At 64.2% G+C, this 55,382-nt stretch carries 52 protein-coding genes (1 of these 52 running past the window's edge); 16 read left to right on the top strand and 36 right to left on the bottom strand.

The features are described from left to right. Positions 1–1,123: the 5' portion of a pyridoxal-dependent decarboxylase, exosortase A system-associated gene (locus tag SOQ14_RS11135; RefSeq protein ID WP_322898191.1), read on the bottom strand. The gene continues 104 nt to the left of window position 1, outside the view; only the first 1,123 of its 1,227 coding nucleotides appear in the window; it begins with the start codon at positions 1,121–1,123; the stop codon falls past the left edge of the window. Next, on the bottom strand, positions 1,120–2,667 hold the full coding sequence (locus SOQ14_RS11130; protein WP_322898190.1) for an acyl-CoA ligase (AMP-forming), exosortase A system-associated: 1,548 nt from the start codon (positions 2,665–2,667) through the stop codon (positions 1,120–1,122). Before SOQ14_RS11130 ends, SOQ14_RS11135 begins: the two co-directional genes overlap by 4 nt. A gap of 199 nt (positions 2,668–2,866) precedes the next feature. Here SOQ14_RS11130 and SOQ14_RS11125 point away from each other — a divergent pair, with 199 nt between their 5' ends. Then, positions 2,867–3,136, top strand: coding sequence for a phosphopantetheine-binding protein (locus tag SOQ14_RS11125; RefSeq protein WP_322898189.1), 270 nt, complete (start codon positions 2,867–2,869; stop codon positions 3,134–3,136). Between the two features lie 13 nt (positions 3,137–3,149). On the opposite strand, the gene SOQ14_RS11120 is transcribed toward SOQ14_RS11125, so the two are convergent. From SOQ14_RS11120 to SOQ14_RS11095, 6 genes are all read right to left on the bottom strand, one after another. After that, positions 3,150–4,346, bottom strand: coding sequence for a class I SAM-dependent RNA methyltransferase (locus SOQ14_RS11120; protein WP_322898188.1), 1,197 nt, complete (start codon positions 4,344–4,346; stop codon positions 3,150–3,152). Then, positions 4,343–5,731: an NAD(P)H-hydrate epimerase gene (locus SOQ14_RS11115; protein WP_322898187.1), complete on the bottom strand. Its 1,389-nt coding sequence runs from the start codon at positions 5,729–5,731 to the stop codon at positions 4,343–4,345. The genes SOQ14_RS11120 and SOQ14_RS11115 overlap by 4 nt, the downstream gene beginning before the upstream one ends. 33 nt (positions 5,732–5,764) lie before the next feature. After that, entirely contained in the window at positions 5,765–7,486 is a 1,722-nt protein-coding gene (gene ilvD, locus SOQ14_RS11110; RefSeq protein WP_322898186.1) for a dihydroxy-acid dehydratase, read from the bottom strand. A 42-nt stretch (positions 7,487–7,528) separates the two neighbouring features. Beyond that, positions 7,529–8,245, bottom strand: coding sequence for an N-formylglutamate amidohydrolase (locus SOQ14_RS11105; RefSeq protein ID WP_322898185.1), 717 nt, complete (start codon positions 8,243–8,245; stop codon positions 7,529–7,531). A gap of 112 nt (positions 8,246–8,357) precedes the next feature. After that, positions 8,358–9,167, bottom strand: coding sequence for a 4-(cytidine 5'-diphospho)-2-C-methyl-D-erythritol kinase (locus SOQ14_RS11100; protein ID WP_322898184.1), 810 nt, complete (start codon positions 9,165–9,167; stop codon positions 8,358–8,360). A 138-nt stretch (positions 9,168–9,305) separates the two neighbouring features. Next, entirely contained in the window at positions 9,306–10,955 is a 1,650-nt protein-coding gene (locus tag SOQ14_RS11095) for an electron transfer flavoprotein-ubiquinone oxidoreductase (RefSeq protein ID WP_322898183.1), read from the bottom strand. Positions 10,956–11,325: 370 nt separating this feature from the next. Between SOQ14_RS11095 and SOQ14_RS11090 the strand changes: the two genes are divergently transcribed. Genes SOQ14_RS11090 through moaB form a run of 3 tightly spaced genes read left to right on the top strand, consistent with a single transcriptional unit; the run spans position 11,326 to position 14,213 of the window. Beyond that, positions 11,326–11,868 carry a uracil-DNA glycosylase family protein gene (locus SOQ14_RS11090; protein ID WP_322898182.1) on the top strand — a complete coding sequence of 181 codons (543 nt, stop codon included), beginning with the start codon at positions 11,326–11,328 and terminating at the stop codon, positions 11,866–11,868. Then, complete coding sequence (locus SOQ14_RS11085; protein ID WP_322898181.1) at positions 11,865–13,640, top strand: lytic transglycosylase domain-containing protein; 1,776 nt, start codon at positions 11,865–11,867, stop codon at positions 13,638–13,640. Before SOQ14_RS11090 ends, SOQ14_RS11085 begins: the two co-directional genes overlap by 4 nt. Before the next feature lie 42 nt (positions 13,641–13,682). Continuing rightward, positions 13,683–14,213 (top strand): molybdenum cofactor biosynthesis protein B, encoded by a 531-nt coding sequence (moaB, locus tag SOQ14_RS11080; RefSeq protein ID WP_322898180.1) that lies wholly within the window; start codon positions 13,683–13,685, stop codon positions 14,211–14,213. Between the two features lie 7 nt (positions 14,214–14,220). Here moaB and SOQ14_RS11075 read toward each other — a convergent pair whose 3' ends face one another. From SOQ14_RS11075 to SOQ14_RS11045, 7 genes are all read right to left on the bottom strand, one after another. Beyond that, positions 14,221–14,655 (bottom strand): DUF1330 domain-containing protein, encoded by a 435-nt coding sequence (locus SOQ14_RS11075; protein WP_322898179.1) that lies wholly within the window; start codon positions 14,653–14,655, stop codon positions 14,221–14,223. Then, a complete protein-coding gene (locus SOQ14_RS11070) occupies positions 14,648–15,163 on the bottom strand; it encodes a GNAT family N-acetyltransferase (RefSeq protein ID WP_322898178.1) in 516 nt (171 codons plus the stop codon). The genes SOQ14_RS11075 and SOQ14_RS11070 overlap by 8 nt, the downstream gene beginning before the upstream one ends. Positions 15,164–15,167: 4 nt before the next feature. Beyond that, on the bottom strand, positions 15,168–16,775 hold the full coding sequence (locus SOQ14_RS11065; RefSeq protein WP_322898177.1) for a long-chain fatty acid--CoA ligase: 1,608 nt from the start codon (positions 16,773–16,775) through the stop codon (positions 15,168–15,170). A 126-nt stretch (positions 16,776–16,901) separates the two neighbouring features. Beyond that, on the bottom strand, positions 16,902–20,414 hold the full coding sequence (gene dnaE, locus SOQ14_RS11060; protein ID WP_322898176.1) for a DNA polymerase III subunit alpha: 3,513 nt from the start codon (positions 20,412–20,414) through the stop codon (positions 16,902–16,904). A gap of 165 nt (positions 20,415–20,579) precedes the next feature. Continuing rightward, positions 20,580–21,059 carry a glutathione peroxidase gene (locus SOQ14_RS11055; RefSeq protein ID WP_322898175.1) on the bottom strand — a complete coding sequence of 160 codons (480 nt, stop codon included), beginning with the start codon at positions 21,057–21,059 and terminating at the stop codon, positions 20,580–20,582. After that, on the bottom strand, positions 21,056–21,751 hold the full coding sequence (locus SOQ14_RS11050) for an ABC transporter ATP-binding protein (protein ID WP_322898174.1): 696 nt from the start codon (positions 21,749–21,751) through the stop codon (positions 21,056–21,058). The genes SOQ14_RS11055 and SOQ14_RS11050 overlap by 4 nt, the downstream gene beginning before the upstream one ends. After that, on the bottom strand, positions 21,744–22,982 hold the full coding sequence (locus SOQ14_RS11045; RefSeq protein WP_322898173.1) for a lipoprotein-releasing ABC transporter permease subunit: 1,239 nt from the start codon (positions 22,980–22,982) through the stop codon (positions 21,744–21,746). The genes SOQ14_RS11050 and SOQ14_RS11045 overlap by 8 nt, the downstream gene beginning before the upstream one ends. A 227-nt stretch (positions 22,983–23,209) precedes the next feature. Here SOQ14_RS11045 and purF point away from each other — a divergent pair, with 227 nt between their 5' ends. The 3 genes from purF to SOQ14_RS11030 all read left to right on the top strand — a co-directional run bounded on the left by purF (position 23,210) and on the right by SOQ14_RS11030 (position 25,924). Further along, positions 23,210–24,697 (top strand): amidophosphoribosyltransferase, encoded by a 1,488-nt coding sequence (gene purF, locus SOQ14_RS11040; protein WP_322898172.1) that lies wholly within the window; start codon positions 23,210–23,212, stop codon positions 24,695–24,697. Between the two features lie 4 nt (positions 24,698–24,701). Then, a complete protein-coding gene (locus SOQ14_RS11035; protein WP_322898171.1) occupies positions 24,702–25,421 on the top strand; it encodes an SDR family NAD(P)-dependent oxidoreductase in 720 nt (239 codons plus the stop codon). Positions 25,422–25,576: 155 nt separating this feature from the next. Further along, the gene (locus SOQ14_RS11030; protein WP_322898170.1) at positions 25,577–25,924 is read left to right on the top strand and encodes a PilZ domain-containing protein; all 348 of its coding nucleotides are present in this window, start codon (positions 25,577–25,579) and stop codon (positions 25,922–25,924) included. A gap of 19 nt (positions 25,925–25,943) precedes the next feature. Here the strand turns inward: SOQ14_RS11030 and SOQ14_RS11025 are convergent, their stop codons facing one another. From SOQ14_RS11025 to SOQ14_RS11015, 3 genes are all read right to left on the bottom strand, one after another. Continuing rightward, positions 25,944–27,143, bottom strand: a complete 1,200-nt coding sequence (locus tag SOQ14_RS11025) for a serine hydrolase domain-containing protein (RefSeq protein WP_322898169.1) — start codon at positions 27,141–27,143, stop codon at positions 25,944–25,946. A gap of 67 nt (positions 27,144–27,210) precedes the next feature. After that, positions 27,211–28,596, bottom strand: a complete 1,386-nt coding sequence (locus SOQ14_RS11020; RefSeq protein WP_322898168.1) for a cryptochrome/photolyase family protein — start codon at positions 28,594–28,596, stop codon at positions 27,211–27,213. A 105-nt stretch (positions 28,597–28,701) separates the two neighbouring features. Further along, complete coding sequence (locus SOQ14_RS11015; protein ID WP_416232762.1) at positions 28,702–29,658, bottom strand: metal-dependent hydrolase; 957 nt, start codon at positions 29,656–29,658, stop codon at positions 28,702–28,704. Positions 29,659–29,767: 109 nt separating this feature from the next. Between SOQ14_RS11015 and SOQ14_RS11010 the strand changes: the two genes are divergently transcribed. Together SOQ14_RS11010 and SOQ14_RS11005 are read left to right on the top strand one after the other, a co-directional pair. Then, complete coding sequence (locus tag SOQ14_RS11010; RefSeq protein ID WP_322898166.1) at positions 29,768–30,727, top strand: alpha/beta hydrolase; 960 nt, start codon at positions 29,768–29,770, stop codon at positions 30,725–30,727. Between the two features lie 4 nt (positions 30,728–30,731). Further along, positions 30,732–31,208 (top strand): RNA pyrophosphohydrolase, encoded by a 477-nt coding sequence (locus tag SOQ14_RS11005; protein WP_322898165.1) that lies wholly within the window; start codon positions 30,732–30,734, stop codon positions 31,206–31,208. On the opposite strand, the gene SOQ14_RS11000 is transcribed toward SOQ14_RS11005, so the two are convergent. The 5 genes from SOQ14_RS11000 to SOQ14_RS10980 form a co-directional block, all read right to left on the bottom strand. Then, positions 31,209–31,703, bottom strand: a complete 495-nt coding sequence (locus tag SOQ14_RS11000) for a tetratricopeptide repeat protein (RefSeq protein WP_322898164.1) — start codon at positions 31,701–31,703, stop codon at positions 31,209–31,211. A gap of 60 nt (positions 31,704–31,763) precedes the next feature. Continuing rightward, entirely contained in the window at positions 31,764–32,948 is a 1,185-nt protein-coding gene (locus tag SOQ14_RS10995) for an RsmB/NOP family class I SAM-dependent RNA methyltransferase (RefSeq protein ID WP_322898163.1), read from the bottom strand. A gap of 156 nt (positions 32,949–33,104) precedes the next feature. After that, positions 33,105–34,559, bottom strand: coding sequence for an IMP dehydrogenase (guaB, locus tag SOQ14_RS10990; protein ID WP_322898162.1), 1,455 nt, complete (start codon positions 34,557–34,559; stop codon positions 33,105–33,107). 107 nt (positions 34,560–34,666) lie between these two features. Next, positions 34,667–36,196 carry a M20/M25/M40 family metallo-hydrolase gene (locus SOQ14_RS10985; protein WP_322898161.1) on the bottom strand — a complete coding sequence of 510 codons (1,530 nt, stop codon included), beginning with the start codon at positions 36,194–36,196 and terminating at the stop codon, positions 34,667–34,669. Then, complete coding sequence (locus tag SOQ14_RS10980) at positions 36,193–36,960, bottom strand: 3-hydroxybutyrate dehydrogenase (RefSeq protein ID WP_322898160.1); 768 nt, start codon at positions 36,958–36,960, stop codon at positions 36,193–36,195. The genes SOQ14_RS10985 and SOQ14_RS10980 overlap by 4 nt, the downstream gene beginning before the upstream one ends. 118 nt (positions 36,961–37,078) lie before the next feature. On the opposite strand from SOQ14_RS10980, the gene ypfJ reads away from it, so the two are divergent. Genes ypfJ through SOQ14_RS10960 form a run of 4 tightly spaced genes read left to right on the top strand, consistent with a single transcriptional unit; the run spans position 37,079 to position 39,198 of the window. Beyond that, on the top strand, positions 37,079–37,939 hold the full coding sequence (gene ypfJ, locus SOQ14_RS10975) for a KPN_02809 family neutral zinc metallopeptidase (RefSeq protein ID WP_322898159.1): 861 nt from the start codon (positions 37,079–37,081) through the stop codon (positions 37,937–37,939). 51 nt (positions 37,940–37,990) lie between these two features. Beyond that, positions 37,991–38,239 carry a type II toxin-antitoxin system ParD family antitoxin gene (locus tag SOQ14_RS10970; protein WP_322898158.1) on the top strand — a complete coding sequence of 83 codons (249 nt, stop codon included), beginning with the start codon at positions 37,991–37,993 and terminating at the stop codon, positions 38,237–38,239. Continuing rightward, positions 38,239–38,529, top strand: coding sequence for a type II toxin-antitoxin system RelE/ParE family toxin (locus SOQ14_RS10965; RefSeq protein ID WP_322898157.1), 291 nt, complete (start codon positions 38,239–38,241; stop codon positions 38,527–38,529). The genes SOQ14_RS10970 and SOQ14_RS10965 overlap by 1 nt, the downstream gene beginning before the upstream one ends. A 54-nt stretch (positions 38,530–38,583) precedes the next feature. Beyond that, entirely contained in the window at positions 38,584–39,198 is a 615-nt protein-coding gene (locus SOQ14_RS10960; protein WP_322898156.1) for a restriction endonuclease, read from the top strand. Here the strand turns inward: SOQ14_RS10960 and sdhA are convergent. From sdhA to sdhC, 3 genes are read right to left on the bottom strand one after another with little or no spacing between them, the layout of a single operon-like run. Beyond that, positions 39,192–41,060, bottom strand: a complete 1,869-nt coding sequence (gene sdhA, locus SOQ14_RS10955) for a succinate dehydrogenase flavoprotein subunit (protein WP_322898155.1) — start codon at positions 41,058–41,060, stop codon at positions 39,192–39,194. The two genes, SOQ14_RS10960 and sdhA, sit on opposite strands and share 7 nt — an antisense overlap. Then, entirely contained in the window at positions 41,060–41,446 is a 387-nt protein-coding gene (gene sdhD, locus SOQ14_RS10950) for a succinate dehydrogenase, hydrophobic membrane anchor protein (protein WP_322898154.1), read from the bottom strand. Before sdhD ends, sdhA begins: the two co-directional genes overlap by 1 nt. 12 nt (positions 41,447–41,458) lie before the next feature. Beyond that, positions 41,459–41,839 (bottom strand): succinate dehydrogenase, cytochrome b556 subunit, encoded by a 381-nt coding sequence (sdhC, locus tag SOQ14_RS10945; RefSeq protein WP_322898153.1) that lies wholly within the window; start codon positions 41,837–41,839, stop codon positions 41,459–41,461. 107 nt (positions 41,840–41,946) lie between these two features. Between sdhC and SOQ14_RS10940 the strand changes: the two genes are divergently transcribed. Both SOQ14_RS10940 and SOQ14_RS10935 read left to right on the top strand, forming a co-directional pair. Then, complete coding sequence (locus SOQ14_RS10940; RefSeq protein ID WP_322898152.1) at positions 41,947–42,672, top strand: SDR family NAD(P)-dependent oxidoreductase; 726 nt, start codon at positions 41,947–41,949, stop codon at positions 42,670–42,672. A gap of 1 nt (position 42,673) precedes the next feature. Then, the gene (locus tag SOQ14_RS10935; protein ID WP_322898151.1) at positions 42,674–43,603 is read left to right on the top strand and encodes a 50S ribosomal protein L11 methyltransferase; all 930 of its coding nucleotides are present in this window, start codon (positions 42,674–42,676) and stop codon (positions 43,601–43,603) included. A gap of 166 nt (positions 43,604–43,769) precedes the next feature. Here the strand turns inward: SOQ14_RS10935 and SOQ14_RS10930 are convergent, their stop codons facing one another. The 5 genes from SOQ14_RS10930 to bamD all read right to left on the bottom strand — a co-directional run bounded on the left by SOQ14_RS10930 (position 43,770) and on the right by bamD (position 49,726). Further along, positions 43,770–43,973 (bottom strand): glycine zipper domain-containing protein, encoded by a 204-nt coding sequence (locus SOQ14_RS10930; RefSeq protein ID WP_527194250.1) that lies wholly within the window; start codon positions 43,971–43,973, stop codon positions 43,770–43,772. Then, a complete protein-coding gene (gene ligA, locus SOQ14_RS10925) occupies positions 43,970–46,189 on the bottom strand; it encodes an NAD-dependent DNA ligase LigA (RefSeq protein WP_322898149.1) in 2,220 nt (739 codons plus the stop codon). The genes SOQ14_RS10930 and ligA overlap by 4 nt, the downstream gene beginning before the upstream one ends. A gap of 4 nt (positions 46,190–46,193) precedes the next feature. Continuing rightward, the gene (locus SOQ14_RS10920; RefSeq protein ID WP_322898148.1) at positions 46,194–47,048 is read right to left on the bottom strand and encodes an alpha/beta hydrolase family protein; all 855 of its coding nucleotides are present in this window, start codon (positions 47,046–47,048) and stop codon (positions 46,194–46,196) included. Between the two features lie 148 nt (positions 47,049–47,196). Beyond that, positions 47,197–48,864, bottom strand: a complete 1,668-nt coding sequence (gene recN, locus SOQ14_RS10915; RefSeq protein WP_322898147.1) for a DNA repair protein RecN — start codon at positions 48,862–48,864, stop codon at positions 47,197–47,199. Between the two features lie 67 nt (positions 48,865–48,931). Further along, positions 48,932–49,726: an outer membrane protein assembly factor BamD gene (gene bamD, locus SOQ14_RS10910; protein ID WP_322898146.1), complete on the bottom strand. Its 795-nt coding sequence runs from the start codon at positions 49,724–49,726 to the stop codon at positions 48,932–48,934. Between the two features lie 237 nt (positions 49,727–49,963). Here bamD and SOQ14_RS10905 point away from each other — a divergent pair, with 237 nt between their 5' ends. Next, entirely contained in the window at positions 49,964–50,872 is a 909-nt protein-coding gene (locus SOQ14_RS10905) for a hypothetical protein (protein WP_322898145.1), read from the top strand. Positions 50,873–51,139: 267 nt separating this feature from the next. Here the strand turns inward: SOQ14_RS10905 and SOQ14_RS10900 are convergent, their stop codons facing one another. The 5 genes from SOQ14_RS10900 to SOQ14_RS10880 form a co-directional block, all read right to left on the bottom strand. Beyond that, the gene (locus tag SOQ14_RS10900) at positions 51,140–51,904 is read right to left on the bottom strand and encodes a hypothetical protein (protein WP_322898144.1); all 765 of its coding nucleotides are present in this window, start codon (positions 51,902–51,904) and stop codon (positions 51,140–51,142) included. Then, a complete protein-coding gene (locus SOQ14_RS10895) occupies positions 51,904–52,242 on the bottom strand; it encodes a hypothetical protein (RefSeq protein WP_322898143.1) in 339 nt (112 codons plus the stop codon). Before SOQ14_RS10895 ends, SOQ14_RS10900 begins: the two co-directional genes overlap by 1 nt. Before the next feature lie 630 nt (positions 52,243–52,872). Further along, on the bottom strand, positions 52,873–54,606 hold the full coding sequence (locus SOQ14_RS10890; RefSeq protein WP_322898142.1) for an ATP-dependent nuclease: 1,734 nt from the start codon (positions 54,604–54,606) through the stop codon (positions 52,873–52,875). Positions 54,607–54,802: 196 nt separating this feature from the next. After that, entirely contained in the window at positions 54,803–55,141 is a 339-nt protein-coding gene (locus tag SOQ14_RS10885; protein ID WP_322898141.1) for a CRISPR-associated endonuclease Cas1, read from the bottom strand. After that, on the bottom strand, positions 55,054–55,382 hold a 329-nt coding region (locus SOQ14_RS10880), incomplete at its 5' end, for an IS66 family transposase (protein WP_322898140.1). The genes SOQ14_RS10885 and SOQ14_RS10880, both read right to left, overlap by 88 nt.

The following is a 55,382-nucleotide window of genomic DNA, read 5'->3' as shown; positions in this document are numbered from 1 at the left end:
CGGCATGCGGCATCATTGCATTGTCTGCGAGCCGATCAAGCGGCGTGCACAGGCACCCGACGATGTTCACCTCTTCGCTGGCAGGGGCATCAAAACGGGTCGCAATCGCCGAGGGATAATTGCGCCGCACCACCGTGCCGAAATTGCCCGAGGCGGCAAGCTGGTGATGCAGCCCGCCATCGGTGACAAGATAGGTGACCCCGTGGCTCTCCTTGCGATCAATCACGCGGCACAGATAGACCCCGGCCTCACCTGTCAGATACCGGCCAAGTTCGAGGCAAAGGTCGGTGTCCGCGAGGGCTGAGGGGAGGTGCGCGACCCGCTCAGCAAGCGCCGCGCCAACCTGCGCCAGATCAAGCGGGGTGTCGCCGGGGAAATAGGGAATGCCAAAGCCGCCGCCCATGTTGAGCTTGGGCAAGGGGTGACCAATCGCTTCGGCAAGCGTGGCGGCAAGATCCAGCACCTTGCCCTGCGCCTCGATGATGGCGTCCGCACTCAGCGTCTGGCTGCCGGTGAAGATATGGAGCCCGCGCCACTCCGCGCCCGCGGCAATGACATGGCGGGCAAGCGCGGGCACCTTGTCGGCATCGACCCCGAAAGGCTTGGCCCCGCCGCCCATTTTCATGCCCGAACCCTTGAGCTCGAAGCTCGGATTGACCCGGATCGCGATGCGCGGCGGTTTGCCGAGCCGCGCGCCAATCGCAAGGGCGCGCGCCGCTTCGCCTGCGCTTTCGCAATTGAGCGTGACGCCCGCCTCAATCGCGGCGGTCAGTTCATCATCGCGCTTGCCCGGCCCGGCAAAGCTGATGCGCGGCGGATCAATCCCGAGGCGTTGGCAGATGGCGAGCTCTCCCGCCGAGGCAATATCGAACCCGTCCACCAGCCCCGCCATATGGGCAACCACGGCGGGCAGCGGATTGGCTTTGACCGCGTAATTGATCCCCACCCGACACGGCAAAGCCGCGCGCAACTGGGCGACGCGGGCATCGAGCAAGGCGCGGTCATAGACAAACAGCGGCGTATCGCCCGCTTCGGCGACAAGCGCGCTCGCCAAGCGACCGGCAATCGCAAGCTCGCCATCCAAGGCGCTGTAACCGGGCGGAATGGGCCCAACAGGCTTCACGCGGGGAACCTTTCGGCAAGTTCACGGGCCAGCGCGGTGCGATCGATCTTGCCGTTGGGATTGAGCGGCATCGCCTCGCGCCAGTGAATATGTTGCGGCTGCATGAAGGTCGGCAGCTCGCGTTGCAAGGCTTTGGACAAGAGATCGGCGGCATCCTCGCCTTGTCCGGCGGCGCGGCGCACCACCAGATGCACGCTCTGGCCAAGCCGGGGATCGGCAATGCCGAGCGCCACGGCTTCGGCGACAAGGCCGGTGGCGAGCGCGGTGTCCTCAATCTCCTGCGGGCTGATGCGGTTGCCCGCGCTCTTGATCATCGCGTCGCGGCGCCCGGCGAAATAGTGCAACCCGGTGGCATCGCGCCGCACCCGATCACCCGACCATACGGCGATGCCGCCATATTCCGAGGCAGCGGGGGCTGGCCGGAAGCGTTCGGCGGTGCGCACGGCATCCTGCCAATAGCCCTGCGCCACCAGTGGCCCGCAATGCACCAACTCGCCTTCCTCATCCGCTGCGGCCACCTCGCCCGCGTCATTGATCACCAGCACCTCGGCAAAGGGGATCGCGCGGCCCATCGATGTCGGGTGCTGATCGACCAGCGCCGGATCGAGATATGTCGAACGGAAGGCCTCGGTCAGCCCGTACATCGGATAGAGCGCAGCATCGGGAAAGCTCGCGCGCAAGCGGTGCACCAGATCTGCCGTCAGCGCGCCGCCACTGTTGGTCAAGCGCCGCAGCGACGCTTTCGCCGCGTCTGGCCACGAGGTTTCCGTCAATTGCACCCACAGCGGCGGGACCGCGGCCAGCGTGGTGATGGCATGCTGCGCACAGGCCTTCACCACATCGCGCGGAAAGAGGAAATCGAGCGGCACCACGCTACCGCCGGCATACCATGTCGAAAGCAGTTGATTCTGGCCGTAATCGAACGACAGGGGCAGCACCGCCAGCGTCACATCATCGCGCGCGAGCGTGAGATAATGCGCCACGCTCACCGCGCCGAGCCACATATTGGCATGGCTGAGCATCACGCCCTTGGGACGCCCGGTCGAGCCCGAGGTGTAGAGGATCGCCGCGAGGCTTGCAGGGTCCGCATCCGAAGGGCCGCAGCGCCGGCCGAGCGCCCCGGCCTCGACCAGCGCCGTGCTTTCATCGACCACCCGGCATTCCTCAGGCACATCCTCCGGCGTCAGGCTGGCAAGGCGCGAGGGCGTACCCAGCAGCAATTGCGCGCCGCTATCGGCAAGGATATGCGCCACTTGGGCACGTTTGAGCAGCGGATTGATCGGGACATGCACCAGTCCCGCCCGCGCCGCGGCGAGCGGCATCAGGCAGGTGAGTTCGCCCTTGGCAGCCCATGTCGCGACCCGTGCGCCCGGTTCAGGCAACGTATCGATGAGCCACTGCGCCAATTCGCCCACCCGCCGTGCCAGCGCCTTGTGATCGAGCGTGCCGTTGCGCAGCACCAGAGCGGGCTGATCGCCGCAGCCAGCGAGCCCTGCCCGTTCGGCAAGGTGATCCAGCGGCAGAGGGGTCGCATCGGGCATCATTGCTGCGCGGTATCACCATCGCGCGGATATCTGGCAAGCCTTGAATGGTGCGCGCCATGCTGCGCCCGATGGATAGGCCCGCCGCGCAATGCTTGCGCCCCGCGCCCCCGATAGCTAAGCGACGCGGCCACACCGTGCGCCCGCCGCGTTTTTCCAAGACGCAGCAAGGCGCATCGCTGAGGATGACAGGGCTAGGGCAATGACAGATCTGGCAATTGACCGCGAACTCAAGGCCTTGATTGCCGATGTGCTGGGCCTTGATCCGGCAACCGCGCAGGCGTTTGACGCGGAATCAGGCCTGTTCGGCCATTTGCCCGAGCTTGATTCGATGGCGGTTGCGGGCCTGCTCACCGAAATGGAAGACCGGCTTGGCATTGTGATCGATGATGATGACGTCGATGGCGCGATGCTCGAAACCTATGGCGGGCTGCTCGCCTTTGCCGAAGCCAAGCTCGCCGCCGCTGCCTGAAAGACGCGCGGCCCTACCGCTCGAACAGGCTCACCAGCTCGACATGGGTGGACCAGCGGAACTGGCCGACCGGGCGCAGTTTTGTCAGGCGATAGCCGCTCGCCGCCAGCACCGCCGCATCGCGCGCCCAGCTTGAAGGGTTGCAACTCACATAGACCACCCGCGACACAGTGCTAGCGGCGATCTCAGCGATCTGGGCACGGGCACCAGCGCGCGGCGGATCGAGCAGGATACCATCGAAGCGGTTGAGCTCCTCAGGCTGGAGCGGCGAACGGAACAGGTCGCGGTGGAGCGCCAGCACCCTTCCCCCGCTCATCGCCCCCGCCGCTTTGCACGCGAGGTGCGCCGCCCGCTCCGCTTCGACCGCCAGCACCTTGCTTTCCTCTCGCAGCGCAAAGGCGAAGGTGCCAAGCCCGGCGAAGAGGTCAGCCACAACCCGTGCACCCGCCAGCCATCCGGCGGCATCGGCGGCCATCACATGCTCGGCATCATGGGTCGCCTGAAGGAAAGCGCCGGGCGGCAGGCTTACCGGCACGCCCGACAGGGTCACGGTCGCCGGTTCGGGCTCCCAGACGGTTTCAGGACCGTAGCCTTGATCGAAGGAAAGGCGCGCAAGGCTCTGTTCCTGCGCGAAATCGAGCGCCGCTTCGGTCGGCCCGAGCCCCTCGAGCGGGAAGTGCGTGAAGCACGCCTCCACGCCCTGATCCGCCAAGGTCAGATCGATGCCGACAATTCCCTTTGGCCCATGCGCCGCCACAAACCGCCGGAGCGGCGCGATCAGCGCGGTCAGTGCGGGGTGCAGCACCGGGCATTCGGCCAGATCGACGACGCGGTGCGATCCGCCCTCACGGTAACCCAGCACAGCGCCCTTGGCCGTGCGCAGTCCATGGAGGCCTGCGCGGCGGCGGGTGGCAGGCGGGGAGAGGTGGACGGGGAGCAGCTCGGCAGGTTCCAGCCCCTGCCCCCGCACCGCGTTGACCACCCGGCCCTCAACAAACCCGGCGAGCACCGTGTCGTCCGCGTGCTGCAGCAGACACCCGCCGCACACCCCGAAATGGCGGCAGGCGGGCGCAATGTGGTGCGGGCCGGGCGTGATCGCGCCAGCCTCGTCCACCATGTCGCCGGTGACGCCGCCTGCGATATGGCGGCCCGAGACGGTCACGCCGTCGCCTTTGGCGGCGAGGCGGATGATAGGTTCAAGATCGGTCACAGGCAGGCCGCTAGCGCCTCGGACACCTGTTCGGCAAGCTGCGTCGGCGTGAAAGCCGCCCCGGCCCGCCGTGCGACCTCGCCGTGGAGCCACAGCGCCTCGCAGGCGGCGATGAAGGGATCGGCACCGTTCGCCATGCGGCTCGCCGCAATCCCGGCAAGTACATCGCCCGTCCCGGCCACCGACAGCCAGCTGGGCGCGGGCTGCCCAAGCGCGAGACGGCCGTCAGGCGCGACGACGAGGCTGTCCGGCCCCTTGGCGAGCACGACCATGCCGCTGACCCGAGCCAGTGCCAGAGCCCGGTCGCGACGGGTTTCCGCGATGACGCCAAAGCTGCGGCACAAGGTCTCAAGCTCGCCGTCATGCGGGGTGGCAAGCATCGGAACTTCGCGGGTGAGCATCGCGGGGGTGAGCAGCATCAGGGCATCGGCATCGAGCACCAAGGCGCGCGCCTGCGCCAAGGCTGCTTCAAGCCGCGCACGCGCTGCATCATCGCGGCCCAGACCCGGCCCGACCAGCACAGCGGCGATGCGCGGATCGGCCAGCGCCTGGGCCAGTGGCGCGGTATCCGTCACCACATCGGACGGCGTGCGCGGATCGGCCTGAGGAGCAAGCAACTTCACATAGCCCGCGCCCGCGCGTTGGGCCGCTTGGGCGGCGAGCAGGCTCGCCCCCGGCATGGCTCCGCTAAGGATGCCAAGCAGCCCCCGGCGATATTTGTGGCTGTCCGCCGCAGGGGGGCTGAGGCGAGGCCGTTCGATCAGTTGCGCGGCACCCTCAACCGGCGCGATCCCGATCGGGACAAGCCGCATCTGCCCCATCAGCGCCCGGCCCGGCAGGCTCCAATGCACGAACTTCCACGCGCCCAGCGCGAGGGTCAGGTCATAGGTGGGCAGGCGCTCGTTCAGCACCGCGCCGCTGTCGCTGGCGATGCCCGAGGGCACATCGACCGCGACCTTGGAGCGATGCCGCGCCGCGAGATCGCGCAGCAGCAACGCGTGCTCGGCGATCAAGGGCCGCGCCAGGCCGGAACCGAACAGGCAGTCGACGAACACGTCGCCCCCCGCCCCTCCGGCTGTGCTGACCGGCCCGTTCCACCGCCGCCGCGCTTCTTTGGCGGCATCGGTTGCGGGCTCGAGCGGAGCGATCACGGCCACCGCATTGCCCGCCTCCCGCAAGAGGCGAGCGATGACATAGCCGTCTCCGCCGTTGTTGCCGGGGCCACACAGGACCGTCACCGCGCGTCCCGCGGCGATCCGGCGGATCCACTCGGCCGCGCCGCCCGCCGCGATCTCCATCAAGTCCGAAACGCTGGTGCCCGCATCGAACAGCGCCTGTTCGGCCGCGCGCATCTGCTGCGCCGTCAGGACCTGTGCGTCGGTCATGACGCGGCCCTGTGCGGGCAGGCGTGCCCGGAATCAGATATCAGCGAAGACATGGGTTTCCGACTTGGCACCCGGATGGGTGATCGCCCCGTATCGCGCCTTGCCGACGACCTGTTGGTACCGCCACAGCGCGCCCGACTGGTAATCATTGGTGCGCGGCTGCCACTTGGCGCGGCGCGCGGCGAGGACGTCCTCGGCGACCTCGAGATCGATGGTGCCCGCAGTCGCATCGATGCTGATGATATCGCCATCCTCGACGAGCGCGATCGGGCCGCAATCGGCGGCTTCCGGGCCGACATGTCCGATACAGAAGCCGCGCGTCGCACCCGAGAAGCGCCCGTCGGTGATCAGCGCGACCTTTTCGCCCATGCCCTGCCCGTAGAGCGCGGCGGTGGTCGAAAGCATCTCGCGCATGCCGGGGCCGCCCTTGGGTCCTTCGTAGCGGATCACAATCACGCAGCCTTCGGCGATATCGCGGCTTTCAACCGCGGCGAAGGCGTCTTCCTCACAATCGAAAACCCGCGCCGGGCCGGAAAATTGGAGGCGCGCCATCCCGGCTACCTTCACGATCGCGCCATCGGGGGCGAGCGAGCCCTTCAGACCCACCACCCCGCCCGTCGGCGTGATCGGGGTCTTCACATCGTAGAACACCTTCTGATCGGGGTTCCAGGTGATTTCTTCCAAGTTCTCGCCGATGGTCTTGCCGGTGACGGTGATCGGGTTGGGATCGATGAAGCCGCCGTCGAGCAGCGTCTTCATCGCCATGTAGACCCCGCCGGCCTCGTGCATGTCCTTGGCGACATACTTCCCGCCGGGCTTCAAGTCCGCGATGTAAGGCGTTGATTTGAAGACTTCGGCAACGTCGAACAGATCGAAGTCGATGCCGCATTCGCTGGCCATGGCGGGCAGGTGGAGTGCAGCATTGGTCGAGCCGCCGGTGGCAGCGACCACGCGGGCGGCGTTCATGAAGGCCTCGCGGGTGCAGATGTCGCGCGGCCGCAGATTGCGGGCGACGAGCTCCATCACCTGCTTGCCCGCGGCGACGGCGATATCGTCACGCGAACGATAGGGCGCGGGCGCCATGTTGCTGTTCGGCAGGGACAATCCGATCGCCTCGCCGACGCAGGCCATGGTGTTGGCGGTGAACTGGCCGCCGCAGGCGCCATGGCCGGGGCAGGCGACCTTCTCGAGCGCGATCAGCTCGGTCAGCGGACAATTCCCGGCGGCGAACTGGCCCACGGCCTCGAACACGTCGACGACGGTGACGTCATTGCCGCGGTGGGTGCCGGGGAGGATCGAGCCGCCATAGACGAAGATCGAGGGCACGTTCAGCCGCAGCATCGCCATCATCATGCCGGGCAGGCTCTTGTCGCAGCCCGCAAAGCCGACAAGCGCGTCATAGCAATGGCCACGCACCGAAACCTCGATGGAATCGGCAATGATCTCGCGGCTGATGAGCGAGGACTTCATGCCCTGATGGCCCATCGCGATGCCATCGGTCACGGTGATGGTGTTGAACCGCCGCGGCGTGCCGCCGCCCGCAATCACGCCTTCGCGGCAGATATCGGCCTGGGCGTTCAGGGTGGTGTTGCACGGCGCCGAGTCGTTGCCCGCGCTGACGACGCCGACGAAAGGCTGGTTGATCTCTTCCTCGGTCATGCCCATCGCGTAGTAGTAGGATCGGTGCGGGGCACGCTCCGGGCCGACCGAGACATGGCGGCTGGGGAGACGGGACTTATCGAAGGTGCGCGACATAAGATTTCCTGTGAAGGGCGATTTGTGAAATCTCCCCTGCCTTCAGGGAAGCGCTGACGCAACCCTTTGCGCAACATCCACCAACAGTGCGGCCCAGCGCGCATGATCTTGCGGGGTCTGCACCAGATCCTGCCGCAGCTCGACCCCGAGATAGGCGCGCCCCTCGGCTTCGGCATGGCGGTTCATGGTGTAGTTGAGATCGCGCCCCGAATAGGGGAGGTTGTCGCCCACATTCAGCCCCTCGGCGGCGAGCAGCGGGATGGCGATGCGCGCGGCACGATCGTCCCTGTTGTAGAGCACGCCCACCTGCCACGGGCGCGGCTCGTCACGGCTTGCAAGGCGCGGGGTGAAAGAGTGCAGCGATAGGATCAGCGCGGGCTCTGCCGCCGCCAGCCATTGTTCCAGCGCGCTGTGATAGGGGCGGTGAAAGCGGTTGAGCCGCCCTTCCCTGTCCGCGCCGATATTGCCGGGGATCGGGTGGCCGTCACTGGCTTCGGGAACGAGGCCGGGGGCGTCCTCCTCACGGTTCAAGTCACAGACGAGACGGCTGACGGCGGCGATATGGGCGGGGATGACGTGATCCCGCGCCAGCCTTTCAGCGATGGCCTCGGTGCCGATATCGATGGCGATATGTTCGTCGAGCAAGTGCGCGGGGATGCCGAGGTTGATATCGGCGGGCACGTGGTTCGAGGCATGGTCGGCAGTGCAGACAATGTCGCCGCGCCGGGGCGTGCCGAGTTGGCGGAAGGCCTCAGTCATACCCCCTCACCCCGTTCGTGCTGAGCTTGTCGAAGCACCGCACTTTCCTCGACGGTCGCGGAAGCGAAGAACGGCCCTTCGACAGGCTCAGGGCGAACGGAAATGAGCGCAATCACCGCAGCCGCCCTGCCATCGTCCACCAGCCGGACGGCATCGCCGCCTGTGCCGCATCGCGGGCCTCGGCGGTGTCGTAGAGCGCAAAGCAGGTCGCACCCGAGCCGGACATGCGGGCGAGCCACGGCTGGGTGGCCTGGAGAGCCGCCAGCACCTCCGCGATCACCGGGCAGAGCGATATGGCAGGGGCTTCGAGGTCGTTGCGCCCTTCCCTTGCGATCTTTGACGCAGGCCCTTCGGGGAGCGCGCCGCGATCCGCGCCATCCCCAACACTGGCCCACGCCTTAAACACCGGCCCGGTCGAGAGCGGCACGCGCGGGTTGACGAGCAGCACGGGGGTTCTGGCGAGATCATCCTCGACATCAAGCTGCTCGGTGCCGGTGCCGAGGCCGATATGGGTGCGGCTGAGCACGCAGGCGGGCACATCCGCGCCCAGTTTCGCCGCCCGCGCTGGCCAGTCATCGGGCAGGCCGTGGAGCGCCTCGACGATCCGGAACAACGCCCCTGCATCCGCCGACCCGCCGCCAAGACCAGCCGCTACCGGAAGATTCTTTTCCAGCGTCACCGCCAACCCCTGCGGACGCGGGAGCGCATTGAGGGCACGCGCGACGAGGTTGTCGAAGGGATTGTCGAGCACCGCCGCGAATTCACCCAGCGTGGTGACGCTATCCTGCGCGGCCTGTGCCGCCGTCAGCACATCGCCCGCATCGACGAAGGCGAACAGCGTCTCCAGTTCGTGATACCCGTCCTCCCGCCGCCTGCGAACATGCAGCGCGAGGTTGATCTTGGCGTAGGCGGTTTCGCGCATTCTAGATCCTCCCCGAAGCGGGGAGGGGGACCGTCCGAAGGACGGTGGAGGGGCACTCGCGCATATCCGAAAGAGGCACCTGCCCCTCCACCACGCTGCGCGTGGTCCCCCTCCCCATGCTGGGGAGGATTACCACCATCACATATTCGGATAGTTCGGCCCGCCGCCACCTTCCGGCGTTACCCAGTTGATGTTCTGGTTGGGGTCCTTGATGTCGCAGGTCTTGCAGTGGACGCAGTTCTGGGAGTTGATCTGGAACTTGGGCGCGCCGGTCTTCTCGTCGGTCAGCCATTCATAGACCCCTGCCGGGCAGTAACGGGCAGACGGCCCACCGAACACTGCCAACTCGCTCGTCTGCTGCAAGCCCAGATCGGCGACCTGAAGGTGCACCGGCTGGTCTTCGGCATGGTTGGTGTAGCTGTAGGCGACATTGGTGAGACGGTCGAAGCTGATCACGCCGTCGGGCTTGGGGTAGTCGATCTTCGGATAAAGATCGGCGCGGCCGGTGTAGGTATAATCCGGCTTGTGCTTCATCTTGACGGGCAGACCCACGCCGAGCGTGCGCATCCACATGTCGACGCCCGCCAGCACCGTGCCGATATCGCCGCCATACTTGGCGACTGCGGGCTGCGCGTTCTGCACCAGCTGCAATTCCTTGGCGATCCAGCTGGAACGCACCGCTGCGTCATAATCGGCCAGCTCGGTATGGGCGTGACCGGCTGCGATCGCCGCGGCGATGCTTTCGGCCGCCAGCATCCCGCTCTTCATCGCGGTGTGGCTGCCCTTGATCCGCGGCACGTTGATGAAGCCCGCCGCGCAGCCGATCAGCGCGCCGCCGGGGAAGGCAAGCTTGGGCACGCTCTGCCAGCCGCCCTCGTTGATCGCGCGCGCGCCATAAGAAACGCGCTTGCCGCCCTCGAGATATTCGCGGATCGCCGGGTGCTGCTTCCAGCGCTGGAATTCGTGATAGGGCGAAACCCACGGGTTCTTGTAATCGAGCGCTGTCACGAAGCCGAGCGCCACCTGACCATTCGCCTGATGGTAGAGGAAGCCCCCGCCCCAGCTGTCGCTTTCCGTGAGCGGCCAGCCCTGGGTGTGGATCACGCGGCCGGGCTTGTGCTTCTTGGGATCAATGTCCCACAATTCCTTGATGCCGATGCCATAGACCTGCGGCTGGCAATTGGCCTCAAGGTCATACTTGGCCTTCATCTGCTTGGTGAGATGGCCCCGCGCGCCTTCGGCAAAAAGCGTGTACTTGGCGCGGATTTCCATGCCCGGCTGGTAATCGCCCTTGTGACTGCCATCAGCGGCAACGCCCATGTCCTGCGTGATCACGCCCGCGACGCGGCCTTCCTCGTCGATGATGACTTCGGCGGCCGGAAAGCCGGGGAAGACCATCACGCCCAGCCCTTCGGCCTGTTCGGCGAGCCAGCGCGCCAGATTGCCGAGCGAGCCGGTGTAGCAGCCGTGGTTGCTCATCAGGGGCGGCATGATCGCATGGGGGAAGGAGGTCTTGCCGGCTTTCGAGAGCACCCAATGCCAGTTATCCGTGACCGGCGTTTCCGCCATCGGGCAGCCCATGGTGCGCCATTCGGGGAGCAGTTCATCCAGCGACTTGGGATCGACCACCGCGCCCGAGAGAATGTGGGCGCCGATTTCGGAGCCTTTCTCAAGCAGGACAATCTCCAGCCCGTCATTGATCTGCTTCAGCCGGATCGCCGCAGCAAGGCCCGCCACCCCGCCGCCGATGATGACGACATCACATTCCATCGATTCCCGTTCGCTCATCGGTCTACCCGGTCCTTTGTTGGCCTGACTTTCCGGCTCATATGCCTAACGGCTTGCCGGATTTGATCGTTCCCGCACTTGCTAACTGCGATTCGGACAGTCAAGACCTCGCTTGTACAGCATGGCGTCCCATCCCCCATCCTTGGCCCAAGAAATTGATGCAGCGCTCGCGTTCTGGAGCGCGGCCGGCGTTGATTGCGATTTCAGCGATGACGCTAGGGCATGGTTGGCTGATCCGGCCGAATGGGCCGCGACCCCGGCCTCCCCGGCCCACACTGAGGGGGCCGCAGGTTTGCCCCCGGCTGCTCTTGGTCGCAAAACAGCGCAGCCTTCGTCCCCACCGCAAGAACCCGCATCACCGCGGCAACCATTGTGGGGCGATTCGCCGCCGGAGACGCTCGAAGCGTTCCGCGCATGGTGGCTGACAGCCCCTGCGCTCGGCACCGGCGGCTTTCCCCGCATCGCGCCACGCGGCCACGCGAACGCCAGGCTGATGGTGGTCGTGCCCGATCCCGAAAGCGGGGATAGCGATACCTTGCTGAGCGGCCCGCAAGGACGCTTGCTCACCGGGATTCTTGGCGCGATGGGGCTTGCGGCGGAGGACTGCTACCTTGCCTCAGCCCTGCCGCGCCACACCCCGATGGCGGATCTGGCGGGCCTCGCAAGTAGCGGGCTCGACACCGTGACGATGCATCACATTGCGCTGGTCGCACCGCAGCAGGTGGTGATGTTCGGTCAGGGCCTGAGCGCCTTTGTCCCGGCGGCTGGGCACGATGGCGATCATGGTTTACGCGGCCTTCACCGCACCGGAGCCAATCCCCCGGTGCTGATCACAGAAACCTTGGAAAGCATGCTGGATATGCCGCGCATGAAAGCGCGGTTCTGGCGCAGATGGATGGATTTTTCGGCATGACCGGCACGGGACGGGGGACAAAGCGCGCGCTTGCTGCGATGACCATGGCGCTGATGGCCGCGCCGATCGCAGCGCCAGCTTCGGCCCAGAGCAATGATCTGATCGCCCGCTATGATCGCAGCGATGCCGAGCGCGGGGTGATCCCTACGATCCTTACCGCCGCTGATCGCCAATATTACCACGATGTCTTTGGTGCGATTGACCGGGAAGACTGGCTCGCGGTTGACGCGCTCCTTGCGCAGCGCCCGGGTGGCCTGCTGCACCAGATCGCAACGGCGGAATATTACACCCACGCCAACAGTCCGCGCGTCACCGCCGAACAGGTGGCGCGCTGGTTCGAGAGCGGCACCCATCTGCCGCAATCAGAGCAATTGAGCCGGCTCGGCGCGAAACGCGGGCTGACCTATGCGCCGCCGCTGCCCTACGCCCAAAATCTCGTGCGGCACGCCTCGGCACCCAAGCGGATCCTGCCGCGCACCGTCGAAGACGGCACCATCCCCGCCACAACCAAGACCGCCATTCTCGACGCGATCAAGACCAACAACCCGGCCGGCGCCCATGCTGCTTTGCTCCAGGTCGATCCGATGCTCAGCTCCGATGCGCGGGCTGAATGGCGCCAGCGGGTCGCCTGGGCCTATTACATCAACAATGATGATAATGCCGCGCTCGACATGGCCGAAGCCGTCGGCATGGGCACGGGTGCATGGGTCGCCGAAGGCGATTGGGTCGCAGGGCTTGCCGCATGGCGGCTTGGCCAATGCGGCCGTGCCGCCGATGCTTTCATTCGCGCCGCGGGCCGCGCCGCCAACCCCGAACTTGCCGCAGCCAGCAATTACTGGGCGCACCGCGCGCTGGTGCGCTGCCGCGAGCCCGGCAAGGCGCAGGAATTCCTCTACGCCGCTGCCCGCTCGGACGAGACGCTTTACGGCATGCTGGCCGCCGATCAGCTCGGCATTGCCCTGCCCGCCGAAACCATGCTGCGTCCCTTGCGCGCCGAGGAATGGCGGATGCTCAGCGCCCGGCCCAATATCACGATTGCCGCCGCGCTGACGGAAATCGGACGGCCGGGTCTTGCCGATGATGTGCTGCGCCATGAAGCCCGCATTGGCCCTGCCAACAATTATCCCGCGCTTGCCCGCCTTGCCCGCGAACTCGGCCTGCCTGCGACCCAATTGTTCCTTGCGCACAATGCGCCGCCGGGGATGCGGCCCGAACAGGCACTGCGCTTTCCGGTGGCGCGCTGGCAGCCGGTCAATGGTTGGCAGGTCGATCCGGCGCTGGCCTTTGCCCATGCGTTGCAGGAATCGAACTTCCGCGCCAATGCCGTCAGCCCCGCCAATGCGCGCGGCTTGATGCAGATCCTCCCCGGCACCGCGCGCGATCATGCCGGACGGCTCAATCTCGGCGCAAGCTATGCCGATCTGCACAATCCCGAAGTCAATCTCAGCTACGGCCAGCGCCATCTCGAAATGTTGCGCGATCACCCGGCAACGGGGGGCACGCTGCCCAAGATCATGGCGGCCTATAATGCCGGGCTCACGCCGGTTGGCCGCTGGAATTACGAAGTGCGCGATATGGGCGATCCGCTCTTGTGGATGGAATCGATCCCCTATTGGGAAACGCGCGGCTATGTCGCCATCGTGATGCGCAATTACTGGATGTATGAACGCGCCACCGGCGCCGCTTCCCCGAGCAGACGGGCGCTGGCACAAGGACGCTGGCCGACTTTCCCGCAAGGCTCTACGGTACGGTCAGCCGCGCTGATCCCCTGATCGGGCGCGGGCGACCTGCGCTGCCAAGGAGAACCGAGCGCCATGGCGATTGATGAAAGCCGCCGGTTCACACCCATCCATATCGCGGTGCTGACCGTGTCGGACACCCGCACCCCCGAAACCGACACTTCGGGCGATATTCTGGCAAGCCGGATCACCGCAGCGGGCCATCATCTCGCCGCACGCATGATCGTGAAAGATGATGCCGCTAGTCTTGCCACGCAGTTCGAGGCTTGGATTGATGATCCGGCGATTGATGCCATCGTCAGCACCGGCGGCACGGGCCTCACAGGGCGCGATGTCACCCCCGAAGCGCTCGGCATGATTGCGGGCGCGCGCGAGATCCCCGGCTTTGGCGAGCTGTTCCGCTGGCTGAGCTTCAAGACCATCGGCACCAGCACCATCCAGTCGCGCGCCATGGCAGTGGTGGCGCGCGGAACCTATATCTTCGCCCTGCCCGGCTCGAACGGCGCGGTGAAGGATGGCTGGGACGGCATCCTTGCCGAGCAGCTCGACAGCCGCAACCGGCCCTGCAATTTTGTCGAACTGATGCCGCGGCTGAAGGAAGTCTAGCCGCGTCTTAGCCGAAGCCTTCACCCGCTTCGTCCGGAGCAAAGCGCACAAGGCGGCTATCGATCAGCGCGGCGGTGCGATTGATAACCGCGCGCTGATAATCCGGATCCTTGATCATCGCGAAGAAGGCACCCGCGTTGGGATATTGTGCGATGAAGCCATCATCCCAGCTTTCGTCTTCGGGCCCGGTGACGATGGTTTCAAACCGCCCGCGCCACAGGATTTGCCCGCCGAGCTTGCGAAAGATCGGGCCGCTGGTGATGCCGTATTCCTGATAGGCGCGCCGCCCGCTCCAGCCCTTGCCCGCGTGCTCATGGCCTGCGGGATATTCGGCCCGTTCCCGGTAGCGCAGCAGGTTGAGCATGTTGATCGGCGTGTCGCGCGGCAGATCCTTGAAAGCCTGAAAATTGGCGGCTGAAGGATCAATAAAGGTGTCACGCATCCTGCCATCCCTTCCCTGTCAAATCGCACTGCATGTAAACCGTATCGAGCGTGCGGCCGAATTTCTGCCCGACCCCGCGCAGCCGCCCGACATGGACAAAGCCGCACTTGGCATGGAGGGCGACCGACGCCGGCTCACCCCCGCCAACCACCGCGATCATCTGGGCAAAGCCGCTGGTGCGGGCCGCGGCGATCAGCGCCGGGAGCAGCACTGATCCGATCCCGCGCCCGCGCGCATCATGGGCAACATAGATGCTATCCTCGCAGGTGTGGGCATAGGCCGCTCGGTCGCGAAACCGGGCGGCATAGGCATAGGCCATGACCCCGCCTTCGCCTTTGCTTTCGGCGACAAGGAACGGCCAGCCCTTGGCGGCAAAATCAGCGATCTTGCCTTCCCAAGCGGTGGCATCAGGGGCCGCCGTATCGAAGGTGGCGGTGCTGTGCGCCACGTGCCAGGCATAAATCGCCGCGATGGCCTGCGCGTCGCTGGTCCGCGCAGGCTGGATCACAAGATCAGGCGAGCTTGTATTCGGCAAAGCGGTCCCGCAGGTCTTTCTTGCTGATCTTGCCGGTGGCGGTGTGCGGAATATCGTCGACGAATTCGACGGCATCGGGCAGCCACCACTTGGCCACGATCGGCTTGAGATGTTCGATGATCTCGCCGCCTGTCACCTCGGCGCCGGGCTTCTTGACGACGAACAGCACCGGGCGTTCATCCCACTTGGGATGGGCGATGCCGATGCAGGCGGCTTCGGCCACAGCCGGGTGGCCGCAGGCCGCGTTTTCGAGTTCGACCGAGCTGATCCACTCTCCGCCTGACTTGATCACGTCCTTGGTGCGATCAGTCAGCTGCAAGGTGCCATCGGGATGGAGGATGCCGACATCGCCGGTATCGAACCAGCCATCATTGCCGACGGCGTCTTTTTCTGCCTTGAAGTAGCGCTTGATCACCCACGGCCCGCGAATTTGCAGCGCGCCCGAGGTTTTGCCGTCGCGCGGCAGTTCGGTCACCATATCATCGAGATCGACCGTGCGCAGTTGCACGCCGAAGATCGGGCGGCCTTGCATCGCGGTTTTCTCGACCTTTTGTTCGAGCGTGAGGCTGTCCCAATCCCAGGTCGGCCCGCCAACCGTGCCGATGGGCGAGGTTTCGGTCATCCCCCAGGCGTGCTGGACGCGGGTGCCGTTTTTCAGCAGGCGTTCGATCATGAAGCGCGGTGCAGCCGAACCGCCAATCGTCGCGGCTTTGAGCGGTGGCAGATCAAGGCCGTTGGCATCGCAATACTGGAAATGCGCAAGCCAGACCGTCGGCACGCCGGCGCTGTCCGTCACCCCTTCGCGCAGCATCAGATCATGCAGCACCGCCGGATCATTGACTGCCGAGAACACGAACTTGATCCCGGCCATCGCGCCCGCATAGGGCAGGCCCCAGCTGGCCGCGTGGAACATCGGCACCACCGGCAGCATCACCGACGATGCGCTGAAGTTGAAGGCCGCCGGTTGCAACCCGGCGAGCGCGTGCATCATGGTCGAGCGGTGCTCATACTGCACACCCTTGGGATTGCCGGTGGTGCCGCTGGTGTAACAGATCATGCAGGGGTCGCGTTCGTCACCCGGCACCCATGCGAAATCGCCATCCTGCGCGCCGATCCAGTCTTCAAAAGCCGGGGCATAGGCGCCCGAATCAAAGCAGATGTAATGTTCGACCGTGGGCCAGCGCGTGCGCATCCGATCAACAATCGGCTGGAAGGCGCCATCATAGATCAGCACGCGATCTTCGGCGTGGTTGACGATATATTCGAGCTGATCGTCAAACAGGCGCGGGTTCACCGTGTGGAGCACCCCGCCCATCCCGGCCACGCCATACCAGCTCACCAGATGGCGCGCATGGTTCATAGCAAGGCTGGCAACCTTGTCGCCTTTCTTGAGGCCGAGCGCGAGCAGCGCCTGCGCCATCTTGAGCGCATCGCGGCGAATGCCCGCCCAGTTGGTGCGGGTTTCCGAGCCATCGGCCCAGCGGCTGACGATTTCGCGCTCGGGCGCTTCACGCGCGGCATGATCGATCACCGCCGTGATCCGCATCGTGAAATCCTGCATCGCTCCAAGCCGCTGTTCGGCCATATTTTTCTCCCATGAAATGCGGCGCGCCGCGTGCTCGTGAAGCGGTCGCGCCCTTGAAGATGTGATGCGGTTTCATGCCTTGCGCTGCGTCGCTTGGCAATCGCCTGTTATCTGCCGCGTTAGCTGTCAGGCAACAAGCCGCAGGCTGGGCCGCGTTTTGATCGGCACAAGTTCAACTTGGCTGATGCCCGCCACCGCCGCGAGCCGTTCGGCCAGATCGCCGTTGAGCGCGAAATTGCGCCCCAGCCGCACCGCCACCTGTTCGCCGTCCTGCATGGCGAGGCGCACCACCACTTCGCCATTGGCTTTGGGCTGGTTGAGCGTGGCCTGATCAAGCTCGATCTCCAGTTCGAGCAGCGCCTCGATGCTGGCGATGTCGGCGCTCAGTTGCATCGGCATCGCGCCGCCTGCCGCCGCCAGCGGGCGCGCCCCGCGCACGGTCATCCGCGGGGGCTCGCCCGGCCCCGGCGCATCAAGTTCCATCGTCAGCAGCAGGCATTCGCCCGAGGCGGCCCATTCCTCGAACTTCGGCACCAGCGCCTCTTCAAAACAGGCGGCGGAAAACTGGCCTGACAGATCGGAGAAATCCGCCCGGACAAACTGCCCGCCCTTGCGGGTGCGCGCCTTGGTGATGCCTTCGACCATCGCGGCCAGCACCACCTGCGAACGCCCGCCCGCAGGCGCGCCCGCTTCCATCACGCTCTGATAGGTGCGCGCGCCATGGGCCGAGGCAATATCGCGATATTGCTGCACCGGATGGGCAGAGAAATAGAACCCGAAATTCTCGCGCTCTTTCGCCATCTGCTCGGCGCGGCTCCAGGCCGGTGCCGGCGCAAGCCGCAGCTCTTCGGGCGGAGCATGATCGCCGCCAAACAGCCCGACCTGCCCGCTCGAACGCTCGCGCATCGCCGCATCGGCGACTGCCATCAGCATATCGGCGTTGGCGTAAAGCAGCGCGCGGTTGGGTTCGAGCGCATCAAGCGCGCCCGCACAGATCAGCCCTTCAAGCTGGCGGCGGTTCATCGTGCCTTGCGGCAGGCGCTCGAAGAAATCCTTGAGGCTCGCAAACGGCCCGCTGGTGCGGCGTTCGGCAGCAATGGCTTCCATCGCCTTTTCCCCGACATTGCGGATCCCTGCGAGCGCGTAGCGCACGGCATAGCCGTGATCGGTTTGCTCCACGGTGAAGCGCGCATCGGAATGGTTGATATCGGGCGGCAGGATCGCAATCCCGCCCTCGATCCCCGGATAGCGGCGCGCATCATCGACAAAGACGCTGAGCTTTTCCGACTGGTGCATATCGAAGCACATCGACGCGGCGTAAAATTCTTCGGGGTAATGCGCCTTAAGCCACGCGGTCTGATAAGACAGCAGGGCATAGGCGGCGGCGTGCGACTTGTTGAAGCCGTAGCCTGCAAACTTGTCGATCAAATCGAACAGCTCGTTGGCGCGCGCCGCATTAATATCGGAAACCGCCTTGCAGCCTTCGACAAAGCGGCCGCGCTGCGCATCCATTTCGGCCTGCACCTTCTTGCCCATCGCGCGGCGCAACAGGTCGGCATCGCCCAGCGAATAGCCCGCCAGGATCTGCGCGGCCTGCATCACCTGTTCCTGATAGACGAAGATGCCGTAAGTCTCGGCCAGAATGCCTTCGAGCTTGGGATGCGGATATTCGATCGGCACCTCGCCCGCCTTGCGCTGGCCGAACAGCGGGATGTTGTCCATCGGGCCGGGGCGGTAGAGCGAGACGAGCGCGATGATATCGCCGAAATTGGTTGGCTTCACGGCTTTGAGCGTGCGCCGCATCCCTTCGGATTCGAGCTGGAACACGCCCACCGTGTTCCCCGCCTGCATCAGATCATAGACCGCCGGATCATCAAGCTCGAGCCGGTCGAGATCAATCGCAATGCCGCGCTCGGCCAGCAGATCGACGGCCTTCCGCAGCACCGACAGCGTCTTCAGACCAAGGAAGTCGAACTTCACCAGCCCGCTTGATTCGACATGCTTCATGTCGAACTGGGTCACCGGCATATCCGAACGCGGATCGCGATAGAGCGGCACCAGCTGCGCGAGCGGGCGGTCGCCAATCACCACCCCGGCAGCGTGGGTCGAGGAATTGCGCGGCGCGCCTTCCAGCTCGAGCGCCAGATCAACCAGCCGCTTCACCTCGTTATCATTGTGATATTCGCGGGCGAAATCCGCCGCGCCATTGAGCGCGCGCGGCAAGGTCCACGGATCGGTCGGATGGTTGGGCACCATCTTGCACAGGCGATCGACCTTGGTGAACCCCATCTGGAGAATGCGCCCGCAATCGCGCAGCACGGCGCGGGCCTTCAACTTGCCAAAGGTGATGATCTGCGCGACGTGATCAGCGCCGTATTTCTGCTGGACATAGCGGATCACTTCGCCGCGCCGCGTTTCGCAGAAATCAATATCGAAGTCCGGCATCGAGACGCGTTCGGGGTTGAGGAAGCGTTCGAACAGCAGCCCAAGTTTCAACGGATCGAGATCGGTGATCGTCAGCGCCCACGCCACCGCCGAACCCGCGCCCGAGCCGCGGCCGGGGCCGACCGGAATGCCCTGATCCTTGGCCCATTTGATGAAATCGGCCACGATCAGGAAGTAGCCGGGAAAGCCCATCTTCACGATCACGTCGATCTCGTATTCGAGGCGATCGAAATAGACCTTGCGTTCCGCCTCGGTGAGATCGGGATAGGCGGCAAGGCGCGCTTCAAGGCCCTTGCGCGAATCCTCGGCCAGCATGCGCGCTTCGCCTTCCAGATCGCCCGCGAGGCTTGGCAGGATCGGCTTGCGATAGGGCGGCGCAAAGGCGCAGCGCTGCGCAATCACCAGCGTGTTGGCGATCGCTTCGGGAAGGTCTGCGAACAGTTCCTCCATCATCCGCGCGGATTTGACGAAGGCCTGCGGATTGGAACGCGGGCGGTCTTCCGCCTCGACATGGGTCGAATGGGCAATGCAGAGCATCGCATCATGCGCCTTGTGCATATGCGGCTCGGCAAAATTGGCCGGATTGGTCGCCACCAGTGGCAGATCGCGCGCATAGGCCAGATCGATCAGCGCCTCTTCGGCGCGCTCGCAAATGGCATCGCCATGGCGCGCCAGTTCGACATAGAGCCGCCCCGGAAACAGGCCTTGCAGCGTATCGCACAGCGCGGCGGCGGCATCGTGCTGGCCATTGGCGAAGAGGCGGGTCAGCCCGCCCTCGCCCGCACCGGTCAGCGCGATCAGGCCGTCGGTGTGCCCCGCCAGATCAGCGAGCGTGACATGCGGTTCCAGTTCGAGCGGGCGATCAAGATGCGCCTTGGACACCAGATGGCACAGATGGCCGTAACCGGCTTCGTCCTGCGCAAACAGCGGCAGGTAATCGATAGAGCGGGCGGATGATCCCTCCACCCCTTCGCGCGCCACGCCCAGCAAGGTGCCGATGATCGGCTGGATCCCCTCGCCCTTGCAGGCGGATGCAAAGGCGACGACACCATAAAGCCCGTTGCGATCACAGATCGCGATGGCGGGAAAGCCGCGCTCCTTCGCCAGCTTGGCCAGCGCCTTGGGATCGATGGCCCCTTCGAGCATCGAGAAGGACGACAGCACGCGCAGGGGAATGAAGGGAGCAAAAGCCATGGGGCAAATATGGGCAAATCACGCGCGCGCGCCAAGGCCCGCTTCCACAGGAAACTGGCCCATCATCGTCATGGCGAGGAGCGCAGCAAAGCGGCAATCCAGAGCGCAGCGCAATCCGCTCTGGATGGCTTCCCCCGGATCAAGTCCGGGGTCGCAATGACGGGACTACAGCAGCTTTGCGATATCCGTGGCGATGCTCGCGGGGGTATCCTGCGGGCCATAACGCTTCACCACCTGACCTTGCCGATCGATCAGGAACTTGGTGAAGTTCCACTTGATCGCGGTGGTGCCCATCAGCCCCTTGGCCTCTTTCTTCATCCAGTCGAACAGCGGCGATGCGCCCGTGCCATTCACCTCGACCTTGGCCATCAGCGGAAAGGTGACGCCGAAATTGACCTTGCAGAATTCGGCGATTTCATCCGCGCTGCCCGGCTCCTGCGCGCCGAACTGGTTGCAGGGAAAGCCGAGCACTTCGAAATCCTGATCCTTGAACTGCTGGTAGAGCTTTTCAAGCCCATCATATTGCGGGGTAAAGCCGCATTTGCTCGCGGTGTTGACGACGAGCAGCACCTTGCCAAGCTTGTCAGCCAGCTTCAGTTCCTCGCCGCGATTGGTGGTGACGGTGAAATCTGCGATTGTTGTCATGGCCTATCCCCTTCGTACAGCAATCCGTCCTTGAGCCGCACCACCCGGTCCATCCGCGCGGCAAGGCGTTCATTATGCGTGGCGACGAGCGCGGCCGAACCTTCGCCGCGCACCAGTTCGAGAAACTGGCCGAGCACGGCATCCGAAGTATGCTCGTCAAGATTCCCGGTCGGCTCATCCGCCAGCACCAGCGCCGGGCGATTGGCAAGCGCGCGGGCCACCGCGACCCGCTGCTGTTCGCCGCCCGAAAGCTGGCTCGGCCGATGGGTCAAGCGCGCGCCCAGCCCGAGACTGGTGAGCAATTGATCCGCACGCGCTTCGGCATCAGACCGGCTCACGCCAAGGATCATCTGCGGCATCACGACATTCTCGCGCGCGTCAAAATCGGGCAGCAGGTGGTGGAACTGGTAAACAAAGCCGAGATGTTCGCGGCGCAGCCGGGTGCGTTCATCACTGGCAAGCGTTTGCGCATCCTGACCGACAAGGGTGATCGCCCCTTCGAAGCCCCCTTCCAGCAGGCCGACGGCTTGCAGCATGGTGGACTTGCCCGAACCCGAAGGCCCGAGCAGCGCGACGATCTCGCCCGGCATGATCGCAAGATCGACCCCGCGCAGCACCTCGATCCGCTCACCCCCCTGCTCGAAGGTGCGCTTCAAGCCTTTGAGGGCCACGATCGGTTGACTTCTATTCATAGCGCAGCACCTGCACCGGATCGGTGTTGGCAGCCTTGAAGGCCGGGTAAAGCGTGGCGAGGAAGCTCATGACCATCGCGAGGAGCACGATCCCGGCAATCTCCCACGGATCGGTGCGCGAAGGCAGCGTTGAGAGGAACCGCACTTCGGGATCCCAGATCTGCTGGCCGGTGGCAAAGGCGATGAAGCTGACGATGCTCTCGCGGAAGTAGAGCACGATGAAGCCGAGCGCGAGGCCCGAGAGCGTGCCGATGGCGCCGACGGTGGTGCCGGTTGTCACGAAAATCTTGAGCAGGGATCGCCGCGTCGCCCCCATCGTGCGCATGATCGCGATGTCGCGGGTCTTGGCGCGCACCAGCATCACCAGGCTGGAGAGGATGTTGAAGGCCGCCACCAGCACCATGAAGCTGAGCGCAAAGAACATCGCCACACGTTCGACCTGCAAGGCTTCGAACAAGGTGGCATTGATCACTTTCCAATCGGCAATCACGGCGCGGCCGATCAGCTTGTTTTCAAGCGGTTTGAGAATCTGTCCGACCCGATCCGCATCCTCGACCTTGATCTCGATCATGCCGATGGTGTCATCCATCAACAGCAAGGTCTGGGCATCGGTGATCGGCATGATCACGAACTTGCTGTCATAATCATAGATCCCGACTTCGAAGATCGCGCCGACTTCATAGCCGACCTGCCGGATCGAGGTGCCAAACGGCGTAGTCCGACCCGCCGGATTGATGATGGTGATGGTGTCGCCCACCCGCGCGCCGATATTCTGGGCCAGCCGCGATCCGATCGCGACCTTGCCCGAACCGGCGGTGATATCCGTAAGATTGCCGAGCAGCACCTTGTCCGACAAAGCGGTGATATCCTCTGCCGTGTTGCCGCGCACGAAGATCGCTTCAACCCGCCCGCCAAAACTGGTGAGCAGCGGTTGTTCGATCAGCGGGCTGGCGCTGACGACACCGGGGGTCTCGCGGATATCAGCGAGCACGCCTTCCCAGTTATCGAGCTTGCCGCCATAGGCCTGCACGATGGCATGGCCGTTCAGCCCCACGATCTTGTCGAACAGCTCATAACGAAAGCCGTTCATCACGCTCATCACGATCACCAGCATCGCCACCGAGAGCATCACCACGCCCACGGAAATCCCGGCAACCAAAGCGATGAAAGCCTCGCCCTTGCCGGGCCAGAGGTAACGCTTGGCGATCATCCATTCGAAAGGGGTAAGCATCGGGGGGCGGGGAACTCGCTTTGCAATCTGCGGAGCATCGCCTCTAAAGGCCTTGGCTGGCTTGCACAATCGCCTTCGCGCCATGTGGCCCGCGCGAGACACTTGCGCCAAAATGCAATGCAGCCATGAAACACCGCGCTCCTGACATTAGTTTCCCTTGTAATTGAGACGTCACATGGCCAATAGCAGGCCAGCCACGGGGCGCGCGCAGCAGGACATTTTCGGTGATGGCGGCAACTTCCACCAATTTCACCCATCCCTTCTTGGATTTAGATGGAGACAAGCTGCGCGAAGAGTGCGGCATTTTCGGTGCGATCAACGCCGCCGATGCAGCCGCCGCGACGGCGCTGGGGCTCCATGCGCTCCAGCATCGCGGTCAGGAAGCGGTCGGCATCACCAGCTTTGACGGCAGCGAATTCTATTCAAGCCGCGGTCTTGGCCATGTTGCCGAAAATTTCTCTTCTGCGGAAAGCATCGCGGTGCTCCCCGGCCACATGGCCGCCGGCCATGTGCGCTATTCCACCACGGGTGGTTCGGGCCTGCGCAATGTCCAGCCGCTTTATGCCGATCTCGCCACTGGCGGCTTTGCCGTGGCGCATAATGGCAATATTTCCAACGCGATGACCTTGCGCGCCGATCTGGTGCGCAAGGGTTCGATCTTCCAGTCCACCTCCGATACCGAGGTGATCATCCACCTTGTGGCGACCAGTCGCTACCCGACGCTGGCGGATCGCCTGATCGATGCCCTGCGGCTGGTCGAAGGTGCCTATGCGCTGATCGTGATGACGCCCGAAGGCATGATCGCCTGCCGCGATCCGCTGGGGATTCGCCCGCTGGTGATGGGACGGATGGGCGATGCTGTGGTGTTCGCCAGCGAAACGGTCGCCTTTGATGTCATCGGGGCCGAATTCGTGCGCGAAGTCGAACCGGGCGAAATGGTGCATGTCGATTTCTCAGGCGAAGTGCAAAGCGTGCGCCCCTTCGGCCATGTCAGCCCGCGCCCCTGCATCTTCGAACACGTCTATTTCAGCCGCCCGGACAGCCTGTTTGCCGGCCAAAGCGTCTATGAAGTGCGCAAGGCGATCGGCACCCAGCTCGCCATGGAAGCGCCCTGCGATGTCGATCTGGTGGTGCCCGTGCCCGATAGCGGCGTGCCGGCCGCGATCGGCTTTGCCCAGCAATCGGGCATCCCGTTCGAGCTTGGCATAATCCGGTCGCACTATGTCGGGCGCACCTTCATCCAGCCTTCGGACAGCGCGCGCCATTCGGGCGTGAAGCGCAAGCACAACGCCAATCGCGGGCTTGTGGCGGGCAAGCGGATCGTGCTGATCGACGATTCGATCGTGCGCGGCACCACCAGTCTCAAGATCGTCGAAATGATGCGCGAAGCCGGTGCGAGCGAAGTGCATTTCCGCGTGGCCAGCCCGCCGACCGCGCATAGCTGCTTCTACGGGGTCGACACACCCGAACGTTCCAAGCTGCTCGCCGCGCGCATGGAGCTGGATGCGATGCGCGATTTCATCAAGGCCGATAGCCTCGCGTTCATCTCGATTGACGGGCTGTACCGCGCCGTCGGGGCAGCCAAACGCAACGCCGCCTGCCCGCAATTCTGCGATGCGTGCTTCTCGGGCGAATACCCGACGTCGCTGACCGATCTGGCGATGGCCGAGCCGAAAGCCGCCGAACTCCCTTTTGCCGATCCCAAAGCAGCCTGACATCATGACACCTGACACTGTAAAGCCCCTCGCCAGGCAGACTGCCCTTGTCACTGGGGCAAGCCGCGGCATTGGCGCGGCCACGGCCAAGGCGCTTGCCGAAGCCGGCGCGCATGTCATTCTGGTGGCGCGCAAGGTCAAGGCGCTCGAAGCGGTCGAGGATGAAATCCACGCGCTGGGCGGAACCTCGACGATTGCCCCGCTTGATCTGACCGAGCCGGAAAGCGTGACCCGCCTTGCCACCGCGATTGCCGCGCGCTGGCAAAGCCTTGATATCCTGTGCCTCGCTGCGGGCTATCTGCCGGAATTGACCCCGGTCTCGCAGATGGAGCCCAAGCAGTTCAATCAGGCGCTGCTCACCAATCTGGTGGCCAATCAGGCGCTGCTGTCCAATTTCGATGCCATGCTGCGCCGTGCCCCGGCGGGGCGTGTGATCGGGCTGACCAGCTCGGTCGCGCGCAACCCGCGGGCCTATTGGGGCGCCTATTCGGTCACCAAGGCAGCGTTTGAAAACCTGCTTGAAACCTATTCCGCCGAAGTCGAACGCATCTGTGCGGTGCGTGTGGCGATCATCGATCCGGGCGCGACCCGCACCGAAATGCGCGCACGTGCCTTCCCCGGCGAAGACCCGCAAACGGTCAAGCCGCCCGAGCAGGTGGCCGCGCGGATCGTCGCGCTTCTGGCGAGCGGATTTTCTGCGCTGCACCGCGAACGGATCGATTGAGCGGGCCTCACCAAAACCGCGCTTTTGCAGGAAATTTGTCCCTAGCGCGCCGTTAACCGCATTTGCCAACGCGTCCTTAAGCTTACTTCGCCAAAGGTGACGGCCGATCGAGCGCGCCAGCGTCCGATCACCGCCCGGAACGAGGATGCACAGCTATGCCCACATCACCCGATCCCTATTTCCAAGCAGCGCAGGAAGATCGCAGCGCTCCGCGCACCAAGCTGATGATTCCGGCGACCTTGCGGGCATCGGGCGGGCGGGCGTTCCAGAGCGTGGTGCACGACCTGTCGATTTCGGGTTTCTCAGCCGCCTCGGTCAATCGGATGCACGAAGGCCAACTGTGCTGGCTTACCCTGCCCGGCCTCGAAGCCTTGCAGGCGCAGGTCGTGTGGTGGGACAATTGCATCGTCGGCTGCGCCTTCAGCGAATTGCTGAGCCCGATCGTCCACGACAATATCCTGCAACGCTACAGCAATATCGGCATTTACCGTCAGGTGATCTGAAGCGGGCCTGCCGCCCGGCCTATTTGACTTCGGCGGCGATCTTGCGGCTCAGATCGAGGAACTGCCCGCGCTCCGGGCCACCGCTCGCGTCCTGCCAATTGCCGATATAGGCGAAGACCACCTTCTTGTCGGGGAAGATGGTGATCCCCTGCCCGAAGATCCCTTGCGCGCCATAGGTGCCTTGCGGGTAGGTCCACCACTGGTACCCATAGCCAAAGCCGCTGTCGCCGAAATCAACCGCGCTGTCCGTGGCCTCGGCAAACCAGCCTTGCGGCACGGCTGCCCCGCCGCCTTCGAGCGCAAACTGCCCCATGCGGGCATAATCCGGCAAAGTGATCGAAAGACAGCAGCCGCCAATATTGCCGCCGCGCGGATCGACCATCCAGAACAGCCCGCCCGCAAAGCCCGCCGGGTCGACGATCTTGGTCTTGGCATATTCAGCGAGCGGCTTGCCCACCGCATTTTCGACCAGCACGCCGATCAGGTTGGTCTCGCCGGTCTTGTAAACCCACTTCGCCCCCGGCTCCGCCTCACGCGGGAGCGCCTTCATCTGCGCCACGATCGCCTCGGGGCCAAATTCGACGACAAAGCGATTCATCTGGGCCACATCGCTCTTGGGATCGGTGTAATCCTCGTTCCACTTGACCCCGCTCGTCATCGTGGCGAGCTGGCGGACGGTCACGCCCTCATAGGCTGAACCGGCAAGGCCGGGGATGTATCGGGTCACCTGATCATCGAGGCTCTTGATGAAGCCATCCTTCACCGCCGCGCCGAGCAGCGTGGCCGTGAAGCTCTTGGCGACGGAGAAGCTGGTCCAGCGATCGGTCGGGCTCATCCCCAGCCCATATTCCTCGTGCACCACCTTGCCATCGACCAGCACCATCACCCCGGCGGTGCCCGTCGCCTTCATCAAGGCGGAGATTTCGGCCTGCAAGGCGGGGCTCAGCGGCGTGCCCTTGGGTAGCGGGCGCGCGGCGCTGGGTGGGGCGACTTCGTGCCCGGCGAACCATTGCTCCATCGCCCGGAAGCGTTCGGCGCGCTGCGCATCGCTCCAGAACAGCACCTGAAGATCAGACTGATCGCGTGCGGGAGGCTGTATCAGGCGGACAGCGGGCGTCGCCGGCCCCTGCTGCTGCGCAGCGGCTCCTGTCGTCGCCAGCAACACCGCCAGCGCCAGACCCGAAACCGCACCCCTGATGCTGCCCACCGTGATTGCCATGCTCATCTCTCTCCACTCTGCTTGGCGAGAGGCATAGGCGGTTGCGGGCAGCGGCGGCAAGCCCTTCTCAGCTCTGCTTGATCGTCTTGAGCGCGGCCAGCGCCCGCTCGCGCGCGAATCTGTGCGATACGATCTTGCGCGGATAGCCCGCAGGCCTGCGCCCGAATTCCTCGGGATCGTGGATATAGGGCTGCTCCAAGCCTTTCAGCTCGGGCACATAGGTGCGGATATAGCGCGCCGCGTCGAACTTCTCTGACTGGCTGAGCGGGGCCATGATCCGGCTGAACATGTTGGAATCGACGCCCGTGCCCGCCATCCACTGCCAATTGGTGGCGTTGGAGGCATAGTCGGCATCGCAGAGCGTATCCCAGAACCACTTTTCCCCTTCGCGCCAGTCGATCAGCAAGTGCTTGATGAGGAAGCTCGCGGTGATCATCCGCACGCGGTTGTGCATCCAACCGGTCTGCCAGAGCTGGCGCATCCCGGCATCGACGATCGGATAGCCGGTGCGGCCCTGCTGCCAGGCTTTCAGATCGCGCGCGGCGGCCTCATCCGTCGCCGGGTCGCGCCATGGGAAGCGGTCGAAATCCTCGCGGTAGTTCTGCGTGGCATAGGCGGGGAATTGCAGGATCGCATTTTGCGAATAATCGCGCCAGATCAGCTCGCTCTCGTAGGTTTCCCAGCCTTTGGATTGGCGGTCTTTCAGGGCATGCCAGATCTGGATGGGCGAGATTTCGCCGAAATGGAGATGCGGCGAAAGGCGCGAGACCTTGTCGATGCTCGGCAGGTTACGCATGTCGTCATAGTCGTCGACATCAGCTTCCCACGCGGTAAGGCGCTTGTGCGCGGCCTCCTCACCGACCTCCCAGAACTCGCGCATCCCCGCAGCCCAGTCGGGCTTGGTGGGGAGCAGGTTCCATGAGGCGAGATCGTCCGAGGCGGGCCAGCTTGCGGGGGCTTCCAGCTTTTCGGGCGCGGGGAGTTCATCGCGCGGCGGGAATTCGGCGCGGACGGCGCGGCTGAAGGGCGTGTAGATCTTGTATTGCCCACCGGTGCCGGTGGTGATGCTGCCGGGCACCATCAGGTAATTGCCGTGGTGCAGTTGCAGGTCGTGGCTCTTGGCCAGCTTGCGCTCAGCATTGAGCCACCACGGCTCGTAATGGCAATTGGCGTGGATCGTGGTCGCGCCCACTTCTGCCGCCAGCCTGGTCAGCGCCTCGACCGCTTCCCCGCGCCGCAGGATCAGCTGGCTACCCTTGGCTTCAAGGCTCTTGGCAAGGCTCGCCAGCGAATGATGCAGCCACCAGCGCGAGGCGCCGCCATAGGCATGGTGCTTGGGGCTTTCATCGTCGAGGACATAGACCGCGATGACAGGGCCGGTCTTGGCCGCGTGATAGAGCGCGGGATTGTCAGCCAGCCGCAGATCGCGCCGCAGCCATACGATTTGGGTCATTGGAGTCCTCAAGTCTGTCGTCATTGCGAGGCGGCGCAGCCGCCGTGACAATCCAGTGGGGGTGCATACCGCTCTGGATTGCTTCGCTTCGCTCGCAATGACGTATCACGGGCGGGGAAGTTCCTCGCACTTCACATCGGGCAGTGCGAGGGCAAACCGATCACGCACGTTCGGATCATTGAAGCGCGCATCGCGCAGCACCACCGAGCCATCGGGCGCGCGGGTGAGCATCGGCGCACGCGACCAGAACAGGAAAGCATCAGCCTGCGAATTGGCACGGCGCGTCGCAGTCAGATCGGGCAGGCGGCACTGGGTGGCGCGCGATTGGACATAACCGTGGCCGAAGGGCGCGCCGTCCCAACCGCTCGAAATCCAGCGCCCGTCGTAAAGCTGCGCCACCTGTTCGCGCTGCCAGAAGAACAGCGGCACGGGCGCGGCGATATGCGCCTGCGGATAGGGTTCGCTCGCCACCCCGCGCGTCTGGTAATGGAACCAGGTGATCGCACCGTTCAGTCCGACATAGGCGAGCGCTGCGGCGACGCCGATCTGCCCCGCGCGCGCCCACTCGGCCCCGGCCTTCTCCCGCCGCCGCGAAACCCACAGGCTCGCGATCAGCAGCGCCCACAGCCACGGGTCGATGATGAAGAGCGTGTCGCCGTAGAACCATTGCGACGAGAACGGCTCCAGCAGGCGAATGCCATAGACGTTGAGCCAATCGAAGAAGGGGTGGCTGAGGCACCCGATGAAGGCCATCGCATAAAGCCAGCCGAACCGCACTGGCAGCCGCGCCTCGGGCCGGGTGCCGCGGTTCGTCTGCCAGCGGTCCCAAACCCACAGAAGTCCTGCCAACACCAAAGGCAGCAGCACCAGCGCGGGCGGGCCATGGGTGATGCCGCGGCGCAAGCCGAGATGCTCGGTGCCCTCCAGCCAGAAAAAGCACGCTGCATCCACGTCCGGCAGGTTCGCGCCGATGATCAGCGCGGGCATGGCGAGGCCCGTGGTGCGCTTCAGCCCCGCCTGCCCCAGCACTGCGCCGACAAGGCTATGTGTCAGATTATCCATCGCTTTATGCCATAACGGCATCTGTCCGGTGACGCGAGTGCAAATGCGCTTGGAAAAAGCGCCGTCCCTCGCCTATCGCAGGGCCAAAGCGTTACGGAAGAGAGACCGCATGACCGATCTGCCAGACACCGCCGCCCCTTTTATCCGTCCCGATATGCAGGGCTTCCTTGCGATGATGGCGCAGGCCAATGGGCCCAAGCTGGCCGACATGACGCTGGAAGAAGCGCGCGCGTCCTATGTGGCGCTGCACGGGATCGCGGATCGTCCGGCGCGCGAACTGGCGGTGATTCGCGATTGCACCTGCCCCGGCCCTGCCGGTGACATTGCGCTGCGGCTTTACGATGCGCGCGCGCACCGCGAAGGGCCGACCCCGGTGATCACCTTCTACCATGGCGGCGGGTTTGTGATCGGCGATCTCGCCACCCACCACGCGCTGTGCAGCGAAATCGCCGCGCTGATCGATCTGCCGCTGGTGGCCGTCGATTACCGCCGCGCGCCCGAAGCCCCCTTCCCCGCCGCGATCGAGGATTGCGAAGCCGCGACGCGCTGGATCGCCGGCAGCCCGGCCGAGTTGGGCTATGAGACGAGCGGCCTTGTCACCATCGGCGATAGCGCCGGGGGCAATGCGACAGTCGTGATCGGGCAATTGCTCGCCGCCCGGCCCGCAGCCGTGCCGGTGGTGCTGCAAGTGCCGCTGTTCCCGCTGATCGCCGATGCGATCGGTTCGGCGAGCATGGCGGCCTTTGCCGAAGGCTTCCTGCTGACAGGCGAGACGATGGCCTTCTTCGATGCCGCCTATGCCGCCGACCGCAGCGATCCGCGCGGTTTCCCGATCCTTGGCGATCACAGCAGCGCACCGCCGACCGTGCTCGTCACCGCCAGTCTCGATCCGATCCGCGATTCGGGGCGCGCCTATGCCAAGGCACTGGCCGATGCGGGCCGCGATTTCGTCTTCCTCGAAATGAAGGGCGTGACGCATTCCTTCACCAATTTGCGCGCCGCCGTGCCGAGCACGCAGGCCGATCTGGAACGGATCATCGCGGCCATGCGCCTGATGCTCGGAGCCTAGGCGCATGGAGCATCTGCCCTATCGCCCCTGCGCGGGCTTCATGCTGATCAATGCCGATGGGCTGGTCTTTGTGGGTGAGCGGATTGACCCGTCAGCCCATGGCTATTGGCAAATGCCGCAAGGCGGGATTGATCCCGGCGAGGATATCGCCGCAGCAGCCCTGCGCGAGCTCGAAGAGGAAACCGGCATCGCCGCCAGCCTTGTCGAAGTGCTGGCGCAAACCGCTGCGCCCTTGCGCTATGATCTGCCGCCCGAACTGCTCGGCAAGGTGTGGAAAGGCCGCTATCGCGGGCAGGAACAGCATTGGCTGCTCGGGCGGTTCCTCGGCGAGGAGCACCACATTGATCTCACCGCGCATGAACACGCCGAATTCCGGAGCTACCGCTGGATCGAGCCGCACCGGCTGCCCGAGGTGATCATCCCGTTCAAGCGCCGCGTCTATGAAGCGCTGCTTGAGGAATTCGCCCCGCTACTCGGGTGATCAATTGCTGGCGGGCTTGCTATCGCCCGTGTCAGCCGCAATGCGCGGCTTGACGCCGCTGGCAAGCCGCGCCCGCAGCGCTTGGGTTTCCGGGCAGGTCGCCCCGCACAGGCTTTCAAGCTGGGCGAGGCTGCGCTTGGCCTTTTCGAGCGCGCCGCGTTCGGCCAAGGCTTCCCCCTCGCCCGACATGGCAGCAAAATTGCGCGGCTCGCGTGCCAACGCCTCGCGGTAATAGGCAATCGCCTTGCCTTGCAGGCCGACTTGCCGCGCAGCTTCGCCAAGATCGACAAACAGCGCGGTGTGCCCCGGATCAATCGCCAGCGCGGCTTCGAACGCATCAATCGCGGCCTGCGATTCCCCCTTGGCAAGCGCCGCCCGGCCCTGTTCCTGAAGGAGAGCCGCCCGTGCATCAGGAGTGCGATCACTGGCGATCGTCACACTCGCGGTTGTCACCAGAACCAGCGACAAGGCAGCAGCAGCGGGCGCAAAACGCATTACGAGCTCCTTCATAGCATCAAGCCGGGAACCATCTGGTTGGGCCATCATGCGGCGAAGCTAACACGGCGCTTTCAGCAAGGCGACAAAAAACCCGTCGGAGCCTGTGGTTAGCGGATCGAGCCGCTGGCCAGCCCCGCGCGCGGTTGTCGGCGCGGCCAGCGCCAAGGGTTGCGGCTGCCAACCAGGATGCCGCGCGAGAAAGGCTGCGATCCGATCTGCACCCTCGCTGTCGAGCAGCGAACAGGTAACAAAAGCGATCGTCCCGCCGGGGCGCACCAAGGCCGCGGAAATATCGAGCACGTGATCCTGCAAGGCGGTGAGACGGGCAAGGCTGGCCGGATCCAGCCGCCAGCGCGCGTCCGGCCCGCGCCGCCATGTGCCACTGCCCGAACAGGGCGCGTCCACCAGCACATGATCGGCGGCGCCGGACCAAGCCGCCAGCGCTGCCAATTCACGGCCCGGATCAAGCAAGACCGTGTATGCAATCCGCGCCTCGGCCCGCGCGGCGCGCGGCGCGAGATTGCCGAGGCGGCGCTTGTCCGTATCAGCCGCGATGATTGTCCCGGCGTTGCCAAGCCGCGCCGCCAGCGCCAGCGTCTTGCCGCCTGCCCCTGCGCACAGATCAATCACGGTATCGCCCGGCGCAATCGGCAAGGCCTCGACAATCAGCTGACTGCCAAGATCCTGCACCTCGATCAGCCCTTCGGCATAGGCGGGCCAGCTTTCCACTGCCGTCCCGCTGGCAAAGCGCAGGCCATGCGGCACCTGCAGCGCTTCACCCGCTTGCGGCAGCGCAAGCTGCGCCCGGTCCGCCTTCAATGCATTGACCCGCACATCGAGCGGCGCACGCCCGCTTAGCGCGGTCATGATCTCCTCGCTGATGCCTGAGGCGGTGAGCGCCGCGATCAGCCAGTCTGGAGCCGCGCCGCTCTCGGCCACCGGCTCACCGGGAGCGATCACCGCCGCGCCATAGGGGCTGCCATCAAACAGCGGTGCAAGCTCCGGGCGCGTTGCCGCAAGGCGCAACATCGCCGCGCGGCCATTCGCGGGGATCGGCCCGCAGGCGCGGATCGCATCATAGACCAAATCACGGATCGCCCGCCTGTCTTTCGATCCGGCAAAGCGGTGCGTCTTGAACCAATCGGCGAGAATCCGATCAGCCGGAGCGCCCTGCGCGCGCGCAGCGACAATCACCGCATCAAGCAGTTCGATCGCGCTCTGGACGCGGGCTGAGGGGGTCATTGGAAAGCCCCCTCCTTTTCAAAGGAGGGGGTTGGGGGTGGTTGCGCATGCCGCAGGCTCATGCGCCCCGGCACACACCACCCCGCTGCGACCAGGCGGCAAGCCGCCAAGCCTCGCGCCCCTCCTCTCAAGAAGAGGGGAGACGTGAGCCCGCGCTCAGCGCGTCGGGTAATTGGGAGCCTCGCGGGTGATGGCGACATCGTGGACATGGCTTTCCGAAAGACCCGCATTGGTGATGCGCACAAATTGCGCGCGCTCCTGCAAGTCGCGGATCGTGGCCGAGCCGGTATAGCCCATCGCGGCCTTGATCCCGCCCACCAACTGGTGAACCACATCGGCTGCGGGGCCCTTGAACGGCACTTGCCCTTCGATGCCTTCGGGCACGAGCTTCAAGGCCGAAACATCCTGCTGGAAATAGCGGTCGGCCGAACCACGCGCCATCGCGCCAACAGAACCCATGCCGCGATAGGCCTTGTAGCTGCGCCCCTGATAGAGGAACACTTCGCCCGGGCTTTCGGCGGTGCCCGCCAGCATCGATCCGATCATCACACTCGACGCGCCTGCCGCCAGCGCCTTGGCGGCATCGCCCGAGGTGCGCAAGCCGCCATCGGCAATCACTGGCACGCCCGATTTGGCGGCTTCGGCGGCGCTTTCCATGATCGCGGTCAATTGCGGCACACCGACACCTGCGACCACGCGCGTGGTGCAGATCGAGCCCGGCCCGATCCCGACCTTGACCGCATCAGCCCCGGCATCGACCAGCGAACGGGTGGCCTCTGCCGTCGCGACATTGCCCGCGATCACCTGCACTGCATTGGAAAGCTTCTTCACCCGCTCAACCGCGCGGGCGACTTCGATATTGTGGCCATGCGCGGTGTCGATCACGATGACATCGACTTCGGCATCGACCAGCGCTTCGGTGCGGGCAAAGCCTGCCTCGCCCACGGTGGTCGCCGCAGCAACCCGCAGCCGCCCGGCGGCATCCTTGGTTGCGTTGGGATAGGTCACGGCCTTTTCGATGTCCTTGACGGTGATCAGGCCGATGCACTTGTAAGCCTCGTCCACCACCAGCAGCTTTTCGATGCGGCGATGGTGCAGCAGGCGGCGCGCGTCTTCCTGCGACGTGCCGAGCGAGACGGTGGCGAGATTCTCCGTCGTCATCAGCTCGCGCACCGGCTGGAGCGGGTTTTCGGCAAAGCGCACGTCGCGGTTGGTCAGAATGCCAACGAGTTTGCCGGAATTATCCGTCACCGGAATGCCGCTGATGCGGTGTTGCTGCATCAATGCGCGCGCTTCGCCCAAAGTCGCATCCGGGCCGATGGTGATCGGGTTGACCACCATGCCGCTTTCATAGCGCTTGACCGCGCGGACAGCGGCGCATTGTTCGGCCACTTCGAGATTGCGGTGCAGCACCCCGATACCGCCCAGCTGCGCCATGGCAATTGCCATGTCGGCCTCGGTCACGGTGTCCATCGCCGCCGAAAGCACCGGAATGTTGAGCGCGATGTCGCGCGTCAGCCGCGTGCGGGTGTCGGCCATGCTCGGCAGCACGCTGCTTTCCGCCGGGCGCAGCAGCACATCATCGAAGGTCAAACCGAGAGGGATATCCATAGCTGCCACTTTCACAATTTGCGCGCCGCGTCTGATGCGCGGCTGATGCGGAGAGATTCGTGGCGGCCCATGTAACCGCGCTTTGTGACAAAGGCTAGGGTGCGGGGCTAGGGTGCGGGGCTCGCCTGTGCAGGCGCGGCCAAAAGCGGTGCCGGTTGGTAGCGAGCAGGGTCGGCAATCTGGCGGATCACGGCCTCGTGCAGCAAAAGATCATCAATCGCCCCGCCCAGTTCGATCTGCTCGGCCGTGTCCGACGGACGGTGGTAATCGCGCGCGAGAAACGGGCCCAAGGCCTCGCGCCCGGCAAAAGCGCTCGACACCAGCACCGCAGGCACGCCCTGTTGCAGCAGCACCCAGCCATCCTGCCGTTGCAGGAAGCTGTCGGCAAAGTCGCGATTGCCGAGCATGCGCTTGGTCTTGGTGAGGTGTTCGATCACCAGCGGTTCGAACGGGGCGCGGCCGCGCCCGACAATCCCGACCGGGGCGCCCGCCGGGGCGACCGCCACATTGTCGAAATTGAAGGCCGCGACAAAGCGATCGAGAGGGATCGGCGGGCTCGCTGCGAAGGCCCGCGCACCGAGCAAGCCGGTTTCCTCGGCGGTGGTGGCGAGCACATAGATATCGCGATCAAGTGGCGGGCCGGCTTTGAGGCGGCGTGACAGTTCGAGCATGACAGCAAGCCCGCTCGCATTGTCGACCGCGCCCTTGCAGATGCGATCAGCCGCCTCGGGCGGGCCGCATTCGCCAAGGTGATCCCAATGCGCCATCAGCAACACCGCCGCGCCATCGGGGGCCTTGCCGGGGATCATCCCGATCAGATTGTGGCTGACGAATTCGCGCCGCTGCGAGGTCGCCTCGATGCTGACCCCGATATCAAGCGCCAAGGGCACGAAATCACCTGTGCCCGAGGCCAGCATCAGATCGCGCCAACGCGCTTCACCCAGCACTCGCACCAGTTCCGCCTCGGTCATGAAGGCGCTCAGGGTGTTGGCAGCGTCATTGACGATGCGGACGCGTTCTTCGTCATTTTGCGCGCGCAGCTTGGCCAGCGCCGCCTTGTCGGACACCACAGTCAGCACCGCACCGGCATTGCGGGCAAACAGGGCGCTGCGCAGGGCATCGTCCGTGCCCTTGGCATCGGTCACAATGATGATGGCGCCAGCAACCTGTGCATCGCTGAGCGCTGCGGGATTGGCTCCAGCAAACCACACCTGTGCACCGGTATCCGGCCCGCCCTGCGCAAGTTCACGGCGCCGCGGGGTGATTGCGAAGCCGGCCTCAGGCGGGATCACCACCGTGCGCCTGCCGATGGTGAAGGCGAGCCGGCTCGCTTGCGGCAAGGTCGAGACAAGCTCGACCGGCGCGCGCCATGCACTGCCGGGATCATTGGTGCCCGATACCAGCCCGATTTCCTGCATCCGCCCGGTCAGATAGGCCAGCGTGCGCGCCTCACCGATCGTGCCGGGCTTGCGCCCGCCGAATTCATCGCTCGCCAGAATGGTCACATCATTGAGCAGCCGCGCGGCGATGGCGGCGCGCTCGGCAGGGGGCACGATGCCCGGCATGGCGCGCATGCACCCGGCCAGCGCCAGCAGCAGCGCGGCCAGACCCAGCAAGCGCCCCGATGCCCGGCTCATTCGGCGGTCCACCCCCCGTCGATACTGTAATTCGCGCCGGTGATCCCGCGTGCGGCATCCCCGCACAGGAACACCGCGAGCGCGGCGACATCTTCGGGCTGGATGAATTGCTTGGTCGGCTGCTTGGCGAGCAGCACATCATGCATCACCTGTTCGCGGGTCATTATGCGCGCAGCCATCGTATCGGGGATCTGGTTTTCGACCAGCGGGGTCCAGACATAGCCCGGCGAGATGCAATTGGCGGTGATGCCGTGGGTCGCGAGTTCAAGCGCGATCGTCTTGGTGAAGCCCGCCATCGCGTGCTTGGCCGCAACATAAGCGCTTTTATAGGGCGAGGCGGTGAGCGAATGGGCGCTGGCGGTCGCAATGATCCGTCCCCAGCCTTTCGCCTTCATCCCCGGCACGGCAAGCCGCGTGGTGTGGAAGGCGGCGGACAGGTTGAGCGCGATGATCGCATCCCACTTTTCCGGCGGGAAATCCTCGACCGGCGCGACATGTTGCATCCCGGCATTGTTGATAAGGATATCAACCGGGCCAACCTCTGCCATCATCCCCGCGATTTCGCCGGGCTGCATCAGATTGGCGCCGTGATAGGTCGCGCCCAGTTCGGCGCACAGGGCGGCGATCTCGCCCGGGTCGCTCAGCCCGTTGAGCACGACCTGCGCGCCTTCCGCCGCCAGCGCGCGGGCAATCGCAAGGCCAATGCCCGAAGTCGATCCCGTGACGAGAGCGCGCTTGCCTGCCAGCATTTGGCTCTTGAGCATTGGGTCCGACTCCTGCACCTGTGATGACCTTGCTGGGAAGAGGCTTTTGCCGCGCAAGGGGCGACTGTCCAGCAAATTACGCATCGATCCCGGATGTGCGGCAAGGGAGGCGAAAATCATGCGGTTGGGGCCATTCGACACCTCGGAAATCAAGGTGCGCGGCGGCGGCGGGGGTGGCGGTGCCGCAGGCGGGCTCGGATGCGGCACGCTTGTGATCGCGCTGATCGCGGCTGTGGTGTTCGGGGTCGATCCGATGCAGACCATCGGCATGATCGAAGGCGTGCAGCAGCAGTTGCCCGCCGACAATGCCCGGGCCGCCATCAGCGAGGATGAGCTGTGCTCCTCCAGCGCCTATGCCACCGAGGCCTGCGCCGCGCTCGCCAGTCTCAACCGCACCTGGGAGCCGGTGTTTGCCCGCAGCAATGTGCGCTTCGAACAACCTGAGCTGGTGCTCTATCCTTCCGGCCCGGTCGCGACGCGGGGCTGCGGCAATGCCTCTTCGGCGGCGGGGCCGTTCTACTGCCCGGCGGATCAGGGCATCTACCTCGATACGACCTTCTTCGATCAGCTCGCGCGAATGTCGGGCGCGCGCGGAAACTTCGCGCGGCTTTATGTGATCGGGCACGAATATGGCCACCACATCCAGAACATCACCGGGATCAACCGGCAAATCCGGGAGGCCCAGCAGGCCAATCCGGCCGCAGCCAACCGGATGCAGGTGGCGATGGAATTGCAGGCCGATTGCCTTGCCGGTGTGTGGGCAGGTGCCAACCGCGACTTGCTCGAACCCGGCGATCTCGAAGCGGGGATGATGGCGGCAAGCGCGATCGGCGATGATGCGCTGATGCAGGGATCGGGCCGCGCGATCAATCCCGAAGCCTTCACCCATGGCACCAGCGAGCAGCGCATGGCAGCGCTTCGCCGCGGGCTCAGCCGTGCCGACCCCAACGCCTGCAACACCTATACCGATAATCTGTGAGGCGCCGCTGCCTGATTGCGCGTGTTACCATGTTCTGGTAACGTCTAGGGCATGGGAAAGAACACCTCGATCGTGCTCGGCGAACACTTTGAAGCCTACGCCCGCCGCAAGGTGGAATCGGGGCAGTTTGCGACCATCAGCGAAGTGGTTCGCGACGCCTTGCGACGGGCGGAGGAGCGGGAGAAGCGCATAGAAGCCCTTGATGCAGCACTGCAGGAGGGACTGGATAGCGGACCCGCCGAAGAGTTCGACTTCGACGATTTCCTTCGCGAGATGCACGCCGATTACAAGGCTGACTGATGCGCCTGATCGTCTTGCCCAGTGCGCGGCGCGACCTGGCAAACATCTGGTCGGACACGGCGGACAGGTGGGGCATTGAACAGGCGGACAGCTACCTTGCGGCGATCAACGCCCGCTTCGGCGGGATCACCGACTTTCCTTCCAGCTATCCCGAATATCACAGCAAGCACGGCACCTTCCGCAAGGCCGCCAGCGGAGAGCACCTGATCTTCTATGTCGTCGGCGACGGCGCAGTCGAGGTCGTAAGGATCCTCCACAACCGCATGGATGTGGGCGAATTGCTCGATTAGCAACGGTGCAAGAAGCGAGAACTCGGTCGACTGACGCATGATTGGAGCATCAAGATGAGTATGGGGCTTGGACTAGGGCTAGGTCTTGGCCAGCAGCGCCCAGCAACTCGGGCGTTCAAGCAGGAGAATGGCGGACCGGAGCTGCTGTTGCAGACATCCGTTACTTTGCATTCAAGCACCGTGTCCGAAGGTACAATCATAAGGCACCTCCACCAGCCATGGATTGAAATCGCAGAGCATCTGAAACGCGATCCGAAATTTCTTTTCGAGTTTTCGAAGCATCCAACTCGCTTCGAGGAGTTCCTGGCGGCGTGCTACGATCGCGCGGGATTCGATGAGGTAATCCTCACACCCCGGAGCGGGGATCGCGGACGTGACGTTATTGCCACAAAGCGTGGCCAGTTCTCTCTGAGGGTCCTCGATCAAGCAAAAGCCTTTAGTGAAGGCAATCTGGTCCGGCACGATGACATCAGGGCCATGCTACATGTCATCCAGCACGACAGAGCTGCTTCAAAGGGCTATGTCACGACCACGTCCGACTTCGCTCCAGAGATACTGGCCACTGACGGTGAATTTGCCGGATATATGCCCACCCGACTAGAGCTTCGAAACGGCAAAGCTATCGCCGAATGGATCGAAGCTCTAGCGAGTAGCGCCAAAGATCAATAAACGCGCGCCTTGGGCTCGATATACTCGATATCGTCGGTCAGGGTGTATTCGTGCACCGGACGGTAATCGATGCGGCTGTTGCTGCCGCGGCCGCCCCAGCCGTCGAACCAGGCGATGGTGTGCTTCATCCATTCCTTGTCGTTGCGATCGGGGTAGTCCTCGTGCGCGTGGGCGCCGCGGCTTTCCTTGCGGTTGGCGGCCGACGCCATCGTCACGTTGGCCTGCGCCATGAGGTTGTCGAGTTCGAGCGTTTCAATCAGGTCGGAGTTCCAGATCAGCGACTTGTCGGTGACGTGGATATCCTCCATCCGCTTGTTCTGCTCGGCCAGCTTGGCCACGCCTTCGTCCATCAGCTTCTGGTCGCGGAACACGGCGCAGTGCTTCTGCATCGCCTTCTGCATCTCCGCCCGGATCTGCGCGGTGGGCGAGCCGCCTTGCGCATAGCGGAAGTGATCGAGCCGGGTCAGCGCGAGGTCGGCGCTGTCGGCCGGAAGTTCGGGCTGCTTGGCATTGGGCACCAGATTGTCGCGCAGGTGATGCCCGGTCGCCCGGCCAAACACCACGAGATCGATCAGCGAGTTCGAGCCGAGGCGGTTCGCCCCGTGGACCGACACGCAGGCCGCCTCGCCCACGGCATAGAGGCCGGGGATCACGGTATCCGGGTTGCCATCCGGCCCCAGCGTCACGACCTGCCCGTGATAGTTACACGGAATGCCGCCCATGTTGTAATGCACCGTCGGGGTGACAGGGAGCGGCTGACGGGTCAGGTCAACACCCGCGAAGATCTTGCCGCTTTCGGTGATGCCCGGCAGACGCTGCGCCAGCACATTGGGATCAATGTGATCAAGGTGCAGGTAGATGTGATCGCCTTCCGGCCCGACACCGCGCCCTTCGCGCATTTCCAGCGCCATCGAACGCGACACCACGTCACGCGACGCCAAATCCTTCGCCGACGGCGCGTAACGCTCCATGAAGCGCTCGCCTTCGGAGTTGGTGAGATAGCCCCCCTCCCCGCGCGCGCCTTCGGTGATCAGCACGCCCGCGCCGTAGATGCCGGTAGGGTGGAACTGGACAAATTCCATGTCCTGCAAGGGGAGCCCGGCGCGCAACACCATCCCGCCGCCGTCGCCGGTGCAGGTGTGGGCCGAAGTCGCGGTGTAATAGCAGCGGCCATAGCCGCCGGTCGCCAGCACCACGCTCTGCGCGCGGAAGCGATGGATCGTGCCATCGTCAAGGCACATCGCCATTACGCCGACGCACTGCTTCACCCCGCCCACTTCCGACATGATCAGATCAAGCGCGAAATATTCGATGAAGAAGTCCGCGTCATACTTCAGGCTCTGCTGATACAGCGCGTGGAGCATGGCGTGGCCGGTGCGGTCGGCCGCGGCGCAGGTGCGCTGCACCGGCGGGCCAGCGCCCATGTTCTGCATGTGGCCGCCGAACGGACGCTGATAAATCGTGCCATCGGCGTTGCGGCTGAACGGCACGCCCGCGTGCTCGAGTTCATACACCGCCGCAGGCGCCTCACGCGCGAGATATTCGATCGCGTCCTGATCGCCCAGCCAGTCCGACCCCTTGACGGTGTCGTACATGTGCCAGGTCCAGTGATCGGGGCTGTTATTGCCGAGCGAGGCGGCGATCCCGCCCTGCGCCGCCACGGTGTGCGAGCGGGTCGGGAAGACCTTGGTGATGCAAGCCGTCCTGAGACCCGCTTCGGCTGCGCCCATGGTCGCGCGCAGGCCCGATCCGCCTGCCCCTACAACGACGACATCATAAGTGTGATCGATGATCTTGTAAGCGCCCTTCAGGTGCGCGCCGCCGACATCATTGGCGGTGCCGGGTGCTGCTGCGGTAGCCATCAGGCCTGACCTCCGAATGCGAGTGCGGCCACGCTGAAAATCGCAAAAGCGCCGCCGCCGATGGTTGCAAGATTGAGCGCCGAAAGCACGGCGAATTTGGTGCCGGTGTCGTGGACGTAATCCTCGGTCACGACCTGAAGTCCGAGCCGGGCGTGCCAGAACAGGCTGATCACCAGCAGGATCATCGGCACTGCGGCGACCGGCTGGGTCAGCCACTTGGCGACGCTGTCATAACCGAAATCGCCCAGCATCACGAAGCTGATGAGCAACCACGCCATCAGCACCACATTGCCGATCGCGGTGGTGCGCTGCACCAACCAGTGATGCGCGCCGTGATGCGCCGAACCAAGGCCGCGCACCCGGCCAATCGAAGTTCCGTTACCCATGTCTCGCTTGCCCTACTTGGTCAGCATCACGGCCCAGAAGGCCATGGTCAGCAGCACCGCGATTGCCGGTGAGGCAATCGACCAGAAACGATTGGTGGTGAGTTCGTATCCCGCGCCAATATCGAGCACGAAGTGGCGCAGGCCGCTCATCAGGTGCGTGAAAAAGGCCCATGAAAGCCCGACCAGCACCACCAGCCCGATGGGCGAACCCATGGCAGCCTGGAACGTCGCATAGGCTTCGGGCCCGCTCGCCAGCGCACCAAGCCACCACACCAAAACACCAAGGCCGACCAGCGCCATGCCATCGCCCGTCGCGCGGTGCAGGATCGAGACCAGCATATGCGGGCCCCAGCGCCAGATCTGCAAATGCGGAGAAAGCGGTCGTGTCTTCATGGTCACCTTGAATGATCCCCTTGTTGCTTCCCACTTAGCGAAGGCCGCGCGTCTGGCAAGCGCCCTTGCGCTCGACAAGTCTTGCAAAGTTTTGGATAGGGCATTGCATGGGACACATTCTTGTCACGGGATCAAGCCGGGGAATTGGCAGGGCTGCACTGGCTGCGCTCGCCGCCAGAGGCGCAGCGGTGATTGGCCATGCCTCGCGCACGCAACCAGCCGCAGCGGGGGCGCCGCCGATCATCGCGGCTGATTTCGGCGATCCGCTGAGCGTGCAGGATCTGTGGGATCAGGCGCTCGACATGGCAGGCGGCGCAATCGACGTTGTGGTGAACAACGCCGGGCGATTCGAAGCCAACCGGCTCGACCGGTCAGGTCTCGAATGGCTGGATGCGTGGGAAGATACCCTGCGGGTCAACCTCACCAGCGCCGCGCAGCTTTCGCGCCTTGCGGTGCTACACTGGCAGGAGCGCGGCTTTGCCGGGCGGCTTGTCCATGTCGCCAGCCGCGCCGCCTATCGCGGCGATTCCCCCGCGCACTGGCATTATGCCGCAGCCAAGGGCGGGATGATCGCGATGCACAAGACCATCGCGCGCGCCTATGCCAAGGACGGCATCCTCAGCTTTGCCGTCACCCCCGGCTTTACCGACACCAGCATGGCGGATGATTATCTCGCCAGCCGCGGGGGGCCGGGCCTGCTGGCGGACATTCCGCTGGGCCGGGTGGCAACGCCGGAGGAAATCGCCGCGATCATCACCTTCTGCGCGCTCGATGCTCCGCCGAGCATGACCGGCGCGGTGATCGACGCCAATGGCGCGAGCTTTGTCCGCTAAGATGGCCTCTCCTGACACCACCTGGAAGCTCTCGCTCTTCGCGCCCAAGAAGATCGTACAGGACGCGCTGCTGGCGCATGATCTGATCGAGGATTGGGACCCCGACCTCGTCATCGCCGGGCGTGAAGTTGCCGAAGACCAGCCCGATGACTGGGTGCTCGAAGGGTGGCTGCCGCGCAAGCCGGGCAAGGCCGAAAAAGCCGCGCTCGCAGGGTTGTTCACGGGCAAGGCCCCCAAGGTGGTGATCGAGGAACTCCCGCCGACCGACTGGGTGACCTTGAGCCAGCAAGGCACCCCACCGATCCGCGCCGGGCGCTTCCACGTTCACACACCTGAATATCCCGCCGACCCGCAAGCGATCGACTTCACCATCCCTGCGTCGCAAGCCTTCGGCACCGGCCAGCACCGCACCACTGCGGGCTGTCTCGAAATGCTCGGCACCATGAAAGCGAGCGGGCTGATCGCGCGCAACATCGCCGATATCGGCACCGGCACCGGGCTGCTCGGCTTTGCCGCGCTGGCGCTGTGGCCCCATGCCAAGTGCACGCTCACGGATATTGATCCGGTCTGCGCGCCGGTGGTCGAGGAAAACGCTGCTCTTAACGCCATCCCCCTTGGCCCGCGTGCAGGCGAGGCGGTGATGATCGTGGCTGACGGCATGGACGATCCGCTGATCACGGTGCGCGGGCCGTATGATCTGCTGATCGCCAATATCCTCGCCGGGCCGCTGGTGGAGCTGGCGCCGGATTTTGCCCGCGCGGTGGCACCGGGCGGGAGCCTGCTGCTCGCCGGATTGCTCGCGGGTGAACAGGAAGCGGCGGTCAAGCAGGCGATGCGGCGCGCGGGCTTCCGTCCGGCAGCGCGCCTCCAGAATGGCGACTGGGCGATTTTGTGGCTGCGGCGCCGGAGGGGATGGAGCCACGCGCGCTAGGCGCGCAGCCCCTCTTCCAGCAATGCCAGCGCATGGCGGATGAAGGCGGCCATATTGGCGATGCGATCATCCGCGGCGGTTTCGAGCAGGCGGGTCCGCGCCCCGCCCGGCCCGGCAGATTCCCATTGAGGCCTTACGCGGCAGGGCGAAAACAGCCTGCGCGATGCTAAGACTTGCCCTCATCCTCGCCCCCATCGCGGGTGTCCTCATCCGCTTCTGCCTCGCCCAATCCGCCGCTGGCCGTCTCGATCCCGGCGCCCAGCGCTACGCCCAGCGCAAGACCCAGCCCGATATTGTCAAACAACAGCCCGAAAACGAGGCCCAGCGACATCCCGATCGCAATACCGGACCCGGGAGAAAAGTCTTTCATCCTGCCTCCGCCACAATGGCCGCCCAGCCCGCCTCGTCCACCACTTCGATCCCGAGTTCGGCGGCCTTCTTGAGCTTCGATCCCGCGCCCGGCCCCGCAACCAGCAGATCGGTCTTCGGGCTGACAGAACCCGCCGCCTTCGCGCCCAGCCGCTCGGCCTGCGCCTTGGCTTCATCGCGGCTCATGGTTTCGAGCTTGCCGGTAAACACCACGGTCTTGCCCGCGACCCGGCTGGCGACGGTCTTCACCTCGTAACGCGGCGGGGTGACCTGCCCGAGCAGGTCTTCCCACACCGCGACATTATGCGGCTCGTGGAAGAAATCGCCGAGCGCCTGCACCACGCTCGGGCCGATGCCGTCGATGGCGGTGAGCTCGCCGAGAGCCTGTGCTGCCATATCCCCGTTCGTGTCGAGCATCGTCGAGACACGCTCGCGCATCTGCCTCTCGACTTCGCTCGAGGCGAACGGCAGGCGGGGCGCATTGGCAAACATCGCCAAAGCCCGCAGCACCGGCAGTTCGTGCAGATGCTTCATCAAATCCCGCGCCGTCACCTCGCCGACATGGCGGATGCCCAGCCCGAACAGCAGCCGCGCCGCATCGGGCGCGCGCTTGGCCTCGATCGCAGCCAACAGGTTATCCACAGACTTGTCCTGCCAGCCCTCCAGCGCGAGGATCTCGCTGCGCCGCTCCCGCAAGCGGAAGATATCCGCCGGGCTTTCGAGCCAGCCAAGCGCGAAGAACTGCGCGATGGTCTTCTCGCCCAGCCCTTCGATATCGAGCGCCTTGCGGCTAACGAAATGTTCGAGACGCTGGGTGCGCTGCGCGGGGCAGATCAGCCCACCGGTGCAGCGGACATCGACCTCGCCTTCCTCGGCCACGGCCTCGCTGCCGCATTCGGGGCAGTGATCGGGGAAGGGAAAGGCCGGGCGCGGTTCGTCGCGGGTGAGGTTCTCGACCACCTGCGGGATCACATCGCCCGCGCGCTGGATCACCACGCGGTCGCCGACGCGCAGGCCCAGCCGTGCAATCTCGTCGCGGTTGTGGAGCGTCACATTGGTGACGGTCACCCCGCCGACCAACACGGGCGCGAGCCGGCCCACCGGAGTCAGCTTGCCCGTCCGCCCGACCTGAATGTCGATCCCCTGCACCACGGTTTCGGCGCGCTCGGCCGGGAACTTGTGCGCGAGCGCCCAACGCGGGGCCTTGGCGACAAAGCCCAGCCGCTCCTGCCAGTCGAGCCGATCGAGCTTGTAGACGACGCCGTCGATGTCATAGGGCAGATCGGGCCGCGCCGCGCCGATGGCATGGAAACGCGCCACCAGCGCATCCGCCCCGCCGACCACGCGCGCGAACAGCGGCGAGACCGGGAAGCCCCATGCGCGCAAGTGCTCCACGACCTCGGATTGGGTCGCCCCCGGCACCTCGCTCGCCGCACCCCAGCCATGCGCCCAGAAGCGCAAGGGGCGCCTGGCTGTGACACTCGCATCCTTCTGCCGCAAGCTCCCCGCCGCCGCATTGCGCGGGTTGGCGAAGATCTTGCCGCCCGCTTCATGCTGCGCAGCATTGAGTGCGGTAAAGGCCTGTTTTTCCATATAGACCTCCCCGCGCACCTCGAAGATGGCGGGCCCATCCCAAACCCCGTTCGCGTCGAGCGAAGTCGAGACGCCCTCTCCGAACAGGTCTCTCGACTGCGCGCGAGACGAACGGAGGTCTTTCGGAATATCATCGATGAACTGGACATTGGCCGTCACATCCTCGCCCACCTGTCCATCACCACGCGTCGCGGCGCGCACCAACACGCCATTCTCGTAGCGTAGCGAGCACGAAAGCCCGTCGATCTTGTCCTCGGTGGTCACCGCCAGCGGCTCGTTTTCGGGCAGGTTGAGAAAGCGCCGCATCCGCGCCAGCCAATCAGCGACTTCCTCGGGCGAAAAGGCGTTGTCGAGGCTCATCATCCGAACCTCGTGCGCCACCTTGCCGAGCGGCGAGGCGGCGATGGCGTGGCCAACCTTGCGCGACGGACTGTCATCCCGGATCAGATGCGGAAAGGCGGCTTCGAGTTCGGCATTGCGGCGGACCAGCGCGTCATATTCGGCGTCGGAAATCTCCGGCGAGTCTTCCGCATGGTAAAGCCGATCATGCTTCGCGATGGCGCGGGCGAGGCGCATCAGTTGATTGGCGGCCTCGGCCTCCGAAAGGGTTGCAGGATCGCTCATCTGCCTAGTCTTCACCCTTCAGCACCGCCAGCATGGCAGGTTCGTTCGCCGCATAGGCCGCATGGCCGGGGGTGATGATGGCAAAATGGCTTGCCCCCGGATTGGCACGGACCATCACCTTGGCCCCGCCGGCCGCCATCGCCGCCCGGGTCGTGGCGGAGGGATCGGGCAACCTTGCCTGCACGAACAGCAGCTCGGCCAGTCGCGGCGCGGCAGTCGCGGGCGAAATGGCCTTGTAGCGTTCGGGGAATTGCTGCGGCGCGCCGCCGATGAAGGGATCGACCGCGGCAAACTGGCACAGCCTGTCAAAAGCGTCCCGTTCAGCGGCGACATCGCCCGGCCCGTCGAGCACGATCGCAGCGCGGGCCGTGATCGGTGTGCGGGTGCCCAGCGGGCCATCAGCGCCTTGCTGCATCGCGAGCCATTGCGCGGGCAGCGCCCCTGCCGAATGGCCGACCAGCGTGATCCGCGCGCGATCAATCGGGTGACGCGCCGCAACCGTGTCGATCAGCTTGGCCGATGCCGCCCAATCGGCGAAGGAACCCGGCCAGCCGCCGTCATCCCCGACCTCGCGATAATCGACATTGAGCGTCGCAATCCCGAGTTGCTGCCAGCGGGTCGCGAGCGGGGCCATGTAGGCTTGGCTGGCGATCCCGGTTGTCCAGCAGCCGCCGTGATAGATCACCGCGAGCGGGAACGGGCCTGTGCCCTCCGGCAGCCGCAATTCGGCAAAGCCGCGCGGGTGATCGGCATAGCGCAGGATCGCTTGCGGAGCCGACGCGGCGAGATTGGCATCGGTTCCGAACAGCGCCGTGTTCGGCTGCACCGGTGCAGGGGACGGCTGGCTGACGGGCGCCATCGGAGTGCAGGCTGTTGCAAGCAGGAGGATTGGCCCTAACCACCCCCAACCTTTTCCTCTGACGAGGAGGGGGCTTTGTCCGAACGCCATCATGACTCCCCCTCCTCTAAGGAAGAGGGGGCTAAATGTGCGGTCTGCTCGTTCCCCATTACACCCCCTCCAGCAGGCGGTCTGCCTGCGCGCGGGCTTCGGGCGTGACTTCCGCGCCAGACAGCATCCGGGCAATTTCCTGCCGCCGCCCTTCATCATCCAGCAGCACCACGCTGGTTTTCGTCACCATGCCCGATGAGGCCTTGGCAATCATGTAATGCTGGCGTCCGCGCGCGGCGACTTGCGGCGAGTGCGTCACCGCCAGCAATTGCCCTTCCTGCGCAGCCAGCCGTGCGAGGCGTTCGCCAATCGCGCTCGCCACCGCGCCGCCGACTCCGCGATCAATCTCGTCGAAGATGATCGTCGCCGCCCCGCCCTGTTCGGCGAGCGCGACTTTGAGCGCGAGGATGAAGCGCGACAGTTCCCCGCCGCTCGCGATCTTGGTGAGGGGTGCGAAATCCGCACCGGGATTGGTGGCGATGAGGAATTCGGCTGCGCTCATCCCGCTCGCATTCCAGCGCTCTTCGGGAAGCTGCGTCACCGCCGTGCGGAACCGCGCGGCATCCAGCTTGAGCGGGGCGAGTTCGGCCGCGACCACGCTGTCCAGCCGCGCCGCCGCCTCGATCCGCGCCGCGTGCGCGGCTTCGGCCAGCGCGACATATTCGGCGCGCGCTTCGCGGGCAGCGGCTTCGAGCGCATCGAGCTGCGCTTCGCCGCCTTCGATGGCATCAAGCTGCGCACGCATCTGCCGCATCAGATCGGGCAGATCATCCACCTCGCAGCGGTGCTTGCGCGCGGCGGCCCGCAGTTCGAACAGCCGGGTTTCGGCGCGTTCGAGTTCGAGCGGATCGTGGAGCAGCGCCTCGGCTGCGACTGTCAGCCTGTCTTCGGCCTCGCTCGCCTCGATCACCGCGCGATCCAGCGCGGCGAGCGCTTCGGCGAGCAGCGCATGCTGATCGGCAATGCGGTCGAGCTTCCGCGCCGCGACCCGCAAGGCAGCGAGCGGCGAATCCGAGCCTTCCCAGATATGGCGCAGGCCTTCGAGATCGCTCGCCAGCTTCTCGCCCTTCTGCATATCGGCGCGGATCCCGGCGAGGCGCGCTTCCTCGCCCGCCTGCGGTTCGAGCGCGACCAGTTCGGCAAGATGGGCGACCAGCAGGTCTTCATCCGCCTTGGCCGCGGCCACGGCATCGCGCGCTTCGGCCAGCTGCGCCTCGGCCTTGGCCCAGGCCGCGTAGCGCCGTTCCAGCGCGGCAAGGTCCGTCCCGGCATAGCGATCGAGCAGCAGCCGGTGCCCGCGCGGGTTGACGAGGCCGCGATCATCGTGCTGGCCGTGCAGTTCAACCAGCGCGGGCGCAATCTCGCGCAGCAGGGCGACGCTGGCGGCCTGATCATTGATGAAAGCCTTTGATCCGCCATCGGCCTTGATCAGGCGGCGGATGATCAGCGGCTCGCCCGGTTCGATCGTGATCCCGGCTTCATCGAGTGTGAGCGCGACAGCGGCGGGCAGCGCGGCGAATTCGAAGCTGGCGGATACGCTCGCCGTGTCCTCGCCGCTGCGCACTAGGCTGCTTTCCGCGCGGTCTCCCAGCACCAGCCCAAGCGCATCGAGCAGGATCGATTTGCCCGCTCCGGTCTCGCCGGTGAGCACGCCAAGCCCGCGCGCGAACACGAGGTCGAGCGCTTCGATAAGGACGATGTTGCGGATCGAAAGCCGGGTCAGCATGAGAGCCAGAGCCTTAGCCCAAGCGCAACGGCGCGTCACCTGTGATGGCAGCGCCTATGAACAGGCCTCAGCCGGGCTGCACATCCGGGGCGTGCTTCTGGATCAGCTTGTAGGCGCGTTCATACCACGGATTGCCGGGGTAATTGGCGCCCAGCACGGCGGTGTACTTCACCGCTTCTTCGGGGACGCCAATCGCCAGATTGCTTTCCGCCAGACGATAGAGCGCTTCGGCGGTGTGGCTGGTGGTGTCGTATTTCTCGATCACGTTGCGGAAGCGGATCGCGGCCGCAAGCCACTGGCCCGAACGCTGATAGAGCCGCCCGATCTCCATTTCCTTGCCCGCCAGGTGATCGGCCACCAGATCGAGCTTGAGCCGCGCATCGGCGGCATATTCGGTTTGCGGGAAACGGCGGTTCACTTCCTCGAGCGCGGTCTGCGCCTGTTCGGTGATCTTCTGATCGCGGTTCACATCGCTGATCTGCTCGTAATAGCTGAGCGCGATCAGGTAATAGGCATAGGGCGCATCCTTGTTGCCGGGGTGCACCGACAGGAAGCGCTGCGCATTCTGGATCGCCTTGTTGTAATCCTTGGCGATGTAATAGCTGAACGCGCTCATCAGCTGGGCGCGGCGCGCCCACGGCGAATAGGGGTGCTGACGCTCAACCTCGTCGAACAGGCCCGCCGCCATCAGCGTGTTGCCGCGATCCAGCCGCCGCTGCGCTTCGGCGTAGAGCGTCTCCACATCGCGCGCGACAAAGGCGACATCCTTCTGCGCCTTGCCGCCGCCGCAGGCCGTGGTGGTGGCAAGGAGTGCCCCGAGAAGGGCGGCGTGCGCGAGGCGCTTGGGAAGCTGACGTGTCATGCCGCAGGCCTATAAAGCCTTGCGCGCTGAACGCCAAGTGAAGGCTGATGCCCTATGCCCAATGCCGAAGGCTTGGGCATGAGAGGCGGAAGCCCGGCCGGCGGGTCGACTTTTCGACCCGTTCGACGTCACGGGTCGCATGGAGCGTTTGCGCCAGCAAACGCGGAACGGCGCGGGACGTCAGGCCCCTCCCCGACATTTTCCTACTCGCCCGTTTTGTGTTCCACTTCCCGCGCCATGACCAGACGCGCCAAGCCCCAGACCACCCGGCTGCCTGTGCCAGCAGGCGAGCTGCCCCGCTTCACCCCCGTCCCGCGCCGCTCCACCCGCCACGATGGCTGGACGCCCGAGCGCCAGCGCGACTTCATCGCCGCGCTTGCCGATACCGGCTCGGTCGAGGCGGCGTGCAAGGCCGTCGACATGGCACAGCGCGGGGTCTACGCGCTGCGCCGCCAGCCCGGCGCCGAAGGCTTTCGCGCCGCGTGGGAGGCCGCGCTCCAGCTCGGCGTGCAGCGGATCGAGGATGTGGTGATGGACCGCGCGCTGAACGGCGTGGAAGAGCCGCTCTATTCCTACGGCAAGCTCGTCGGCACGCGGCGGCGCTATAATGACCGGCTGCTGATGTTCATCCTGCGCAACCGCGCGCCCGAGCGCTTCGCGGCCGGCGGCGGGCCGAAGGGGCTGAATGCGGTCGGCAAGGCCGAGCTTGAACGGCTCAAGAAAGAATGGCGCGCCGAATGGGAGAGCGAGCAGCGCCAGGTTTCTGCCGAAGAGGTGCGCGCCAATATTGATCGCAAGGTCGAGGCGATCCGGCTGCGCTTTCAATACGAAGCCGAACACCGTTGGGCCGCTCTCAGCGAGGAAACCCGCGCGGCCTGGGCGCATTTCCTGTCCCTGCGCGACCGTGATCTCGACGCGATGAACGCCGATGCCAAGACGCGCGACGTGCTCGATGTGACATGGCATGCGCCTCGCGATCACTTCGACCCGCCGGAGCGGTTGCGGCTGGGCGCTGAAAAGGGCGAGGATCAGGGGGCCGGGGCGCCAAGCCACCACCCGCCCGAGGGCTGGTCCTACCGCCAGCCGAAGCCCCCTGTGCCGCCAAGGACGGCGTGGACGCTGAAGGATGAGGGGTTTGATCTTTAGGGGGTGAGGCGCGCTAATCCTCCCCTTCAGGGGAGGGGAACCACCGCAGGTGGTGGAGGGGCGAGCTAGGGTGAAGGCGCGCAGCGCAGGCGTTTGCGCAGTTAAGGCCACGCTGAAAGCCGGTGCGCGCCATCGCATCACCGCCCACGGCGGGCGGGTCGCCCCGAAGCGTCAGCGAGGGGTGAACCGGTTCGACGTTGTGGCCGCGGCTTTGCCGTGGCCATAAAGCACTTCGGTCTATATGTCCGTTCTACGACCGGCGACGGTTTACTGGATAGTGCTCCATTCTCTGAACCGCACTGCGGCATCGCGAAAACGCACGAGGTTGCCAACCTCGCCCATCAAGAGCGCATCGCCCGATGATATGGGCTGGGTGTCATCATACACTGCCACCCTCTGTACAGATTCAAATTCCGTTGTCCTTGCCAAATCGTAGAATTGCTTGAAGCGGCGAGCTATCGCCTCGCGGTCAGCAATTGGTTCGATAAAGGCGATTGGATACGCCTGCTGAATGTCCAGAACTACCGCTGAGACCCTATAGCGACTTCCTAGGTGTCCATTCACTTCTTCATTCGTTCGCACTCGGGCTGGACCGACAGTGTCTAACACTTGGCTGATAACTGAAGACTTGAAGTCTCTCATGGGCGCAAGTTCGGACTTCAAAAGAAGATCAGCGACGAGACGCGACGCGCAACCTACGGTGGACATAACAAAGCCTAGCTGATCGGCATCCACACATGCCCTTTTCACCCGGAAATCCTCGATTTCACAACCATAGGCGCTCACCTGCGGCGCAAGCGATTCAGCGAGCTTTGGGGTGATCCGTACCCCACGCGATGAAAGCAACATTGCCGCATAACTATTATCGTGTACTATGAAACCGTTCTGCGACGGGCTTACGACGACCATCACTGCGTGACCGGTATGATAAACCTGCGGGAGCTCAACTTCGTAGCCCTGCTCTGTTTTGAAGACACGAGTTAGGCGGCAAATGCTCTCGTGAAGAATGCGGTCGCCAATAGTATTGGACATCAGTCAAACAACCTGTCTTGCTCGGGAAGGTAGGGCGGCCTCTCATAGATGCCATGGAATGTGATATTTGCGCGGCGAAGGAAATCGTTGAACCATTGCACATGGTACAAGTCGCGATTGTCACGTTCGGCAATGTCACAAGGCCATTTAGTCCAATGCGTCACGTCGACCACCTCCCCCGTCTGATTATTGTGCATCCGTGCCGGGTTAACGTCCAATGCAAAAATCCGCTGACCATAGATCAGCGAGAACGTGCATTTCCTCGGAAGCTTTCGAACATGAGCCGTCATGGCGAGGCGCAGGTTCCAAACCGGACTGCTCGGTGCGATTACCTTCATGTCACAGGTGCTATAGTCGCCGTGCCCCTTGTCACGCCAAGTCATCGAGTCCTGAATCAGCTTTGGCGTTGCCAAGACTTCCGAGACGGTCTGATGAAAACCACTTTGAAACAGAGCCGACGCCCCCTGCGCTACAGCTTGCCCTTATACCTCAGATGCTTAGCAAACATACCCCTAACTCAAAATACGGACTTTGATGATCTCAATTGATCTTCAATGTGGCACCATCGTCCAGCGTGAGGCTAGAAGAATGAAAAACCAGCCGCGCCAAAGCCGCGGCCATTAGACCGCCTTCGGCTAACTGCTCGCCGGACTGACAGCATTAACCTTCTGCGCCCCGGCCCTGCCCGGCAGCACCCTCTCCGAGATCGCCCCTCACCCAACCGTCGCCCCGGGCTTGACCCGGGGGGTATAGCGATAAGAGCGGAAAGAGTTCGATCTGACCACACCTGTTGCACGTTTCAGGATCAGAGAACGTAGGGTTCGGGCTGGAAAGGCCGATTTTGTCGAAACTTGAACGGCTGGCCTACTAACAAGGACTCATCGAAGCGGAGATGCCTCTAGCGAGCGAAGGGCAGCTAATCGATCAAGATCCTTCAATTTGCCCGCGTCTTGATTTTGCTTCGACCACTAAGTGCGTCCGCGCTGCCAAATTCTGCCAACAAAATCTCGAGCTTCTGCCAGCTCAGCATCCGTTTCCAAATTTCTAGTTTCCAAAACTTTTTCGACAAACCCCGGCCCATGGGAGCCTAGGGATTGGCAGAATCCTTCCAACTCTCCGACAGGCACGATCCAAAGTCCGATCGCAGCGCATTTTTCGGCAAGCTGATCATATTGTATAGTCGGCTCTCCACTTGGAAGTCCGCGACGACCGCTCTGCTTGAGAGCGCTCCAAGGCGAAACCGTCTTGAAAACTCTCTTGATTTCGTTCTCTTTAGCTCGCGGAAATTCATCCGTGCCGGCCACATCATCGATCAAGTCGCCAATCATGCCTTTCACTTGAGTAGCATTCAGAGGAGGCCTCTGGCTCAGGACGGAATTGTAAACTGACTGCCAATGAGGGCGTAACTCAGACCACGTCCCACCAAGCTTCTCGACCAAAGTCTTGAAAGTGGTTTCGTCGTTCAAGGCGTCGATGTCGGCGATAACCGAAACGGGGACGTCTAGCGCCCTTAGGGTGTCTGCCAATTTCGACATCCGATGTTTGCCAGCCGTGTGGACGAAAAGCACGTCGGGACGACGCTCTCCAGAGATAGAGGGCAGATTGAGAATTGCTTGATAGAACATGCAGTCGGCGTCGGATTCACACACTATTACATGCTCAAAAAAGATGCCATCGAATACCTTTGAAAAGCGGGTCAGAGTATCTTTAGCGACGGCCTGAGTTTGGCTTTTGCTCAGTTCTTTAACACGATTGATTTTGCCCTCACGACGGATTCGTATTATGCGTACTTTATCCGAACCACCTTCGATAAGGCCGTCAAGAATATCAGTGCTGTGCGTCGCAATAAAAAGCTGAGACTTGGTGCGTCGTCCCTCTGCAATGTATTTCCCCAACAGTCTCGCTTGAGGTGGATGAAGGAAGGCTTCCGGCTCATCCAAAAACTGGATTGAATGATGGCTAGCCGCAAGGATATGCAAAAGCACGGCGGCGAAACTTCTCATGCCGTCGCCCTGACTATCGAGTTGGACGCTGGTGCGCTGAAGCTCCTCCACAAATTCGCGCGAGAGTTCGTCTTTTCCGGACGCGAGCTTTGGCTTTTCACCAACGTAAAGAGGGAAATTGCCCCCACCTGCCCGAAACGGGATCAGGTCAGCTCCAAAAGCGTGCCTAAATTTTGCGCTCACCTCAGCAGCAAGCTTCTCATCCATTAGAAGCGTATGGATCGGATGTGTCGGCGCATCGCTAAAAAGCGCAATTGCACTCGCCGCATCAGAATCTTGAATTCGTGTCTCAGTCGCCAGCCTTTTTGCAAAGAACGGCGCGACAGGATGCCTGTCACTAGGGTTATCGAACCACGAAATTTGGTTATGATAGATATTGAATCCGATACCTCCGTATCGCAATTCACCGCCGGACTGCGACTTTTGAGAGTGAAGATCTAGATAAGCTCGTAGTGAGGCGGAATCTCCCGTTTTCTTCAAGCTAGCTGAGTGCACAATTACGCCTGGCTGCGTCCTCGCCACCATAGCCTCCATTTCTCGAAGTGTTGCACTCTTGCCAGCGTTGTTAGGGCCAACGAATACAACAATGTCGTCGTCTTCGAAGGATAGAGTCGACCCATCCGAAAAGGTGATGGCCTCAAACGCCAACCTTGGCCGTTCAAGGGCGGCAACGGAGTGAGTTGGATTGTTGCTAGCCATTTTCTACTCCGCAATTAAATTGCTCAACTTCTTACCTAAGCGTCTAGATCAAGGATTTACGGTTGCGCTGCGTATCGCAATCAACGAATGCTGGCATTTACGAATGCAATAGCGATGGCAACAAATAAAATTCTATACTTTAGAATGTTATGGTTCGGCAGGGCTTCGCCAGCCGAATAGCAGTTTTTCCGAGTAGCTAGGAATTCAATTCTGCCACCACCCGTGCAAGCTGCGGTGAAAGCCTGCAACAGCCATCTTTGCGCAGAATGAAATCAGCCGGGGCAAAGGTATGGTCGCGCACGAATTGCAGGATTTTCACGTCCACAGCTGAGCGCTCCAATTCGATCATGTCGAGCGCCCATGCGTGACTGCCTCGCTTGCTGTTGTGCATGATCCCGATGGTGAGATCATATCCCTCAGCGATGGCTTCGATCGTAAGCGGTGTTCTCAGGCCACATGAGCGTGTGGGGTGAGCTCGTCTATCCGCGATGCGGGGTGGCCATTGGCGAGCCTGGTGAGCGTCGCGGCCAGCCATGTGTGTGGGTTGATGCCGGTGAGCTTGCAGTTTTCGATGAGCGTGGCGATCACCGCCCAGTTGTCGCCACCCTCGTCGGAGCCGGCGAACAGGGCGTTCTTGCGGCCCAAGGCGAGCGGACGGATGGCGCGCTCAACGGCGTTGTTGTCGAGATCGATGCGTCCATCGTCGAGGAAGCGCGTCAGGCCATCCCAGCGTTTGAGGGCGTAGCTGATCGCTTCGCCGAGCTTGGCCTTGGCGC

The sequence above is a fragment of the Erythrobacter epiphyticus genome (assembly GCF_034653295.1).
Lineage (GTDB): Bacteria > Pseudomonadota > Alphaproteobacteria > Sphingomonadales > Sphingomonadaceae > Erythrobacter.
The sequence above is the reverse complement of the archived record's forward strand: the minus strand, read 5'-3'. Positions and strand labels throughout refer to the sequence as shown.

What these genes read in the sequence shown, in the direction of transcription:
- SOQ14_RS11130 (WP_322898190.1), bottom strand. Translation starts at nt 2,667, where the DNA reads ATGATGCCCGATGCGACCCCTCTGCCGCTGGATCACCTTGCCGAACGG.
- SOQ14_RS11125 (WP_322898189.1), top strand. Translation starts at nt 2,867, where the DNA reads ATGACAGATCTGGCAATTGACCGCGAACTCAAGGCCTTGATTGCCGAT.
- SOQ14_RS11115 (WP_322898187.1), bottom strand. Translation starts at nt 5,731, where the DNA reads ATGACCGACGCACAGGTCCTGACGGCGCAGCAGATGCGCGCGGCCGAA.
- ilvD (WP_322898186.1), bottom strand. Translation starts at nt 7,486, where the DNA reads ATGTCGCGCACCTTCGATAAGTCCCGTCTCCCCAGCCGCCATGTCTCG.
- SOQ14_RS11105 (WP_322898185.1), bottom strand. Translation starts at nt 8,245, where the DNA reads ATGACTGAGGCCTTCCGCCAACTCGGCACGCCCCGGCGCGGCGACATT.
- SOQ14_RS11100 (WP_322898184.1), bottom strand. Translation starts at nt 9,167, where the DNA reads ATGCGCGAAACCGCCTACGCCAAGATCAACCTCGCGCTGCATGTTCGC.
- SOQ14_RS11095 (WP_322898183.1), bottom strand. Translation starts at nt 10,955, where the DNA reads ATGAGCGAACGGGAATCGATGGAATGTGATGTCGTCATCATCGGCGGC.
- SOQ14_RS11085 (WP_322898181.1), top strand. Translation starts at nt 11,865, where the DNA reads ATGACCGGCACGGGACGGGGGACAAAGCGCGCGCTTGCTGCGATGACC.
- moaB (WP_322898180.1), top strand. Translation starts at nt 13,683, where the DNA reads ATGGCGATTGATGAAAGCCGCCGGTTCACACCCATCCATATCGCGGTG.
- SOQ14_RS11075 (WP_322898179.1), bottom strand. Translation starts at nt 14,655, where the DNA reads ATGCGTGACACCTTTATTGATCCTTCAGCCGCCAATTTTCAGGCTTTC.
- SOQ14_RS11065 (WP_322898177.1), bottom strand. Translation starts at nt 16,775, where the DNA reads ATGGCCGAACAGCGGCTTGGAGCGATGCAGGATTTCACGATGCGGATC.
- dnaE (WP_322898176.1), bottom strand. Translation starts at nt 20,414, where the DNA reads ATGGCTTTTGCTCCCTTCATTCCCCTGCGCGTGCTGTCGTCCTTCTCG.
- SOQ14_RS11055 (WP_322898175.1), bottom strand. Translation starts at nt 21,059, where the DNA reads ATGACAACAATCGCAGATTTCACCGTCACCACCAATCGCGGCGAGGAA.
- SOQ14_RS11050 (WP_322898174.1), bottom strand. Translation starts at nt 21,751, where the DNA reads ATGAATAGAAGTCAACCGATCGTGGCCCTCAAAGGCTTGAAGCGCACC.
- SOQ14_RS11045 (WP_322898173.1), bottom strand. Translation starts at nt 22,982, where the DNA reads ATGCTTACCCCTTTCGAATGGATGATCGCCAAGCGTTACCTCTGGCCC.
- purF (WP_322898172.1), top strand. Translation starts at nt 23,210, where the DNA reads ATGGCGGCAACTTCCACCAATTTCACCCATCCCTTCTTGGATTTAGAT.
- SOQ14_RS11035 (WP_322898171.1), top strand. Translation starts at nt 24,702, where the DNA reads ATGACACCTGACACTGTAAAGCCCCTCGCCAGGCAGACTGCCCTTGTC.
- SOQ14_RS11030 (WP_322898170.1), top strand. Translation starts at nt 25,577, where the DNA reads ATGCCCACATCACCCGATCCCTATTTCCAAGCAGCGCAGGAAGATCGC.
- SOQ14_RS11025 (WP_322898169.1), bottom strand. Translation starts at nt 27,143, where the DNA reads ATGGCAATCACGGTGGGCAGCATCAGGGGTGCGGTTTCGGGTCTGGCG.
- SOQ14_RS11020 (WP_322898168.1), bottom strand. Translation starts at nt 28,596, where the DNA reads ATGACCCAAATCGTATGGCTGCGGCGCGATCTGCGGCTGGCTGACAAT.
- SOQ14_RS11015 (WP_416232762.1), bottom strand. Translation starts at nt 29,658, where the DNA reads ATGGATAATCTGACACATAGCCTTGTCGGCGCAGTGCTGGGGCAGGCG.
- SOQ14_RS11010 (WP_322898166.1), top strand. Translation starts at nt 29,768, where the DNA reads ATGACCGATCTGCCAGACACCGCCGCCCCTTTTATCCGTCCCGATATG.
- SOQ14_RS11005 (WP_322898165.1), top strand. Translation starts at nt 30,732, where the DNA reads ATGGAGCATCTGCCCTATCGCCCCTGCGCGGGCTTCATGCTGATCAAT.
- SOQ14_RS11000 (WP_322898164.1), bottom strand. Translation starts at nt 31,703, where the DNA reads ATGCGTTTTGCGCCCGCTGCTGCTGCCTTGTCGCTGGTTCTGGTGACA.
- SOQ14_RS10995 (WP_322898163.1), bottom strand. Translation starts at nt 32,948, where the DNA reads ATGACCCCCTCAGCCCGCGTCCAGAGCGCGATCGAACTGCTTGATGCG.
- guaB (WP_322898162.1), bottom strand. Translation starts at nt 34,559, where the DNA reads ATGGATATCCCTCTCGGTTTGACCTTCGATGATGTGCTGCTGCGCCCG.
- SOQ14_RS10985 (WP_322898161.1), bottom strand. Translation starts at nt 36,196, where the DNA reads ATGAGCCGGGCATCGGGGCGCTTGCTGGGTCTGGCCGCGCTGCTGCTG.
- SOQ14_RS10980 (WP_322898160.1), bottom strand. Translation starts at nt 36,960, where the DNA reads ATGCTCAAGAGCCAAATGCTGGCAGGCAAGCGCGCTCTCGTCACGGGA.
- ypfJ (WP_322898159.1), top strand. Translation starts at nt 37,079, where the DNA reads ATGCGGTTGGGGCCATTCGACACCTCGGAAATCAAGGTGCGCGGCGGC.
- SOQ14_RS10970 (WP_322898158.1), top strand. Translation starts at nt 37,991, where the DNA reads ATGGGAAAGAACACCTCGATCGTGCTCGGCGAACACTTTGAAGCCTAC.
- SOQ14_RS10965 (WP_322898157.1), top strand. Translation starts at nt 38,239, where the DNA reads ATGCGCCTGATCGTCTTGCCCAGTGCGCGGCGCGACCTGGCAAACATC.
- SOQ14_RS10960 (WP_322898156.1), top strand. Translation starts at nt 38,584, where the DNA reads ATGAGTATGGGGCTTGGACTAGGGCTAGGTCTTGGCCAGCAGCGCCCA.
- sdhA (WP_322898155.1), bottom strand. Translation starts at nt 41,060, where the DNA reads ATGGCTACCGCAGCAGCACCCGGCACCGCCAATGATGTCGGCGGCGCG.
- sdhD (WP_322898154.1), bottom strand. Translation starts at nt 41,446, where the DNA reads ATGGGTAACGGAACTTCGATTGGCCGGGTGCGCGGCCTTGGTTCGGCG.
- sdhC (WP_322898153.1), bottom strand. Translation starts at nt 41,839, where the DNA reads ATGAAGACACGACCGCTTTCTCCGCATTTGCAGATCTGGCGCTGGGGC.
- SOQ14_RS10940 (WP_322898152.1), top strand. Translation starts at nt 41,947, where the DNA reads ATGGGACACATTCTTGTCACGGGATCAAGCCGGGGAATTGGCAGGGCT.
- SOQ14_RS10935 (WP_322898151.1), top strand. Translation starts at nt 42,674, where the DNA reads ATGGCCTCTCCTGACACCACCTGGAAGCTCTCGCTCTTCGCGCCCAAG.
- SOQ14_RS10930 (WP_527194250.1), bottom strand. Translation starts at nt 43,973, where the DNA reads ATGAAAGACTTTTCTCCCGGGTCCGGTATTGCGATCGGGATGTCGCTG.
- ligA (WP_322898149.1), bottom strand. Translation starts at nt 46,189, where the DNA reads ATGAGCGATCCTGCAACCCTTTCGGAGGCCGAGGCCGCCAATCAACTG.
- SOQ14_RS10920 (WP_322898148.1), bottom strand. Translation starts at nt 47,048, where the DNA reads ATGGCGCCCGTCAGCCAGCCGTCCCCTGCACCGGTGCAGCCGAACACG.
- recN (WP_322898147.1), bottom strand. Translation starts at nt 48,864, where the DNA reads ATGCTGACCCGGCTTTCGATCCGCAACATCGTCCTTATCGAAGCGCTC.
- bamD (WP_322898146.1), bottom strand. Translation starts at nt 49,726, where the DNA reads ATGACACGTCAGCTTCCCAAGCGCCTCGCGCACGCCGCCCTTCTCGGG.
- SOQ14_RS10905 (WP_322898145.1), top strand. Translation starts at nt 49,964, where the DNA reads ATGACCAGACGCGCCAAGCCCCAGACCACCCGGCTGCCTGTGCCAGCA.
- SOQ14_RS10900 (WP_322898144.1), bottom strand. Translation starts at nt 51,904, where the DNA reads ATGTCCAATACTATTGGCGACCGCATTCTTCACGAGAGCATTTGCCGC.
- SOQ14_RS10895 (WP_322898143.1), bottom strand. Translation starts at nt 52,242, where the DNA reads ATGAAGGTAATCGCACCGAGCAGTCCGGTTTGGAACCTGCGCCTCGCC.
- SOQ14_RS10890 (WP_322898142.1), bottom strand. Translation starts at nt 54,606, where the DNA reads ATGGCTAGCAACAATCCAACTCACTCCGTTGCCGCCCTTGAACGGCCA.
- SOQ14_RS10885 (WP_322898141.1), bottom strand. Translation starts at nt 55,141, where the DNA reads ATGGCTGGCCGCGACGCTCACCAGGCTCGCCAATGGCCACCCCGCATC.